The sequence below is a fragment of the Huijunlia imazamoxiresistens genome (assembly GCF_037132455.1).
In the GTDB taxonomy this organism is placed as follows: Bacteria; Bacteroidota; Bacteroidia; order Chitinophagales; family Chitinophagaceae; genus Flavisolibacter; species Flavisolibacter imazamoxiresistens.
In genome coordinates, this window is record NZ_JBBBEI010000020.1 from 1 (window position 1) to 57671 (window position 57671).

38 protein-coding genes (1 of these 38 running past the window's edge) are annotated in these 57671 nt (G+C 60.1%); 18 read left to right on the forward strand and 20 right to left on the reverse strand.

Annotated elements, in window-relative coordinates:
• Positions 1-645: 645 nt before the first annotated feature.
• Complete coding sequence (locus V9K67_RS20200) at positions 646-1806, reverse strand: tyrosine-type recombinase/integrase (RefSeq protein WP_336725632.1); 1161 nt, start codon at positions 1804-1806, stop codon at positions 646-648.
• A 113-nt stretch (positions 1807-1919) separates the two neighbouring features.
• Positions 1920-2738, reverse strand: a complete 819-nt coding sequence (locus V9K67_RS20205) for an SDR family oxidoreductase (RefSeq protein ID WP_336725634.1) — start codon at positions 2736-2738, stop codon at positions 1920-1922.
• Positions 2739-2830: 92 nt separating this feature from the next.
• Here V9K67_RS20205 and V9K67_RS20210 point away from each other — a divergent pair, with 92 nt between their 5' ends.
• Positions 2831-3163, forward strand: coding sequence for a winged helix-turn-helix transcriptional regulator (locus V9K67_RS20210; protein ID WP_336725636.1), 333 nt, complete (start codon positions 2831-2833; stop codon positions 3161-3163).
• A gap of 5 nt (positions 3164-3168) precedes the next feature.
• Positions 3169-3327, forward strand: a complete 159-nt coding sequence (locus V9K67_RS20215) for a hypothetical protein (RefSeq protein WP_336725637.1) — start codon at positions 3169-3171, stop codon at positions 3325-3327.
• A gap of 82 nt (positions 3328-3409) precedes the next feature.
• On the opposite strand, the gene V9K67_RS20220 is transcribed toward V9K67_RS20215, so the two are convergent.
• Both V9K67_RS20220 and murB read right to left on the reverse strand, forming a co-directional pair.
• Positions 3410-4069, reverse strand: a complete 660-nt coding sequence (locus tag V9K67_RS20220) for an NAD-dependent epimerase/dehydratase family protein (protein WP_336725639.1) — start codon at positions 4067-4069, stop codon at positions 3410-3412.
• Between the two features lie 44 nt (positions 4070-4113).
• Positions 4114-5133 (reverse strand): UDP-N-acetylmuramate dehydrogenase, encoded by a 1020-nt coding sequence (gene murB / locus V9K67_RS20225; RefSeq protein ID WP_336725641.1) that lies wholly within the window; start codon positions 5131-5133, stop codon positions 4114-4116.
• Positions 5134-5389: 256 nt separating this feature from the next.
• Here murB and V9K67_RS20230 point away from each other — a divergent pair, with 256 nt between their 5' ends.
• From V9K67_RS20230 to V9K67_RS20265, 8 genes are all read left to right on the forward strand, one after another.
• Positions 5390-6019: a TetR/AcrR family transcriptional regulator gene (locus tag V9K67_RS20230; RefSeq protein ID WP_336725643.1), complete on the forward strand. Its 630-nt coding sequence runs from the start codon at positions 5390-5392 to the stop codon at positions 6017-6019.
• Between the two features lie 71 nt (positions 6020-6090).
• The gene (locus tag V9K67_RS20235; protein WP_336725644.1) at positions 6091-7269 is read left to right on the forward strand and encodes an efflux RND transporter periplasmic adaptor subunit; all 1179 of its coding nucleotides are present in this window, start codon (positions 6091-6093) and stop codon (positions 7267-7269) included.
• Positions 7270-7368: 99 nt separating this feature from the next.
• Positions 7369-10545, forward strand: a complete 3177-nt coding sequence (locus V9K67_RS20240; protein ID WP_336725646.1) for an efflux RND transporter permease subunit — start codon at positions 7369-7371, stop codon at positions 10543-10545.
• Positions 10546-10661: 116 nt separating this feature from the next.
• A complete protein-coding gene (locus tag V9K67_RS20245; RefSeq protein WP_336725647.1) occupies positions 10662-12047 on the forward strand; it encodes an efflux transporter outer membrane subunit in 1386 nt (461 codons plus the stop codon).
• A gap of 113 nt (positions 12048-12160) precedes the next feature.
• Positions 12161-12541: a PH domain-containing protein gene (locus V9K67_RS20250; protein WP_336725648.1), complete on the forward strand. Its 381-nt coding sequence runs from the start codon at positions 12161-12163 to the stop codon at positions 12539-12541.
• 232 nt (positions 12542-12773) lie between these two features.
• Positions 12774-16052, forward strand: a complete 3279-nt coding sequence (locus tag V9K67_RS20255) for a tetratricopeptide repeat protein (protein WP_336725649.1) — start codon at positions 12774-12776, stop codon at positions 16050-16052.
• Complete coding sequence (locus tag V9K67_RS20260; protein ID WP_336725650.1) at positions 16049-17953, forward strand: transglutaminase-like domain-containing protein; 1905 nt, start codon at positions 16049-16051, stop codon at positions 17951-17953. The genes V9K67_RS20255 and V9K67_RS20260 overlap by 4 nt, the downstream gene beginning before the upstream one ends.
• 50 nt (positions 17954-18003) lie before the next feature.
• Positions 18004-19962, forward strand: coding sequence for a DUF3857 domain-containing protein (locus tag V9K67_RS20265; RefSeq protein ID WP_336725652.1), 1959 nt, complete (start codon positions 18004-18006; stop codon positions 19960-19962).
• A 130-nt stretch (positions 19963-20092) separates the two neighbouring features.
• Here the strand turns inward: V9K67_RS20265 and V9K67_RS20270 are convergent, their stop codons facing one another.
• The gene (locus tag V9K67_RS20270; protein WP_336725653.1) at positions 20093-20572 is read right to left on the reverse strand and encodes a hypothetical protein; all 480 of its coding nucleotides are present in this window, start codon (positions 20570-20572) and stop codon (positions 20093-20095) included.
• 278 nt (positions 20573-20850) lie between these two features.
• A complete protein-coding gene (locus V9K67_RS20275) occupies positions 20851-21663 on the reverse strand; it encodes an SDR family NAD(P)-dependent oxidoreductase (protein ID WP_336725654.1) in 813 nt (270 codons plus the stop codon).
• A 432-nt stretch (positions 21664-22095) separates the two neighbouring features.
• On the opposite strand from V9K67_RS20275, the gene V9K67_RS20280 reads away from it, so the two are divergent.
• The 3 genes from V9K67_RS20280 (at position 22096) to V9K67_RS20290 (ending at position 24732) form a co-directional block, all read left to right on the forward strand.
• On the forward strand, positions 22096-22545 hold the full coding sequence (locus V9K67_RS20280; RefSeq protein WP_336725656.1) for a DUF6717 family protein: 450 nt from the start codon (positions 22096-22098) through the stop codon (positions 22543-22545).
• Positions 22546-22699: 154 nt separating this feature from the next.
• On the forward strand, positions 22700-23653 hold the full coding sequence (locus tag V9K67_RS20285) for a ring-cleaving dioxygenase (RefSeq protein WP_336725659.1): 954 nt from the start codon (positions 22700-22702) through the stop codon (positions 23651-23653).
• Between the two features lie 452 nt (positions 23654-24105).
• Positions 24106-24732, forward strand: coding sequence for a class I SAM-dependent DNA methyltransferase (locus V9K67_RS20290; RefSeq protein WP_336725660.1), 627 nt, complete (start codon positions 24106-24108; stop codon positions 24730-24732).
• A gap of 80 nt (positions 24733-24812) precedes the next feature.
• On the opposite strand, the gene V9K67_RS20295 is transcribed toward V9K67_RS20290, so the two are convergent.
• Together V9K67_RS20295 and V9K67_RS20300 are read right to left on the reverse strand one after the other, a co-directional pair.
• Positions 24813-28121 carry a M6 family metalloprotease domain-containing protein gene (locus tag V9K67_RS20295; protein ID WP_336725663.1) on the reverse strand — a complete coding sequence of 1103 codons (3309 nt, stop codon included), beginning with the start codon at positions 28119-28121 and terminating at the stop codon, positions 24813-24815.
• 423 nt (positions 28122-28544) lie between these two features.
• Positions 28545-34535, reverse strand: coding sequence for a Kelch repeat-containing protein (locus V9K67_RS20300; RefSeq protein ID WP_336725666.1), 5991 nt, complete (start codon positions 34533-34535; stop codon positions 28545-28547).
• 661 nt (positions 34536-35196) lie between these two features.
• Here V9K67_RS20300 and V9K67_RS20305 point away from each other — a divergent pair.
• Together V9K67_RS20305 and V9K67_RS20310 are read left to right on the forward strand one after the other, a co-directional pair.
• Entirely contained in the window at positions 35197-35652 is a 456-nt protein-coding gene (locus V9K67_RS20305) for a gamma-glutamylcyclotransferase family protein (protein WP_336725668.1), read from the forward strand.
• A gap of 172 nt (positions 35653-35824) precedes the next feature.
• Positions 35825-37714, forward strand: a complete 1890-nt coding sequence (locus V9K67_RS20310; protein WP_336725669.1) for a T9SS type A sorting domain-containing protein — start codon at positions 35825-35827, stop codon at positions 37712-37714.
• 66 nt (positions 37715-37780) lie between these two features.
• Here V9K67_RS20310 and V9K67_RS20315 read toward each other — a convergent pair whose 3' ends face one another.
• From V9K67_RS20315 to V9K67_RS20335, 5 genes are all read right to left on the reverse strand, one after another.
• Entirely contained in the window at positions 37781-39361 is a 1581-nt protein-coding gene (locus tag V9K67_RS20315; RefSeq protein ID WP_336725670.1) for a sodium:solute symporter family protein, read from the reverse strand.
• A gap of 193 nt (positions 39362-39554) precedes the next feature.
• Positions 39555-40718 carry a four-carbon acid sugar kinase family protein gene (locus tag V9K67_RS20320; RefSeq protein ID WP_336725672.1) on the reverse strand — a complete coding sequence of 388 codons (1164 nt, stop codon included), beginning with the start codon at positions 40716-40718 and terminating at the stop codon, positions 39555-39557.
• A gap of 72 nt (positions 40719-40790) precedes the next feature.
• Positions 40791-41846, reverse strand: coding sequence for a 4-hydroxythreonine-4-phosphate dehydrogenase PdxA (gene pdxA, locus V9K67_RS20325; protein WP_336725674.1), 1056 nt, complete (start codon positions 41844-41846; stop codon positions 40791-40793).
• A 53-nt stretch (positions 41847-41899) separates the two neighbouring features.
• Positions 41900-42829, reverse strand: coding sequence for a dihydrodipicolinate synthase family protein (locus tag V9K67_RS20330; protein WP_336725675.1), 930 nt, complete (start codon positions 42827-42829; stop codon positions 41900-41902).
• A 120-nt stretch (positions 42830-42949) separates the two neighbouring features.
• Positions 42950-44101: an iron-containing alcohol dehydrogenase gene (locus tag V9K67_RS20335; protein ID WP_336725677.1), complete on the reverse strand. Its 1152-nt coding sequence runs from the start codon at positions 44099-44101 to the stop codon at positions 42950-42952.
• A 663-nt stretch (positions 44102-44764) separates the two neighbouring features.
• Here V9K67_RS20335 and V9K67_RS20340 point away from each other — a divergent pair.
• Positions 44765-45034 carry a KGG domain-containing protein gene (locus tag V9K67_RS20340; protein WP_336725679.1) on the forward strand — a complete coding sequence of 90 codons (270 nt, stop codon included), beginning with the start codon at positions 44765-44767 and terminating at the stop codon, positions 45032-45034.
• Positions 45035-45235: 201 nt separating this feature from the next.
• Here the strand turns inward: V9K67_RS20340 and V9K67_RS20345 are convergent, their stop codons facing one another.
• Genes V9K67_RS20345 through V9K67_RS20355 form a run of 3 tightly spaced genes read right to left on the reverse strand, consistent with a single transcriptional unit; the run spans position 45236 to position 49399 of the window.
• A complete protein-coding gene (locus V9K67_RS20345; protein ID WP_336725681.1) occupies positions 45236-46006 on the reverse strand; it encodes a LytR/AlgR family response regulator transcription factor in 771 nt (256 codons plus the stop codon).
• A complete protein-coding gene (locus V9K67_RS20350) occupies positions 45987-47051 on the reverse strand; it encodes a sensor histidine kinase (RefSeq protein ID WP_336725682.1) in 1065 nt (354 codons plus the stop codon). The genes V9K67_RS20345 and V9K67_RS20350 overlap by 20 nt, the downstream gene beginning before the upstream one ends.
• A 17-nt stretch (positions 47052-47068) precedes the next feature.
• Positions 47069-49399 carry a TonB-dependent receptor gene (locus V9K67_RS20355; protein WP_336725683.1) on the reverse strand — a complete coding sequence of 777 codons (2331 nt, stop codon included), beginning with the start codon at positions 49397-49399 and terminating at the stop codon, positions 47069-47071.
• A gap of 232 nt (positions 49400-49631) precedes the next feature.
• On the opposite strand from V9K67_RS20355, the gene V9K67_RS20360 reads away from it, so the two are divergent.
• Together V9K67_RS20360 and V9K67_RS20365 are read left to right on the forward strand one after the other, a co-directional pair.
• A complete protein-coding gene (locus V9K67_RS20360) occupies positions 49632-49871 on the forward strand; it encodes a hypothetical protein (RefSeq protein WP_336725684.1) in 240 nt (79 codons plus the stop codon).
• A gap of 31 nt (positions 49872-49902) precedes the next feature.
• Complete coding sequence (locus V9K67_RS20365) at positions 49903-50142, forward strand: hypothetical protein (RefSeq protein WP_336725685.1); 240 nt, start codon at positions 49903-49905, stop codon at positions 50140-50142.
• A 177-nt stretch (positions 50143-50319) separates the two neighbouring features.
• Here the strand turns inward: V9K67_RS20365 and V9K67_RS20370 are convergent, their stop codons facing one another.
• From V9K67_RS20370 to V9K67_RS20385, 4 genes are all read right to left on the reverse strand, one after another.
• Positions 50320-51657: a cytochrome P450 gene (locus V9K67_RS20370; RefSeq protein WP_336725687.1), complete on the reverse strand. Its 1338-nt coding sequence runs from the start codon at positions 51655-51657 to the stop codon at positions 50320-50322.
• A gap of 198 nt (positions 51658-51855) precedes the next feature.
• Complete coding sequence (locus V9K67_RS20375) at positions 51856-53007, reverse strand: GAF domain-containing sensor histidine kinase (RefSeq protein ID WP_336725688.1); 1152 nt, start codon at positions 53005-53007, stop codon at positions 51856-51858.
• 83 nt (positions 53008-53090) lie between these two features.
• Complete coding sequence (locus V9K67_RS20380; RefSeq protein ID WP_336725690.1) at positions 53091-55061, reverse strand: alpha-2-macroglobulin family protein; 1971 nt, start codon at positions 55059-55061, stop codon at positions 53091-53093.
• 111 nt (positions 55062-55172) lie between these two features.
• Positions 55173-57671 carry the 3' portion of a carboxypeptidase-like regulatory domain-containing protein gene (locus tag V9K67_RS20385; RefSeq protein WP_336725692.1) on the reverse strand. 1260 nt of this gene lie beyond the right edge of the window, so the window shows 2499 of its 3759 coding nt (coding positions 1261-3759); its start codon lies beyond the right edge, outside the window — the gene reads right to left on this strand; it ends in the stop codon at positions 55173-55175.

The window sequence follows — 57671 nt, forward strand, 5'->3', positions numbered from 1 at the left end:
CAACTCTGTATACTCCAGGCGGACAGCGACAATACCAAAATTAAAAGGACGGATCGATTCATAAGTGTCGGCTAACGGCTTATTATCCGAAGTTAAACATTTTTGCGCCGGCCCGGCTTATAGCCTTTAAATTCCATAAAATCAATTACTCCCGGTTTCGTATTTGGAGTATTATTATTTCCAATGCGCAACCGCCCCATTCAATACAGATACTTTAAAAACGCAACTCTCCCTAAAACAAACATGCCCATCAACAAAGGGAATACCCATTCTGCGCAAAGAAATCTGCCGCTACCCCGGAACGGTCTGCACAAAGCTTCGCCACCTGGGTCACAACCCAGCTTTATGGCGCGGTTAAAGATAAATAATATACCGAAACGAGCGCGTTGTCCCAGCAGGTTGTCATAGTCCATCCGGACCCCGGATAAAAATGTTCGCCTTTTCCCAAACAAAGCCCCGCCTGCCGGCAAAAGTAATATGCTGAAACTTACAGGTTATCAATCCCTTCCCCTGCCTTTGCCCATTAATATTGTTCCCTCCTGCGCCGCCCCCTACCCTTCATCATCCTTCCACGGCATCATCAGCTATTTATTTCCGAACATCCCCCTTACTGCCGCCGCCGCTGCCCTCCCTAACCTCGTGGCCTTACCACGGCAATTTGTCCAGGGGACTGCCAATCGCTTCCACTTTCACACGGCTGACCTGGGTATAACGAAGGGTGGTCTTCATGCTGTTATGCCCCAGGAGGCTTTGGATATAGCGGATATCGGTTCCCCCTTCTAAAAGGTGGGTGGCATAGCTGTGCCTAAGACCATGAATACTGCCCGCCTTATGGATACCAGCCGCCTCTTTGGCGGCATGCAGGACCATTTGCGCACTACGGGTGCTATACGGGCCTCCCTTTTCCCCCTCAAACAGGTATTGCTTTGGCCGATAGGCCGTAAAATAAGCGCGCAGGGTTTCCAGCAGCAGGGGGGAAAGCGGCACCATGCGATCCTTCTTGCCCTTGCCGCAGCGGATATGAATCATCATGCGCTTCGAGTCAATGTCGCCGATTTTTAAGCCCACCAGCTCACTTACCCTTAGCCCGGCACTATAAGACGTCATCAGGAGTGCCCGATGCTTCAGATTACCGGTCTTCATGAGGAGGCTGACAACCTCTCCCTCCGCCAGCACCTGCGGTAACTTGGAAGGCTTTTTAGGCCGCGGCAGGTCATAAAACTCCTGCCCCCTCCCCTCCACCTTTTCGAAATAGAATTTCAGGGCATTGACCGCCGTATGCACATGCACCTCGCTATACTTCTTCTGCTTTATCAGCCAGAGCAGGTACTCCTGAACATGCCCTTTTGCAAGAGAAGAAACCGGCACCTTTCCCAACAGGCGCAGCAGGTGGTGAAATTCATTGCTATAATTTCTCAGCGTATTGCGGCTGTAGCCCTTTAATTGGATCATAGCCTGGAAGCGGGTAAACGCTTCCAGGTTTTCAGCGCTCAGGGGATGCTCCAGGATAATGCCAGCTCTTTGTTTGGAAATCCGCCCTTCTTTGAGGATTGGCTGCACCGCCTTTCGCTGCTCCAGGTAATTCTTTAAAGGCTCCGCATCGATAGTTGCGCTGTCCCGAAGCATGCCGGTAACCAGCAGGTAATTTTCCCTGGAAAGCGGCAAGTACCAGCAGCGGTGGGTTTGCGTCCACCGAATGGCCCTGATTTGCCGGATCAGGCGATTTAAGGCACTATCCGTAGTATAGAGGGCAATAGACTCCTGCGCCTTGTGGTAGAGCGGGCGGAGCGTCAGTTGCGGCACCATAGGCTCAAAGGTTTAGAAGGACCAATTTACTAAATATTTTAGCATAAACATGGATATTATTTTCCATGTTTATGCCAAATATATCCGGAGCACATCGGTCAGTGGAGACCGCATCAGGCAAAGGACGCAGCTATCTTTTCAAGGTAATCTTCAATAGGTACACTATTCCGGAGGGCCATCAGGTCATTGCCGGCTTTACCGATCACCGTCCGGAAACGGCTGCTTTCCCCGGTAGCCAGGCCGGCAATCGCTTTTACCAACACCAAAATATCATCCCGCAGGGAAGGATCGGAGGAAGCCATCAGTTGCTGCAGCTTTTCTGTAATCCCATCGTAATCCCGGATCTGGCTGTCGCTGCTCCAGGCAATATTTTTTCCGAAATTGTTGTCGGTGGAACCGCCCGGCTCGACCAGGTGGAGCGAAATATTCAGGGGCTTCAGCTCGTAATACAACCCTTCCGTCAACCCTTCGAGGGCAAACTTCGACATGTTGTAAAGGGACCCCAGGGGCACCGCCGTGGTCAGCCCCATAAAGGAACTCACATTGATAAATTTTCCACCCCCGTTGGCCTTGAAATGGGGCAGGAAGGCCCGGATCACATTGATCACCCCGCGTACATTCACCGCAAACTGCCAGTCAATGTCCGCCTCCCGGGCCAGCTCCAGCGCACCGTATACCCCCATGCCCGCATTGTTCACCACCACGTCTATTTTCCCGAAAGCAGCAATGGCCTCCTCCGTGGCCGCCTTTACCTGCGCCACATCGGTTACGTCCAGCCTGAATATTTTGACATTCCCGTACCGCGTCAGCTCTGTTTCCTTTTCCGGGGTACGCATAGTAGCGGCCACATTCCACCCCTGTTCGGCAAAGTACCTAGCCGTCGCTTTGCCCAGACCGGAACTGGTTCCGGTAATAAAAATCGTTTTGCTCATTTTCCGTTTTTTTGATCTGATGCAAAGGTAGACCCTTAATGGTATAACTTTGTAACCAGTATAACAGAGTATACCAGTAAAAAAAGTTCACCATGGAAAGAAACCAGGCCGAGGAGCGGCAAGCGCTGCAGGACACGATCTATGTGCTGGGAGGGAAATGGCGGCTGCCGATTATCAATTCCATCTGCAACGGCAACAAGCGGTTCCGGGAGATCGAACGCAGCATCCCGGGCATCACCACCCGGATGCTGTCGAAGGAATTAAAGGAAATGGAGCTGAACCACCTGGTCAAACGGACGGTGCATCCCGGGCCGCCGGTACTGGTGGAATACGAATCCACCGACTATTGCCGGAGTTTTGGCCGCATTATTACGGAAATGATCCAGTGGGGCAGGGAACACCGCAACCGGATCCGGGGTAAATAAACGAAGTGCTCCTTACGGCCGGCGGCCCCTGCCTTCCCCCGGCGCAGCTTCCGGGCGGCAACCGCGAGCAGCGGAAACAAGAGCAGCAGCCCGGCCCACCCCAAAAGCAGCAGCGCCTTCTGTACAAGGCAACCGTCACCGCCGCAGGGCCGCCCCCGGCATAGAGCAGGTATAAGAAAACAGGAGGCCGGAAAGCGTTACCAGGAAGAAACACCCGGAAAGCAGCCGCCGGACCATGGCCTCGAATTATTTTGCCAGCTTTTTAATATCCTTCACTTCCAGCACCTGCTTGCGGAAACCTGCCGTCGCCACCCAGATCATGGCCCGCCCTACTTCCTGCATCGTTAGCGAGCTGCCGGGGAACAGTTTCGGGTACAGCCAGATAATGGGCCGGAAAATGGCTTTTACATGCTTCTGCCCCGGGAAGGGCTTCATGAACCCCGGCCGGAAATTGTACTGGCCCCTGAAGGGCAATTGCATCAGGTCGTTCTCGGTCCTGCCTTTTACCCTTGCCCACATTACCTTCCCTTTGGCGGAACTGTCCGTATACGCGCCGGTAACGAAGGTGAACACCATGCGGGCATTGAACCGGAGCAGCACTTTGGCCACATGCAGGGTGGTGTCGTAGGTGATCCGGGTATACTCCGCTTCCTTCATGCCGATGGAGCTGACGCCGGCGCAATAAAAGCAGGCATCATACCCGGTTAGTTGTTCGCTGAATTCTTCGATCCGGAAAAAGTCGGGCACGATCAGCTCTTTGAGCTTCGGATGCACGAGGTCGTAATGCCTCCGGCTGACGATCAGCACTTCCGATACCTGGTCGTTTTGGAGGCACTCCAGCAATACGCCTTCGCCTACCATTCCGGTAGCGCCGGTGAGGATCACTTTAAGTTGGTTCGGTTCCATCATCGATCAATTGGGGCTTTTGCTCAAGGTAAAAAATAAGGCGGTTAGACGATGTTCACTTCCCGCTCCAGCTCAATACCGAATTTTTCCTGCACCGAGCGGATGATCTTTTCGCTCAATTCGAAGACCTCGCCGCCGGTGGCGCTTCCGTAGTTCACCAGCACCAGGGCCTGCTTGGGATAGCAGCCGGCATCGCCTTTGCGAAAACCCTTCCAGCCGCACTGTTCGATCAGCCAGCCCGCCGGCAGCTTGGTGGCTTCGCCACTTGGATAATAAGGCATCGAAGGATGGTGTTTATGAATAGCCTGGAACTGTTCGTTGGGGATGGTGGGGTTTTTAAAAAAGCTGCCGGCATTGCCCACTTCCCGCCAGTCGGGCAGCTTGGAGGTGCGGATGTTGATCACCGCCTGCGCGATGGCCTGTATGCTCAGGTCTTTGACGCCCATAGCCTCCAGCTCGTGCCCGATGGCGCCGTAGGAGGTGTTGAAAACGGGCTTCTTGCGCAGCCGGTAGGTGACGGAAGTTATTACGAACTGCCCCCGGTACTGCCGCTTGAACACGCTTTCGCGGTAGCCGAAGCCGCAGGCTTCGCGTGTAAATATCCGGGTATATTTTTCCTGCAGGTGGAAGGCCTCCAGCTCTTCAAACACATCCTTGATCTCCACCCCGTACGCCCCGATGTTCTGCATGGGCGAGGCGCCCACGTTGCCCGGGATCAGCGACAGGTTCTCCACCCCGGCATACTCATGGGCCAGGCAGTACTGTACAAAGCGGTGCCACCCCTCCCCCGCCCCGGCCTTCAGGTACACGAAGTCCTCGTCTTCCCGCACTTTTTCGATGCCCCCGAGCTCGTTTTTCAGCACCAGCCCGTCGAAGTCGCCGGTAAAGAGCAGGTTGCTGCCGCCGCCGAGAATAAGCGGTTGGTGGCGGGTGGTTTGTAGGTTGGGGGCCTCCAGCAGTTCCGACAGCTCTTCCCGGGAGGAGAAGGCGGCAAAGTATCTTGCCCGGACGTCGATGCCAAAGGTATTGTAAGGACGGAGCGAAACGTTTTCTTGGATGGTCATGGCCGCAAAGCTAAAGGATTAGCGCACCCGGCGTTGCGGCCGCCGGAAATCGGAAGCCGCCTTTCCTCCCCGCCCCGCGCCCTCCGTGCCGGCAGCACGCCCGGACAGCCGGAAGCGATCCCGGCCCTCTTTTTGTGGCCACTCCCGGACACCAACCGCGGTCCGCAGTTTGCGGAAATTTTTAGAAATCATTAAGAATCTCCCTGCCCTTAACCTTTACCTTTGTGTTTAACAATTTTGTCAAACAAAGATGTAAATGCCTGTCAAGGACTGTAAAACGGAACACCACATCAGGGAAACGGCCAAGCGGATTTTCTTCAAAGAAGGAAAAATGCGGGCCACCACCCAGGACATCGCCGATGCCGCCGGGGTGAACCGCACCCTGCTGCACTATTATTTCCGCTCCCGCGATGCCCTGTTCACCGCCGTTTTCCAGGAAGCTTTTCAAAAACTGCGTCAAGGCCTCCATGCCGCCATCGAATCGCAGGAACCCTTTCGCCAAAAGCTCGAAAGCTTCATCAACGCCTACTTCGACCAGCTGGTGGAAGCCCCTTACCTGGAAACCTTCCTCGTGCTCCAGCTGGCCCAGGACCCCGGCAAATACGAAGAACTTTTTATCAAAATGCCCGGGGGCGAAGACCGCATCCAACGCTTCCTGGCCGAAATCCAGTCGGAAATGGACAAGGGCACGATCCCCCCAATGGACCCGGTACAATTTTATATGAGCCTGTTCGGCCTGATGGCCTACCCCCTGCTCGCCCGGCCTATTTATCAAAACCTGTTCCACCTGGACGACGCCACCTTTGACCGCTTATACAAGGAACGGAAAAAGCTGATCCTGTCCCTGGTCTTCCCGGAAAGGGCGCCCGCCCCCTCGGGACACTGACGAAAACCCTGACGATTACCTGCCCTGGAAACCGGAACCATCAACTATCGATATTTCAATTAAACGTGACCATGAGCCAAAGAATACCCAACGGATCCCTTGCCGCAATCCTCCTCCTGTTTTTCCTGGCCTCCTGCGGAGGCAAAAGTGAAAAGCCCACCCCCGCCGCCGGGGCCCAGGAGGTGGTGAAAGACTACCCGGTGATCACCATCACCCCGCGCACCACCACCCTGCACACCGACTTCCCTTCCACCATCGAAGGGCAGCAAAACATCGAGATCCGCCCCAAGGTGGACGGCTACATCGAGTCCATCCACGTGGATGAAGGCGCCACCGTGCGCAAGGGCCAGCTGCTGTTCCGCATCAGCGCGCCCCAGTACGAACAGGAAGTACGCACCGCCCAGGCCAACATCAAGATCGCCCAGGCCGACGTGAACGCCGCCCGCATGCAGGTATCCAAGGTGCGCCCCCTGGTGGAAAAGGACATTATTTCCCAATACGAGCTGGAAGCGGCCGAATACAACATGCAGGCCAAGCTCGCCGCCCTGGCCCAGGCCCAGGCCCGGCTGGCCAACGCCCGCACCAACCTCGGCTACACCGCGGTCACCAGCCCCGTCAACGGCGTGGTGGGCACCATCCCCTACAAGATCGGGAGCCTGGTGAGCAGCAATACCGCCCAGCCCCTGACCACGGTCTCCAACATCGGCAACATCTACGCCTACTTCTCCGTCAACGAAAAGGAGATCCTCGAATTCTCCACCACCACCCGCGGCGCCACCATGCAGGCGAGGCTGGCCACCCTGCCGCCGGTCACCCTCATCCTGTCCAACGGCGAGGAATTCCCCCAGCAGGGACGCATCGAGACCGCCAGTGGCCTGATCAATACCGAAACGGGCTCCATGCGGATGCGGGCCACCTTCCCCAACCCGGGCAACATCATCCGCAGCGGCAGCAGCGCCATCGTTCGGGTACCCTACACCGTGGACTCGGCCCTGCTGGTACCCCAGAAGGCCACCTATGAAGTGCAGGGCAAACGCTTCGTGTACGTGCTGGAAAGCACCGGCACGGTGCGCAGCGCCAACATCGAGGCGACGGGCAGCCCCAACGGCCAGTTCTTCGTGGTCCATAAAGGCCTGAACCCCGGCGACCGCATCGTGCTGGAAGGAGTGGCCGGCCTGCACGAAGGCTCCACCATCAAGCCCCGGGAGATCAATACCGACAGTGTATTCCAGCGGGGCGGCCACTCCTGACGGCTTTTCCCAACTCCTCCTTCCTCACTCCTATTTAAAGAAAACAACCGGGAGCGCCGCCTTACCCGCCGCGCGCCCGGTTCGAGAAAATGATCGTATATGCTGAAACGTTTTATCGAACGCCCGGTGCTCTCCACCGTTATCTCGGTCCTGATCGTGATCCTGGGCGTACTCGGACTGATCACCCTCCCCATTGCCCAATACCCCGACATCGCCCCGCCCACGGTAGTGGTCACCGCCTCCTACCAGGGCGCCAATGCCGACGTGGTGCTGAACAGCGTGGTGGTACCCTTGGAAGAACAGATCAACGGCGTGGAGAACATGACCTACATGACCTCTTCGGCCGGCAACGACGGCACCGCCACCGTGACCGTCAACTTTAAGCTGGGCACCGACCCCGACCTTGCGGCCGTGAACGTGCAGAACCGCGTGTCGCGCGCCACCCCCCTGCTGCCCGCCGAAGTCACCCGCGCCGGCGTGACCGTGCTGAAGCGGCAGAGCAGTAACCTGGTGATCTTCTCGCTCTACAGCGAGGACCCGGCCTATGACCAGACCTTTTTGCAGAACTATGCCGGCATCAACCTGGTGCCGCAGATCAAGCGGATCACGGGCGTGGGCGACGCCACCATCTTCGGCCAGATGGACTACTCCATGCGCATCTGGCTCAAGCCCGACGTGATGGCCTCCTACGGCCTGGTGCCCACCGACATCAGCGCCGCCCTGGCCGAACAGAACATCGAGGCCGCCCCCGGCCAGTTCGGCGAGCAGGCCCACCAGTCGTTCCAGTACGTCATCAAGTACAGCGGGCGCCTGAAAAGCCCCGAACAGTTCGGCGATATCGTCATCCGCTCCGCCGGCACCGGCCAGATCCTGCGCCTGAAAGACATCGCCCGCCTCGAGATGGGCGCACAGAGCTATTCCAGCTTTTCCATGACCGACAACAAGCCCTCCATCGGCGTGGCCATCGCCCAAACAGCCGGCTCCAACGCCAAGGAGGTGATCGAAGGCACCCTGGCCGAGCTGGAAAAAGCCTCCAAAAACTTTCCCCGCGGCATCAAGTACACCACGCTGATCAACGTCGACGAATTCCTGGACGCCTCCATCGAAAAGGTGATCCATACCCTGATCGAAGCCTTTATCCTGGTGTTCCTGGTGGTGTTCATCTTTTTGCAGGACTTCCGCTCCACCCTGATCCCGGCCATTGCCGTGCCCGTGGCTATTGTGGGTACCTTCTTTTTCCTGGGGCTGTTTGGCTTTACCATCAACCTGCTGACCCTCTTCGCCCTGGTGCTGGCCATCGGCATCGTGGTGGACGACGCCATCGTGGTGGTGGAAGCGGTCCATGCCAAGCTCGACCAGGGCTATACCTCGGCCCGCAAGGCCACCATCGACGCCATGAGCGAGATCTCCGGCGCCATCGTCTCCATCACGCTGGTGATGGCAGCAGTATTCGTGCCGGTGAGCTTCATCACCGGTTCGGCGGGCGTGTTTTATAAACAATTCGGCCTCACCCTGGCCATTGCCATCGTGCTGTCGGCGGTGAACGCCCTGACGCTGAGCCCTGCGCTCTGCGCCATCTTCCTCAAGCCCCACCACGGCGACGGCCATAAGAAGAACCTGCTGCAGCGCTTCTATGCCGGCTTCAACGCCGCCTTCGACGCCACCACGGAAAAATACCGCCGCTCGGTGCAGTTCCTCTCGGCCCGCAAGTGGATCGCCCTGGCCGGCATCGGCATTTTTATGGCGGCCTTCGTGCTGCTGATGCGCTCCACCCCCACGGGCTTTGTGCCCAACGAGGACATGGGCGTGGTGATGTCCGACATCTCGCTGCCGCCCGGCGCCTCGCAGGAGCGCACCGCCGAAGTGGTGGAAGAGATCGCCAAGGTGGCCAACACCTTTCCCCAGTTGCAGAACGTGCTGCGCATCACCGGCCGCGGCATGATCAGCGGCAACGGCAGCAACTACGGCATGGTGATCATGCGCCTGAAGCACTGGCACGACCGCAAGGGCAAGGGCGATGACGTGCAGACCATCATCGGGCAGATGTTTGCCAAAACCGCTGGCATCCGCGACGCCAAGGTGATCTTCTTCCCCGCCCCCACCATCCAGGGTTTTGGCATCTCCGGCGGCTTCGAGTTCCAGCTGCAGGACCGCAGCGGCGGCGACATCGCCAAGTTTTATAAGATCAGCACCGACTTTTTGGCGGCCCTCAACCAGCGCCCGGAGATCCAGTATGCCTCCACGCCCTTCAACCCCAATTTTCCGCAGTACCAGATCAACGTGAACGTGGCGCGGGTGAAGGAAGCGGGCCTGTCGGTGAACGACGTGCTCAACACGATGCAGGGCTATTACGGCGGCGTGTATGCGTCGAACTTCAACCAGTTCGGCAAGCAGTACCGCGTGATGTACCAGGCCGAGCCCCAGTTCCGCGCCAATGAATCGGGGCTGAACAACATTTACGTGCGCAACGCCAACGGCACCATGGCGCCCATCAGCGAGTTCATCACGCTGGAACGGGTATACGGGCCGCAGGCCATCTCGCGGTTCAACCTGTTCACCTCCATTGGCGTGACGGGCGCTCCCAAGGCGGGCTTCAGCTCGGGCGACGCCATCAAGGCGGTGCAGGAAGTGGCGGCGCAAACCCTGCCCCAGGGCTATGGCTACGAGTTCTCGGGCATCACCCGCGAAGAGCTGTCGGCCGGCGGGCAGACGGTCTTCATCTTTCTGCTGGTGATCCTGTTCGTGTACTTCCTGCTGTCGGCCCAGTACGAAAGCTACATCCTGCCCTTCGCGGTGCTGCTGTCGCTGCCCGTCGGGCTGGCCGGGGCCTTCATCTTCGCCAACATGTTCGACATCGCCAACAACATCTACGTGCAGATCACCCTCATCATGCTGGTGGGCCTGCTGGCCAAGAACGCCATCCTGATCGTGGAGTTTGCGGCGGAGCGCCGGCGGCAGGGGCTGCCCATCGTGCAGGCCGCCCTGGAAGGCGCGGTAGCGCGTCTGCGGCCGATCCTGATGACTTCCTTTGCCTTCATCCTCGGCCTGGTGCCGCTGATGCTGTCCAAGGGCGCCGGCGCGGCCGGCAACCGCTCTATCGGTACCGGTGCCATCGGCGGCATGCTGATCGGGACCATCTTCGGCGTCTTCGTGATCCCCATCCTGTTCATCATCTTCCAGTCGCTGCAGGAAAGGATCAGCGGCCCGCCGAAAGGCCCGGAGGAGGAAGCGGAAGCCGCCGAAACCGAGCCCCGGCTGACGGCGGCGGCCCACTAGCCGCTGCGCCCCGTAGCCTCCCGCGGCCGCAAGGCCCCGGGAGGCTCCCCTACCCCCATTCTTAAAAGGATAAAGTCCGGAACGAATTGCACGCCAGGTGTTTTAATCAAGCTATTATGAACCAACGTTATTCTCCTTTTCTCTTACTTGCTTTGCTCCTCATCATCGGTTCCTGCAAGGTCACCAAAACCTACCAGGCCCCGGAAGCGCCGGGCGACGGCCTGTTCCGCGAGGTGCACACCACCGACACCACGACCATGGCCAGCCTCAGCTGGAACCAGGTGTTTACCGATACGTTTTTGCAGGGGCTGATCGCCGAGGGCATCGCCCAGAACCTCGACCTGAAAGTGGCGTATACCCGCATCGGGCAGGCCCAGGCCTATTACCAGCAGGCGCAGGCGGCCTTCTGGCCCACGCTGAATGCCAATGCCGGCATCTCGGCCGCCCGCCTGTCGGTGGCCCAGGGCTTTGGCATCCGCACCCATGCCACCCAGTACCAGCTGGGACTGACCTCGGCCTGGGAAGCCGACATCTGGGGCCGCCTGCGCAGCAACCGCCGCGCCAGCCTCGCCAGCCTGCTGCAGACCGAAGCGGCGGCGCGCACCGTGCAAACCGGCCTGGTGGCCACCATCGCCACCTATTATTACAGCCTGCTGGCCCTTGACCGGCAGATCGGCATCACGGAGCTGACCGTCCGCAACTGGGACACCACCGTGCAGACCATGCAGGCCCTGAAGGACGCCGCCAGCGTCACGCAGGCCGCCGTGGTGCAGAGCGAGGCCCAGCGCTATGCCGCCGAGGTGACCCTGCCCGACCTGAAGCAACAGGTACGCGAAACCGAAAACGCCCTGAGCATTTTACTGAACCGCGAGCCGGCCGCCATCCGCCGCGGGCGGCTGGAGGACCAGCGGCAACCCGCCGTGCTGAGCACCGGCGTGCCGGCCCAGCTGCTGGCCTACCGCCCCGACGTGCAGCAGGCCGAACAAAACCTGCGCTACTCCTTTGAGCTGACCAACGTGGCCCGCACCTATTTCTATCCCACGCTGAGCCTGACCGGTTCGGCCGGCATCAGCAGCCTCCAGCTCAGCCAGTTTTTCAGTCCCGAGGCCCTGGCTGCCAACATCGGCGCGGGCCTGTTGCAGCCCATCTTCAACCAGCGGCTCAACCGCACCCGCCTGGCGGTGGCGGAGCTGCAGCAGCAGGCCGCCTTGCTGGACTTCCGCAGCACCCTGCTCACCGCGGGCCAGGAAGTTTCCAACGCCCTTTCGCTCTACGGAACGGCGGTGGAAAAGATGCAGGTGCGCACCAACCAGCTGACGGCGCTGGAGCGGTCGGTAGATTATTCGAAAGAACTGCTGCGCAACGGCTTTGCCAACTACATCGAAGTGATCACCGCCCGCCAGAGCCTCCTGCAGGCCGAGCTGGGCAGCGTCAACGACCGCCTGCAGCAACTGCAGGCAACGGTGAACCTGTACCGCTCTTTGGGCGGCGGCTGGAAGTAAGATCGGGAAAACCCATTTAAAGGCCTGTAATCGGAAACACCTTCCGGCTACAGGCTTTTTTTATGGAATCTTCGTCCTTCTGCACTATTATTAACCTAAAATAGAAACCAACTATGGGCATTTTTTCTTCCTTATTCGGGAACGCAGGCGTGGCGCAGCCGGAAGAACTGATCAAGGACTATGGCAAACTGCTGGCGGACGAAGAAACCATCGAGATCGGCTTTAAGCTCGTTCGGGATGTTTTCATTTTCACCAACAAGCGGCTGATCCTGGTGGACAAGCAGGGGCTGACCGGCAAAAAGGTCCAGTACCTGTCCGTGATCTATAAAAGCATTTCCCGGTTCAGCGTGGAAACGACGGGACATTTCGACCTGGAAGCCGAATTAAAGATCTGGATCTCCAGCGAGGTCACCCCCAGCATTACCAAGCAATTCAGCAAGGCGGTAAATATTTATGACTTACAAAAAGTGCTGGCCAACCATGTACTCCGGTAGGGCAGTGGCATAGCCGTTATAAAAGCCTGAAACCCGGAGCCCGGTCCCGGTTACGGTTACGGGCTTTTTCTTTTTCCGATATTTTCCTATTTTACCCTAAGGTTTTGCCCGCTGCCCCGAAAGGGCGGATGCAGGACCCGGGCTATCAAGTGCTTACCCTTAAACCGAATGGTTTTCAAGCGCTTAAACAGGATTATTTCTTAATTTGTGCCGCCAAAACTAACTGTACTCCATGAAAGCAATCAGCCTGACCTGCCTGCTGACCCTTGCCGCCTGCAGCGGCTACGCCCAGTCGCCCGCTCCCTTCAATTCCGGGGACGTCATCGGCGAAGCCGTAAAGCTCCACGACCAACAACAGTATAAAAAAGCCATCGAACTGTTCCGGACCGTTCCCCGCAACGACACCAACTACGTGCTGGCCCAGTACGAGCTCTCCCTGAGCTATACCAGCGACAGCAATTATACCGCCGCCCTCCAGGCCTGCGAAGAAGCCCTGGGCCAGCCGGGCCGGGAATACGAGCTCGAGCTGCTGGTAGCCAAAGGCAGCAACCTCGACGACCTGGGAAAAACCGAAGAGGCCCTGCGGGTGTTCGACTCGGCCCTTACCCGCTACCCCGATGCCACGAACCTGCTGTTCAACAAGGCCATGACCCTGGTGCGCCTGAAAAAAACCCCCGAGGCTGAAAAAATGTTCCGGGACATCCTGCTGCGCGATCCCTACCATACCAGCGCCCATATGCGGCTGGCCACCTGCGCCCTGCAAACCGGCCGGGTGGTGCCGGCCATGATGGCCCTGTTTGCCACCCTGTTCATCAACCCCGACGGCCCGCACGTCCAGGGGGCCATCCAGTTGCTCGACGGCATCAGCAAGCATACCGACGCCATCCGGGCCGTAGTGGAAAAACGCCCCGCGCCCGATCCCGTTTTCGCCCGGGCCGAACAGATCATCCTGTCGAAGGCGGCCCTGGACAAAAACTATAAGCTGCAGGCCTCCCTCGACGACCCCATCTTCCGGCAGTTGCAGGCCCTGATGGAGGTGCTGACCTTCAGCGAAGGCGAACCGGATTTTTTCATGCAGTTTTACGTGCCGCTGTATAAAGAGGTGTTTAGCCGGAAGCTGTTCGAACCCGCCGTATTCCAGGCATTCGCCTCGGTGCCGCTGGACGCCATCACCGCCTACCGCAAGAAAAACGGCCGGGAAACCAAGGAAGTCGTCGCCGCCGTGGTCGCCTACCTCAATGCCCTGCGCAGCACCCGCCAGCTTTCCTTCGCCGACCGGCAGACCGCCCCGGCGCTTTATCATTTCAGCGAGGATAAACTGGTCGGCAAGGGAACACTGGACGCCAAAGGCAATACCACCGGCCCCTGGGTGTTTTTCTACCCCAACGGCAATAAAAAAGCGGTGGGCACCTTCACCGCCTCGGGAAAGAAAACCGGCGACTGGACCTACTATTTTCCCAGCGGCCAGCTGCAGGGTACCGACAAATGGGAGAACGGCCTGGAAACCGGCGAGGACATCCTCTACAGTGAAGAGGGCATCGTGACGAACCGCATGTACTGGAAGGCGGGCAAGCGGCAGGGCGAAAAAAGAACCTTCTTTGCCATCGGCACCCCGCGCAAGGTGGAAAACTACGTGGAGGACCTGCTGGAAGGCCCGGGCACGGAATTTTACAGCACGGGCGAAAAAAGCGAGGAAGCTACCTACAAGGCAGGCAAGCTGCACGGTACCCTGACGGCCTTTTACCAGAACGGACGGACGCAAAAAGTGGCCACCTACGCCAACGGCCTGCTCGACGGCCCCTACAAAACCTTTCATGCCAACGGCCGGCCCGAGCTGGAAGCCACCTACACCGGGGGCAAACTGTCGGGAGAAGTCCGCGATTACCACCCCAACGGCCAGCTGAAGGAGCTGCGCACCTTCACCGACGACCTGCAGGAGGGCGCGGACAAATCCTACAACGACGAGGGCGTGCTGGCATCGGAAACATTTTTCCAGAAAGGAAAAGCGGAAGGACTGGGAAAATACTACGACAGCGACGGCAAGCTGTATGGCACCTTCCTGTACGAAAAGAACCTGCTGAAAACCGCTACCTATCTCAACAAGGAAGGTCAGCCCATCAGCACCTCGGAACGCCGCAACAAGCTCATTGACCTGGACATGTACACCCCCGAAGGGTACAAAGTGTCGCACCACCGCTTCAATGACGCCGCCAAAGAGGTGGCCCCCAGCACCTACTTCTACCCCTCGGGCAAAGTAAAGGAAACCAACGACTACAAGGACGGCCGGCTGGAAGGATATTCGAAAGGCTATTATGAAAACGGGGCCCGCCAGTACGAGATCGCTTACCGCAACGGCGAAAAAGACGGACCGACCACCCATTACCACCTCAACGGCCAGGTGCGGCAGAAGGGCTGGTACACCGCCGGCACCACCAGCGGCGACTGGGAGGAATACAGCGAAAAGGGCCACCTCAGCGAACGCTACACCCTCCTGAACGGCAACCTCCACGGCGCCTACCAGTACTTCCACGCCAACGGCAAACTGAACTACGAAGACGTCTACCAAAACGGCTGGCTGCGTGCGGTCAACACCTACGACAGCACGGGAAAAAAGATCAGCACGGCTACCATCAGGCAGGGAGCGGGGGCCTACACCGCCCCGTACCCCAACGGCCAGAAACGGTTCGAGGGCACCTTCCGCAACGGCGAATTCCATGGCCCCTACACCTCTTACTATTTCGACGGTACCGTCCGCGTGAAAAAGAATTTCCGCTATGGCCACCTGCACGGCGCCTATGCCGAGTACCAATACGGCGGCCAGCCCGAGGTCACCGGCACCTACGAGTCGGGCGAACGGACCGGCACCTGGAAATACTACCAGAAAGACGGCAAGGTGTGGAAGGAAGAAACCTGGGTGGACGGGGCGCTGCACGGAAAGGTGCTGACGTATGAGGACGGCGTGCTGCGCCGCGAATACCACTACAAGAACGGCGAGCTGCACGGCACCTACACCCGCTTTGGCGGCCCGGGCCAGGTAGCGTACTTCTTCTATTACCGGGAAGGCAAGCTGACCGGCTACAGCTATCCCGACAAAAACGGCCAGCCGGTGCCGGTGAAGCCGCTTCCCGGCGGCAGCGGCAAGGTCAGAACGTTTTACGCCAGCGGCACCCTCTCGGCCGAAATGGAGTACGCCGACGGCAAGCTCAACGGTCCCAGCGCCGCCTACTACCCCAACGGGCAGGTGGCGTACCGCGAAACCTACGAATACGGCTACGGCACCGGCAAAACCACCTGGCACCATCCCAACGGCGCCCTGGAAGCGGAGTTCGCCCAATTCCTGGACAACTACGACGGGCCCTACCGCAGCTATCACGAAAACGGAAAGCTCCATACCGAAGGCCACTATTACAACGGCGTGGAAAACGGCACCTTCCGCTATTACGACGCCACGGGCAAACTGACCGAACAACGGTACTATTATTACGGAACCCTGTTGAACAGCACTAAATGAAACAATCACTGATCCAAATGGCCTGCGCCCTTTTGCTGTGCCTGGCCGCCCCGGGCGCCGGCGCGCAGGAGTGGAAAAAAGACTTTCCCACTGCCGAAGCCGCCTATACCCGCCTGGCCTGCGAGGTGACGATCCGCCGCGAGGAAGGAAAGCTGACCGCCTCCAGCGCCCATTCGGAAGACATGCTGCTGGCCAGCGACAACGCGGTGAAGATCATGAGCCGCGGCTATATCCACCACAGCACCTTCAACGAGCTGAAAAAATGGACGGCCTACACCCGCCCCGCCGAAGGCAAGTCGCTGAAGGTGGCCAACACCACCACTGCCAGCAACCGCAGCGCCTCGGTGTTCTTCGACGATGCCCAGACCACGTCCTTCGACTTTACGGGCATGGGCACCGGCGCCACCCGCCACCTGGAGTACGAGATCGGCCACAGCGACCCGCACCTGCTGATGCCTTTTTATTTCGACCGCTACTTTCCCGTGCTCAACGGTGAGCTGAAACTGGTGTTCCCCTCCTCGGTCAGGGTAAAATATGTCGTAAAAGGCCTTCATGCCGCCGACATCCGCTTCAGCGAGTCGCGCAAACGCGACAAGACCGTTTATACCTTTACCGCCACCAACCTGCCGGGCAGCCAGCACTACCCCGACGCCCCCGACAACTCGTACTACGATACGCACGTGATCTTTTACATCGACCAGGTAGAAGAAAACAACGGCTGGCAGAATTACCTCTCGGGCATCGGCGACCTGTACCGGTTCAACTACGGCTTTATCCAAAACACCAACCAAAGCCTGTCGGAAGAACTGCGCCACCTGGCCGACTCCCTTACCCGCGGCGCCGCCACCGACGAGGAAAAGGCCCGCCGCATCTACCGCTGGGTACAAACCAACATCAAGTACGTCGCCTTTGAAGCGGGCATGGAAGGCTTTATCCCCCGCGAGGCCAGCCTGGTGTGCACCCGCAAGTTCGGCGACTGCAAGGATATGACCAGCATCCTCACCGCCCTGCTGCAACTCTCCGGCGTGCCGGCTTATTTTACCTGGATCGGCACCCGCCACCTGCCTTATACCTATTCCGAAACGCCCCTGCCGATCGTGGACAACCACATGATCTGCGCCGTAAAGCTGGGTGGGAAGTTCGTCTTCCTCGACGGCACCGACCCGGGCTGCGTCTTTGGCATGCCTTCCTACGCCATCCAGGGAAAGGAAGCCCTGGTGGCCCTGTCGGAAAAGGAATATAAGCTGGTGCCGGTGGAAGTGGTGCCCAGGGAAAAAAACACTTATTCCGACTCCACCTTCCTCGAATTCGGGCCGGCCGGCCTGAAAGGAAAAATAAAGATCCGCATGACCGGCTATCCTTCCAGCCAGCTCTATACCATCCTCTCCTACCGCAACGAAAAGGAGCGGGAAGAGTATTTTAAAAACCGCTTCCAAAGGGGCAGCAACAAGGTGCGCTTCAGCAACTGGAAAACCGAGCCATCGGAAGACCGGAACACCGTGCTGGTCACGGCGGATATGGACCTGCCCGACTACGCCAAGAAGATCGGCGACGAATGGCTGGTCAACCTGAACCTGTTTCGCCTGTACGAGCACGAGGAAATCGACTATCCCAGGCGGAAAGCCCCCGTGGAGTACGACTTCCTGATGGCGTCGGCCTACACTACCCTACTGAAGCTGCCCGAAGGCTACCGCGTACCGGAGCTTCCCCGCAGCCAGGTCTTCAGGAACAAGGTGTGGGGCTTCGGCATGCAGTATGCCGCCACCGGCAACACCCTTTCGCTGACCCAAACCTTCGATACCGACCAGTTGCTGCTCTACCCCGACCAGTTCGAGCAATGGAACAAGGTGCTGGAAAACCTGTTTCCCCATTACAAGCAATCGGTGCTGCTGACGAAGTAAAGGACCATGGGTCACAAACATCATTCATCACTCATTTATTCCTGAACTCTATGCGTTCCCTCCTCCTGACTCCTCTTATCCTGCTGGCCGGCCTGTCGCTGAAGGCACAGGGCCCGGCGCCCTCCGGGTTTCAATGGCAGTCCATCCCTTCCCTTCATACCGTAGACCCGCGCTTTTCCTCGGAAGCCGCCGTTTACGTCAGCGATGAAAAACGGATCGAATACGCCCTGGAAAAAGACGGCTTCTTTTCGTACAAGACCATACACCGCACCATTCACATCAACAACGACAAAGGCATTGAATACTTCAACAAGATCTACCTGCCCTTCGACCAGGGCCTGCAGCTGATGAACGTCAAGGCCCGCACCGTGCTGCCCTCCGGCAAGGTGATGGAACTGGACGAAAAGAACATCAAGGACCTGAAAGACGACGACGGGGTGTATAAGATCTTTGCGCTCGAAGGCCTGACCAAAGGCTGCGAGGTGGAATACTACTACACCCTGAAAACGCCGGCCTCCTTTTTCGGCCGCGAGATCATTTCACAGAACCTGCCGGTGCAGCAGGCCCGCTTCGAGCTGATCACCCCACGTCACCTGCGCTTCGAGGTAAAGAACTTCAACGGCCTGCCCCCCTGCATGGATTCCGTGGGAACCGCCAAACGGCACACCTGGCTGAACGTGGAAGCGCTGGAGGCGACCACAGAGGAAAAATACGCGATGCATACCGCCAACCTCAAACGCCTGGAATACAAACTGTGCTACAATGAAGCGGGCAGCGCTACCGAACGCATGTTCACCTGGGACCAGCTGGCCAAGGAAGCCTTCGGCGTGTACACCAAAGCCAGCGACAAGGAACTGAAAAAAATAAAGGAACTGCTGGACGAAGCCGGCCTGGCCGGCGCCAGGGGCGACAAGGAAAAAATCGTGCGGCTGGAAAGCTATTTTAAAAAGAACTTTATCTGCCGGGACGATATTTCCGGTGAAGATGCCAGCGATCTGCTGCAGGTGATCCGGAAAAAAGTCGCCAGCGAAAAGGCGTTCTGCCGGCTGCTGTGCGTCGCTTTTACCGCCGCCGGCCTGGACTACCAGGTGGTGCTTTGCGGCGACCGCTCCTCCTTTGAGATCGACTCCAAACTGGAGAACTGGAACAACGCCCGCAACTTCCTGCTCTATTTCCCCTCCACCCGCAAGTTCCTGGCGCCTACCGAACCGGGCTACCGCTATCCCTGGATCCCGCCTACCTGGGCCGGCACCAACGGCCTGTTTTGCGAGGGAGCGACGCTGGGATCTTTCCAGACGGCCATTGCCGTTATCAAGCCCATACCGATGGAGGAATACCGCCATTCGTACCTCAATATGGAAATCAGGGCTAAGCTGAATGCTGAAGGCGAAGCCCTCGACATGGACGTAAAACAATTGTATGGCGGCTATGCGGCGCCGAACTACAAAGCGCCCTTCATCTTTGCCCCCGCCGGCGAGCAGGACAAGATCCTGAAAGCGCTGGTGAAGTTCGGCACCAATTCCGAGAACATCCTCTCCCATACCCTGGAGAACAAGGAATTGGACCAGGCCGATCCCTACCTGCCGTTTATCATCAGCGCCAGGGTAAAATCAACGGGACTGGTAGAGCGGGCCGGCGCAAAGATCATCGTCAAGGTGGGCGAGTTCCTGGGCAACCAGGTGCAGATGTACGACAGCACCGAGCGGAAGAACAGGGTGGAGCTGGGCTTTCCCCATTCGCTGTTCCGTACCATCGAGCTGGCCATTCCCGACGGCTACACCGTCAAAAATGCCAAAGACCTGAACTTCAACGAAGTGTTCCAGGTAGCGGACAAGCCGGTCATGGGCTTTGTCAGCTCCTACGAGCAAACGGGGAACCTGTTGAAGATCACGGTACGCGAAGACTATACCAGCACCGTCTATCCCCTGGAGCAATACCCTGCCTTTAAAAAGATCATCAACGCCGCCGCGGACTTCAACAAGGTGGTGGTGGTGCTGGATAAGCAATAAGCAATGGGCAATAGGCAATGGGCAAGTAGGAATTAGTTCATTGGTTCATTGGGAATTAGGAATTAGGAAGGGGCCGTTAATATCTTATTGTGGGTTTCTCCGCTATTGTCTATTGCCGATTGCCCATTGTCTATTGTCTATTCCTCCGGTACGCCTCTACCCGCTGTAGAAATGCCTGCGCATCTTTGGCGGCGGGGGTGGCATATTCGATCAAGCCCTCGGTGCTGCCGCAGAAATCCATAATCGCCTGCAGGTAATGGTCTTCGTTGGCGGTATCGGGATAAAGGGTTTCGCAAAACAGCCCCAGGATCACCCGCCCGTCGCTGGTAAACAGGGCCATGGCGCCCCTTAGGGTTACGTCCTCGCTGTTGTACCAGTAAATGGCATGGCGCTCCTGCGGGTGCTGCTCCAGCCAGCCCACCAGCTCGCCAGCGGAATGAAAAACGGCCACAGGCCGTTCCGCGAACTGCGGCACCTCGTAGGTATCGGTGTACTCCTGCCGGCCGGGCAGGAAGTGGTCGAGGAACAAACGAATAAAGCCCTCCGTCCGCCTGTCCGTAAGGACGTAACAGTCGGCGAAGTTCACCGGGCCGTTCTTTTCAGCTGCCATAGCATTCAGCTTTAGGATTTTACCTAAAATACCGCCCTTATCCCTGCCGGCCAAAAGAAATCCGGACAGTTTTCGGCTATACATACGGGCCTGAACGACTATTTTACCCTCTTCGCCGAAAAGCCCCGGAAGCCGCCGGGGCAATGACTATTTTCGCTTCGCAATCAATAACCGGGTTGCGGCTCCGTTCCCTAAGAAAATACAGGCCTCAAAACTGGCTGTATACCCGTCCGGCCTGGTACCTAATGGTCCCCTCTCACGAGGGGGCTTTTTTTTGCCTACTCTTTCTTTTTATCCTTATCTACCGGTTCCGACTGCTTGTTCATCTGGTCGGCCAGCAGCGTATCGGGCAGGATATTGCTCAACACCGACTGGGTCTTGTTCTTCAGGCCCGACACCACCTTGTCGTCGCCCTTCATCAGCGCCGCATACCCGTCTTTGGCCACCTGGGCGGGATCGGCCAGCTTGCCGGGATCCGCCACGATCCTGGACTCCTGGGCGCCGGCCTTGTTGAAGAAATCGGTATCCGTGGCCCCGGGCTGCAGCACCGTCAGGGTCACCGCCGACTCTTTCAGCTCGCTGATCAGCGCCTCGGTAAAGCTGAGCACATAAGCCTTCGTGCCGCCGTAAACCGCCTGCCAGGGCGAAGGCACTTCCGACACAATGGAACCCAACTGCAGGATCCGGCCGCTGTTGCGGGCCTTCATGTCCTTTAAAAAGTGGTAGGTCAGGCGGGTCAGCGAAACGATATTGAGGTGAATGATGCGCATCTGGGCCTCGATATCCGTGTCCGTGAACAGGCCGTACACCCCCTGGCCGGCATCGTTGACCAGGATCTCCACCTCGATGCCCCGGCCCCGCACCTCGTTGTACAGCTCCGTTGCCGCCGTTTCGCCGAACAGGTCTTTGGCAATAGGCTCCACCGCTACGCCGTATCCCCTGAATTCCGTCGCCACCTGCTCGAGGTCTTCCTGTGTACGGGCCACCGCCACGATGCTGTAGCCGTCCTGTGCCAACAGTTTTGCCAGTTCGTATCCAATACCCTTGGTCGCTCCCGTTACCAAGGCATATCCCTTGCTTTTTTCTGCCATAATCATTGATTTAATGGTTTCCGCCCCGGCCGGGGGCGGAGGCTACAGAGCAATTACCGTGCGGACTTACCCTTAGCCGCTGCAGGGAAAGTGGCGGGGTCAGCGTTTTTTTGCCGGCACTCTTCTATTTCTTTCAACTATTCAATACCTTTATTGGTACCAGAGTGGCATTTATACCAACGGTCCTGTTTCTTACCTTAAAATCACGTCAACAGAAGGGAGCACCTGTTTCCTGAAAGCCCCCTTTACAGTTCCTGCTTGTTATCCCCCCTGAGGAACCACTATTGAATGAAGCTGGAAAGGCCTGTCCCGCATCCAGGGATGGTTACCTTCTGCGTCTGCTCGCCCATTGCCGGGCAGTACGGCCAGGGGTGCCGCCATGCCCGGACAGGGACCGGTAAACCGATTGTGAACCTATTCAATCCGCAAGAGATGGAGCAACATTCTTCGGCGGTAGCGGACCATGCCACCGCCGACCGCCCCTGCAACCCACAGCCCTACACCTTTATCCGCGAAAACGGACGCTGGCACATTGATTTCCCCGGCTACCTGGAACGGGGAGGACACCTGGAAGACCTGCTGATGGAAGCAGGCGCCGACGACCTGCTGGACTTCCTGGCCCGTAACAAAAGAAAGGTAACCCTGATGCTGGATACCGAACCCTTCGACGGCAGCGACAGCCTGGAACTGACGGAATTGTGCGACGCCCCCATGGGAGGCGCTTACTACCTCCTGCCCGTCTACCGCGAACGGGCCGTGAACAGGAAAATGTGGCTGCGCGACCTGACCCTGTTCCTGTTCGGCGACATGCCCCAGCGCCTGTATATCCGGCGCATAAAGCCCCCTGTTACTTCGCCACCTTTTACAGCCACCAATAGATAAAGACCGTACGGACAACCATTCCTACCAACGGGCGGGCGGTTCTCCGCCCGGCCCTGTATTTTACTGCCGGCTGCATAAAAAACTGTCCTAAATTGGCGGGGCGGACCGCACCTGTTTACTCCGGTTGCCGTCCCCTTCACTTACAACTTTTTTTATGAGCCAACTGATCACAGGCATCCACCACATCACCGCCATCTCTGGCAGCGCACAAAAGAACCTGGAATTCTATGCCGGCATCCTGGGCCTGCGCCTGGTAAAGAAAACCGTCAACTTCGACGGCCCCGACGTGTATCACCTCTATTACGGCGACGACGCGGGCACACCCGGCAGCATCATGACCTTCTTTCCCTACGAGGGACTGGTCGGCGGCCGCCACGGCAAAGGCATGCTCAATACCACCGCCTTCTCCGCCGCTGCGGATTCGCTGAACTACTGGCTGGAGCGCCTGAAGCGCTTCGGCATCCCCCACAAGCCGCCCCAGGAACGCTTCGAAAGCGAAACGGTGGTGTACTTCGAAGACACCGACGGACTGGGACTGGAACTGGTGTTCACGGACAGGGACAACCGAACCGGCACCTCGCTGGGTCCCGTGCCGCAGGAACATGCCCTGAAAGGCTTTTACAGCGCCGAGATCTGGGAAGAAGGCTACGAGCGCACCGCCGGCCTGCTCACCGGCCAGCTGGATCACCAACCCATAGCCGAAAAAGGCAACCGCTTCCGCTTTGCCGCCACCGACGCCCCCGGCCATTACGTGGATATCCTCTGCTCGCCGGACAGCCTGAAGGGCCTTTCCGGCAGCGGCACGGTGCACCACATCGCCTTCAGCACCCCCGACCGGCAAAGCCAGGAAGCCGTACGGGAGCGCATCCTCGACCGCCGCCTCAACCCCACCCCCATCCTGGACCGCAACTACTTCACCTCCATCTATTTCCGCGAGCCGGGCGGCGTGCTGTTCGAGATCGCCACCGCCGGCCCGGGCTTTGCCGCCGACGAAGCGCCGGAACACCTGGGCGAAGCCCTCAAGCTGCCGCCCCAGTACGAGCCCGACCGCAGCCGCATCGAACAAAGCCTCAAACCCGTAGTTCTTAAACTTGATGACTACCGGTAACCGATAAATGGATATTGGTTAATTGGTTAATTGGGAATTAGGAGCAACCCGTGAACACCTGTACTCCCGAACTCCCGAACTCAGGAACTCAGGAACTTAGGAACTTAGGAACTTAGTACATTGTAATTAAAGTAAGTTATTATCCATCGGAATAGGGCACCGTAGGTGCCTCCTGTTTATAGAAACAGCCTTAGAGATATTCCCAGGCTCTGTAGGAGCCACCTGTGCAGAACGGAAGGCGCCATTACAGGAAGGGAAATGCTCGGGGCTTCACAGGGCGCTCCTACGGAGCGACGTTCCTCGGTTGTTGATTTGCTATAAACAGGAGGCACCTACGGTGCCCTAAAACCAGAAACAAGAACAGGGATGCCGCCATAAAATGACTTTCATTACAGTGTACTTAGGAACGAACTCGTAAACCCGTAAACGCGTAAACCCGTAAACTTTTTAAATTGAACACACAACAAGCCTACAACCGCTGGTCGGAACAATACGACACCAACCGCAACCGGACGCGCGACCTGGAGGCGGAGGCATTGCGAAAAACCCTGGCCGCCCTGCCGTTTACCTCCTGCCTGGAAATCGGCTGCGGCACCGGCAAGAATACCCAATGGCTGGCACAAAAGGCGCAGCGGCTGACCGCCGTGGACCTGTCGGCGGAAATGATGGCCCGGGCAAAGCAGAAAGTTACCGATGCCCACGTTTCCTTTCAGCAGGCCGACATTACCCAGGCATGGACCTTCCGCAAGGACCTCTACGACCTGGTCAGCTTTAGCCTGGTGCTGGAACATATCGAGCACCTCGACCCCATATTTGCAGAAGCCGCAAACGCCCTGGTGCCCGGTGGCTGGGTGTATATCGGCGAGCTGCACCCGTTTAAGCAGTACACCGGCACCAGGGCCCGGTTCGACAGCCCCGAAGGCACCCAGGTACTGGAATGCTTTGTCCATAACCTGTCCGACTTTGTACAGGCCGCCCGAAAGCACGGGCTGCAGCCGGCAGACATCAACGAGTATTTCGACGACAACGACCGCACGGTTATCCCCCGCATCCTGACGATGGTTTTCCGGAAAGGGTGAAGCCGCTTTTAAATAAAAAAGCACGCAACTGTTTTCAGCTGCGTGCTTTTTTTTAGGAGCATGCTAATAGCGGGCCGGGCTTAGCGGCCGCTGTTTAAAACGATCTTCTGCGTCCATACACCTTTGACGGTGACCAGGCGGCTGAAGTAGACGCCCGTCGCCTGCCGGGAGGCATCCCACTGGAACTGGTACAGCCGGCCCGCGGAGGCGGCGCCCCGGTACAGTTCGGCCACCAGCCTGCCCTGCAGGTCATATACGCCCAGCCGTACCTGCGGCTGGTCTTCTGCCACCGTAAAGCGCACCCACGCCTGCTTTCCTGCCGGGTTGGGACTCACCAGCAAGCTGTTCTGCAACGGTACCCGGTCGTCCAGGGCGGGCGCCATGGTTGTGATCAGCGTGCTGACCACCTTGGGCGCCATCCGTACCACGTTGGAATAGGCCGAGCTGCCGGCCGCATTGGTGGCTTTCACCCGGTAATAGTAGGTAACGCCGGCAGACAGGCCGCTGCTGGCATACGCCACCGAGTTGGGTGCCAGCGCGGAGGCCACCACGCCGAAGGGACCGGCAGCGGCAGTGGCCCGTTCCACCACGTAATAGGTTTCGTTCAGCGCCACGTCCTTCCATGTCAGGTTGACCTGGGTGGCGGAGGCGGCCGTAGCCGTGAGGGTAACCGGCGCCTGGGGCGGAAGGACCAGCTGGAAGTTGTAGTTGCGGAGCGTGCCGTCGGTGCCGCCCAGCGCGTACAGGTTGTCACGGAGGCTCACGGCCTTTAGTTCGCCGGCCTGCGACCGGATCACGGGACCTGTTGTCCATTTGTTGGAAGAGGGCGTATAGATCTCCACCGTATGGAAGAAGGGACCTGCGCCGCTGACGCTGCTGGCCTTGCCGCCGGTAATGTAGATCTGCCCGCTGGCCGCCCGCACCGCGCCGAAGCCGGCCTTGGGGATAGGCATGGCCGCAGCCTGCGTCCAGGTATTGGTGGCGGGGTTGTACACCTGCACCAGGTCCACGGGTATGCCGGCAGCGGAGCGGCCGCCAAAGACATAGATCTTACCATCGGCGCCGGTCACGGCCGCGTGCTGCTTCACGCCTACCGGCATGGCGGCACCCGCGCCCCAGGCGTTGGTGGCAAGGGTGTAGACATGGGTGCTGTTGGCGACGCCGCCACTGGCCGACTCGCCGCCAAACACGATGACCTTGCCGTTAGCGGTGGCCGCTGCCGCCGCTTCCGTCAGGGCGGCAGGCAGGGCGGCCCGTGACGACCAGGCGTCGGTGGCGGGGTTGTAGCGGTACACGTCCCGGACGGGGGCGCCGGCGGTGCCGCCAAACGTGTAGATCTGGCCGTCCGACGCCAGCACGGCCGCCATGCCCTTCAAGGCCTTGGGCAGCGCCCGCCCGGAGCGCCAGGTGTTGGCGGAGGGGTTATAGATCTCCAGCGATTTCAGCAAGCCCGATTTGCCCCCGCCGCCAAAGACATAGATCCTGTCGTTGGCGGCAACGGCGCCGTGCAGGGAACGGGCGCTGGCCAGCGCGGCCTTATTGAGCCAGGACGAGGAAATGGGCGCCGGCGTAAAGCTGGCGGCGCTGCTGCCCTTGCCCCCGGCAACCACCTCCACTTTCCCGCTGGTGGCGCCTGCCGGCACCGTTACATACAGCAGGGAGGGGCTGGCCACATAAAGCTGTTTGGCGGCCAGGCCGTTAAAGTTCACCGCCGTCACCTTTTTGAAGTTGGTCCCCCTGATGGCCACGCCGATGCCGGCCGGGCCCGCGGCCGGGGCAATGCTGGTAATGGCGGGCGTATCGGCGCTGTCGCCGACCTTGATATCGAACGATACCGAGCCATCGCCGTTCTGGCTGATGCCGGTAATGGTGATCCCGCTTTTAGCGCCGCCATAGGTTTGGGCATTCGGAGTGGTGGTGTCGGAAAATTCCTTGTTGCCGTTATAGGAGCTGGGGTAGAGGTCGCCCTGGTCGCCGCGGTTCCACCCGTAATCCATGTTGTCCATGCCGTCGGCCTCTTCCAGGTCCACCCCTTTGAGGGTCACGTCGGCATTCACCTGGTTGAAGTTCCGGGCGACACCGGTGGTCTTTTGGGTATTGATATGGTAGATGGCCAGGCCCTTGCCCGGCAGCGAGAGGTCCAGGCCCGCCTTCTGCCGGTTTTCCAGCAGGAAGTACTCGGCGGAGTCCGGCGTGTTGACCCGGTAGATCTGGTCGTTGCGGCTGGCGGAAGCCGTAAGGGTGTAGGCACCGGCGCTGGAGATGAGGGCCGGCGTTTGCCAGCCCAGCTCGTTGCGGCACCAGGCGCACATGTTACCGGGGGTATGCTCGCTGCCCAGCCAGCTGGCGGCGGCCATCAGCGACCAGTTGCCCATCCCCTCGGAGCCGCCGTCGGTATCGTACAGGTCGGGCAGGCCCAGGTTATGGCCAAACTCGTGGCAGTACACGCCCCGGCCCGTCATGTCGTTGGTATAGGTGCGGCGTTCGGGGTTGATGATGTAGTCGTCGATCCGCACGCCGTCATAGCTGACGGCATTGCCGCCGCCGGAGAGCACCCAGCGGTGCGACCAGATGTACTCTTCCTGGCCGCCTTCCTCGGCGCCGGGGCCGGCATGGGCGATGATGATGCCGTCCACCACCCCGTCGCGGTCGTTATCGTATTTGGAAAAATCCACGCCGGCCGCCTCGGCGGCGTCCACCGCTTCCCGCACCAGGTCCGTAGAAACGTAAAAATCATTGCCATAGCCGTAGTGGTTGTAGGGCTGTTTGGCCGTGTACCACCCAAACACATCGGTATTGACCGTCAGCTGGCCGAAGGAGCTGACCGTATAAAAGTCCCGGAAGCTGCCGGTGCCCCGGTAGTTCGACTGGTTCATCATGTTGTTGAAGTCGGCCACCGTATTCTTATTGGGAAGGTCGGAAAATTTGATCAGCAGCATCAGTGCCCGGATGATGCCTTTGGAGGGGTAGCCGGCGGCCTTCTGCGGGCTGCCCGCTACACGGCCGGCGCTCAGGCCCGGCTTGGGGGCGAACCGCGGCAGGTCGGGCTTCAGGGATTTGGACTGCTGCTGCAGGAAGGACTGTTCCATCATCCGCCGTTCCTGGCTGTTGCGGGCCGGTATGCCCGAAGGTACCAGCCGGCCGTCCTGCTTGACCGCATACTCGTACCTGCCCCCTTTCCGCACGACCGAATAGCCGTCCACTGTTTCGGTCCAGGGCTTCAGCATGGTGCCTTTGGCCACGATGGTCAGGGTCGATCCGTCGGCTTGTTTAACGGTGATGGGGTAAGGGGAAGCAGGGCAGTTCGACAACTGCTGGGCCTGAACGGAGCCGGCGCCCAGCACCGGAAGAAGGGCCGCCATCGTCGATACGAAGAAGTTACCTTTCATAGTCTTTTAATTAAGGGTTTGCATGTTGGTTGTTACTGAAGAGGATGCCGCAGTTCACCGAAAGAAACCGGGCAAGGGTGGGCACAAAACGATCCGCCTCCTGCGGCGTCCTGACAGGGACAGGAGCTGCGGGCAGAGGAAGGGCTTTTCTCGGAATGGAACCAAGTATTTCCAGGAATGGCGTTGTAGATTTTGCAAGGCGGATCGAACCCCTCTGAGATGGTTTCAAGCCGGCTCCAACAAGACCGTGTACGGGCGGGTAAGGAGAATAGAGAACGGGGGACGGAATCAACAAAGATAACTTTCTTCAAACAGCGAAACGACGCTGCCGGAAGGGAGCGAAGGCTAAAGATACATGAATATTCCTTTTCATGGGTATACCCTAAAAGGGAATTTCGTCCCGCCCGGGGCGGGACGAACTGCTCACTGCCTGGGCGTCAAAATGATCTGCTGCTGCCATACACCCCCGGCCGATACCAGGCGGGCGAAATAGACGCCGGCGGCCTGTCGCGCGGTTTGCCACTCAAAGCCGTACACCTGGCCCGCCCGGGCGGGTCCCCGGTACAGCTCCTCCACCAGCCGGCCCTGCAAATCGTACACCCCCAGCCGTACCTGTGCCTGGTCTTCCGCCACCGTGAAGCGGATCCGCGTCTGCGGCCCGGCGGGATTCGGATAGACCGACAAACCAGCCGGCGGCGGGGCCTGCTGCACTTCCGCTTCCGTCGGCGCGGGCAGGGACAGCCCTCCCGAAGTGGTGGCGCTGGTCACGTTGGAGTAGGCCGAACTGCCGGCCCCGTTGGTGGCTTTCACCCGGTAATAGTAGGTGGTGCCGGCGGCCAGGCCGGTGCTGGCATAGGACCGGGAGGAGGCCGCCAGGGCGGACGACAGCACGCTGAACGGCCCGGCGGGGGCCGCCGCCCGTTCTACCACGTAGGCGGCCGCGTTCTTTGCTTTGTCCACCCATTTCAGGGCGATCCGGGAAGTGGAGGCCACCGTTGCCGTCAGGCCGGCCGGCGCCAGCGGGGGCAGTACCAGCTGGAAGTTATAATTGCGCCGGGTGCTGTCGGCACCGCCCACGGCATAGAGATCATCATGGAGGCTGACCGCCACCTGCTGGCCGGCAGGCGCAGGCAGCACGGGCCCTGCCGCCCATCGGTTGGTGGCCGGCGTGTACACGTCCACCGTATGGAACAGCGGCCCCCGGCCGGTGTCCCCTACGGCCCGGCCGCCCACCACATAGATCCGGCCGTCCGCCGCCTGCACCGCCCCGAACTGCGCCTTGGGCACCGGCATGGCGGTACCTGTTGCCCAGCTGTCGGTGGCCGGCGTATAGATGTACACGCTGGAAAGAGGACCTCCTGTGGCGGAGATACGCCCGCCAAAAATGTAGATGTGCCCGTCCGCACCTGCTACGGCGCTGTGCTGCAGCAGGCTTTTGGGCATGGGGGCACCCGCGCTCCAGGTATTGGCAGCCGGGTGGTAGATGCGGGTGGCATTGGAGGCGCTGCCGCCGGTGCCCTCGCCACCGAACACGTAGATCTTATCTCCCAGGGCTGCGGCCGCTCCTTCCACCACCGGCACCGGCAGGGGTGCCAGCGGGCTCCACCGGTTGGCGGCCGGGTGGTACCGATAAGTAGCCGAGGGGGCCGCCGTACCGCCGAATACGTAGATCAGCCCGAGGCTGTCGGCGGCGAAGGCCATGCCGCTGGTGGCGGCCGGCAGGGGCGCGCCCCCTTTCCAGGTATTGAGCGCGGGATCGAACACCTCCAGCGAGCGGAGCGGCCCGGTGCTGTCCCGGCCGCCAAACACGTAGATCCTGCCGTTGGCCGCCACGGCGCCGTGCCCCGAACGGGGAGCGCCCAGGCCGGTCCGGGTGATCCAGAGAGAAGCTCCGTCGGTTTCCGTAAAGCTGGCCGCGCTTTGAACGGTACCGTTCCGGGTCACCACCTCGATCTTACCCCTTTGGGCGCCGGCCGGAACAGTGGCATACAACAGGGAGGTACCGGCCACGTAAAAGCCGGCGGCCGGCACGCCGTTGAAGGTCACGGAGGTAACCTGGGCGAACCGGGCCCCTTTGACGGCCACGGCCGTACCGGCAGCCCCGCTGGCCGGCGTAAAGGACGTCAGGGCCGGCGCCAGCGGCAGCAGGTACTGGTCATTGCGTTGGGTGCTGTCGGCGCCGCCCAGGGCATACAGGTTGCCCCGGATGTTCACGGCCACCTGCCCGCCGGCAGGCAGGGGCAGCACGGGCCCTGCCGTCCAGCTGTCGGTGGCCGGGGCATACACATCCACCGTATGGAACAAGGTGCCCGGCTCCTGCTCCAGGCCGCCCCGGCCGCCCACGATATAGATCCGGCCGTCCGCCGCCTGCACCGCCCCGAACTGCACCTTCGGCACCGGCATGGCGGCGCCGGTGGTCCAGCTGTCGGTGGCCGGCGTATAGATGTACACGGCCGGCGAAGGCGCTTGCCCGGGCGCGGGGCGCCCGCCAAAAATGTAGATGCGCCCGTCCGCGCCCGCTACGGCGCTGTGCTGCAGCAGGCCCTTGGGCATGTGGGCGCCCGTGCTCCAGGTATCGGTTGCCGTATGGTAGATGCGGGTGGCGTTGGAAACACTGCCGCCCCAGGCACCGCCGAACACGTACACTTTATCCCCCAGGGCTGCGGCCGCTCCTTCCGCTACCGGTCCCGGCAGGGTCGCCAGCGGGCTCCAGCTGTTGGCAGCGGGGTGGTAGCGGTAAGAGGCGGAGGAGGACGCCGTACCGCCGAATACGTAGATCAGCCCGAGGCTGTCGGCAGCGAAGGCCATGCCGCTGGTAGCGGCCGGCAGGGGCGCGCCCCCTTTCCAGGTATTGAGTGCAGGGTCGAACACCTCCAGGGAGTCGAGGAGCCCGCCGGCGCCCCGGCCGCCAAACACGTAGATCCGGCCGTTTGCCGCCACCGCCCCGTGCCCCGAACGGGCATGGGTCAACGCCCGGCCCCCCTTCCAGCTGGATTTGATGGCGGCCACCTTAAAGGCTGCCGTCGTCCATACGCTCCGGCCGCCAATGACCAGCTCGATCCTGCCGGTAGTGGCGCCCTCGGGCACGGTAGCATACACCAGCCCGGGACCGGCCACTTCAAAGCCGGCAGCCGCCACGCCGTTGAAGCGCACGGCCGTCACGTTCTCCAGGTTGGCACCCGAAATCGCCACGCCGGCGCCGGCGCCGGCGGCAGCCGGTGAAAAGCCGGTGAGCGAAGGCATCAGCTGCAGCAGGAAGTTATAGTTGCGCTGGGTGCCATCGGAGCCGCCCAGGACATAAAGATTGCCGCCGGCATTGACGGCCTCCAGCTCCCCGGCCGGTACCGGCAGTTCCGGCCCCGCGGCCCAGCTGTTGGTAGCGGGGGTGTACACTTCCACCGTATGGAAAAAGGGCCCCTGGCTATTGAGGTAATCGGCCTTCCCGCCAATGATATAGATCGCCCCGTTGCCGGCCTTTACCGCCGCGAACTGCGTTTTGGGATAAGGCATCGTCCGCCCCGCGGACCAGCTGTTGGTGGCCGGGTTGTAGATCTGCAGCAGGTCCAGCGGCGCCCCCCCGGAGGCGGCCCGGCCGCCAAAGATGTAGATGCGCCCGTCATCGCCGGTGATGGCGCTGTGCTGCAGCAGGCCTTTGGGCATGTGGGCGCCCGTGCTCCACTTATTGGTACTGATATCGTAAATGCGGGTGGCATTGGCGGAGGCCGCTCCCGAAGGCTCACCCCCGAACACGTATACTTTACCGTCGGCGGCGGTGGCGGCCGCCCCTTCCCACACGCCTCCCGGCATGGTGGCCAGCACCGTCCAGGTGTTGTTTGCCGGGTTGTAGCTGTAGGCTTTGGTTATCGCCGAATCGGAAAAGCCGCTGAACGCATAGATCATCCCGTTCGAGCCGAGGGCAAAGGCCATGCCCCGGCTGGGCGCCGGCATCGGGGCGCCCGCGCTCCATTTGTTGGTCAGCGGGTCGTAGATCTCCAGCGAACCGAGGGGACCGCTGCCGTTGATGCCTCCGAATACATAGATCTTCCCGTTGGCGGCAAGGGCGCCGTGCTGCGCGCGCGGCGTGGCCATCGGGGCCCGTTCGGTCCAGGCAGAGGAAAAGGCCGTAACCGTAAAGGGCGAGGGGGCGGTGGCGGTACCCGCTTCGGCCACCACCTGCACGGGCCCGATGCCGGCGCCCTGCGGCACGGTGGCATAGGCCAGGGAGGCATTGGGAATATAGGTGACGGCCGCGGCCACGCCGTTGAACCGGATGGCGGTCACATCCACGAGGTTGCTGCCCCGGATGACCACGCCGGTACCGGCCGGGCCGCTGGAAGGCGTTACGCTGGTGATGGTGGGACCGGCGGAGGGCTCGATCTTAAAGTTGACGTTGGAAATATCAAAAAAAATGTTTTCCGCCGCCTCCACCCGGATGCGGGCGGTGGAGGTGAGGATGTTGGGAAGGATAACGGTCTGCTGCCCGTCGTTGGGCGTGGCGGCAGCCAGCAGGTAGGGAAAGGTCTGGCCCCCGTCGGTGGACAGCAGGATGTTGACGGTGGCGGCGCCTACAGGTTCGCGGTTGGTACCCGCCACATTCCAGCTGACGGCCTGCTCCTCGCCTCCCTTCAGGGTCATCGCGGTATTGGGCGTGGTCACCACAAAGGGGCCGGCCGCCGCGGTAACGTTCACGGTCAGGGGATAGATCCAGTCCAGGCCGCCCCCGCCGGCAAAATTGTCCCGCACCGTCAGGTTAAAATGCAGGGCGCGGGTATAGGAAGGCAGTTGCTCGCCGATGCTGGTGGAATTATTGAGCAGGTCGGGCAGCCGCGGAAAGGTGCGGGAAGGGCTGCCGGTACCGGTGAACGAGCGGAAGACGGGGGCGTTTTCCGAGGGCGCCGTGGGGCTGCCCGCCGGGCCGAGGTCGTACTGCTCCCAGCAATAGGTGATGGGATCGTTCTGGGCGTCCGTAGCCCTGCCGGTAATGACAAAAGGCGTTTGCCTGGGGATAGTGAGGTTATTGGGCGTGACGATCTGGGGCACCGGGGCGGTATTTCCGGAATTGGTGACCACGGCGTTGGCGCTGCCGGGTCCCAGTTGGGTATAGGCGAAGATCTGGTCGTAGCTGATCACGTGGAAATAAGCGTCGCTGGTGGGCTGCAGGTCCTGGGCGCCGCAGATGCCGGCATAGCCCATGATGGTGGAGCCGCTGCCGGGTTCGTAGGCCGAGCCGGGAATGCGGTTGCCGTAGCAGGCGCCGGCATTGCCGTTGAAGGTATGGTAGGCCCCGAACTGGTGCCCGATCTCATGGGCCACGTAATCCACGTCGAAGGCATCACCCACCGGGGCGCCCGAACCGGTGACGCCCCGGGCCTTCAGTCCCGCCTGGCTCACCACCCCCAGGCTGGCCAGGCCGCCGCTGTTGGTGCCGAACACATGGCCGATATCGTAATGGGCATTGCCGATCTTGCTGTCGATATCGCTCTGCACCTGGGTGATCATGCTGCTCGGGATGCCGTTGGAATAAGGGTCGTTGGTGCTGCTGGTATAGATGATGGAGGTTTCTTTCGCTACCAGCACCATGCGGATGGCCACCTCGCGGATGTAAATGAAGTTCACGCGGTTGAGGGTGGTATTGATGGCGGCCAGGGCATCGCCTACGGTGCCGCCGTGGAAGGCCGTATATTCCCCGGTGGCCGCGATGGCGATGCGATAGGTGCGCAGCTTGTCGCCGGAAGGGCGGCCGGCGCTGCCCTGAAGCAGGGCGTCGGTACGCAGCGCCCGCCGCTGTTCCGCCAGCTGCAGGATCCTTTTGGCATTTTCCGTTTCGGTTCCCAGCACGGTGGGTTCGTAAAAGGCTTTTTCGGGCGGGGCGGTGTAGTCTTTTTTGGCGTAGGCCATATAATTACCGGTATCGCCGGGGCTGAAGGGATCGATAAAGCTCAGGCCCTGTTCCGGCGAGTGGATCATGCCGTGAAAGCCCGCCGGGGTAAAGTCGAAGGCGGCCGTCAGGCGCGGGTCGTCCACGCCCACCCCTGTATACGAGCGGATCCCGGGGAAGCGGGCGGCCAGCTCCGGGGCCATGACGGAAGTTTCGGTAAAGCGGAAGCGTGCGGAACGGCCGTCCGGCAGGGGCAGGTTCACCACGCTGGTGGACGTGCGCAGGGAAGCCGCCTGCTCTTTGGGGGCGCCGGCCAGCAGGGTGCGCATGCCGGGAACGTTCAGCGACAGGGCGCGGTATTTCTGGGGCGCTGCCCCGCGCTGGGCCCGGGGGGCTGCGGCGCCGGCGGGCCGGTCGGACCAGAAGCTGCCCGTAGCCTGGGAAAAAACTTCCCCTCCCCCGCAAAGGGTCAGCCACAAAAGCAGCAGCGCCGGAAGCACTGCCTGGGAACAACTGCAACGAGTAAAATTCTTCATAACATATTGGTTATTAGTTTGCGGGTGCACGGACCAGCGGAGAGGCGGACAAAGTGGTTCCTGGGCCGGTACACGGAGGTTCCCGTATACGGCAGGCAATAGCGGTCAGGCCTGTTCGCCCCGCAGGGTAACAGCCATCAGCAAACGATGCAGCAGGAGAAATCCGGAAAGCGACCGGACCGAAGGGAAGCATCCGGAAGCCGCTGCATTCCATGGGGAAAGCTGCAGCTCAGGAGCTGTTGCAGGTAGGCGTGTTGATCATGGCTATTGGTTTAAGCTTCCTCGGGAGGCGGCTTTATGGAACTGCTTTTTCATAAGGAAAGAAACAAACCCGCGCAGGCGGGTCGATGGAGCAAAGAAGCGGTCGGAAACGGAACCCGGAACAATAAGAGGAAAGAGAAACGTTCTTATGGATAGATCCTTCTTCCCGGGTGGCGGCTATTGCCTTTCCATAGTAAAAGTAAGGTTTTCGATGATGCCGGAACCGCACTTATTTCTTTCGCTTTCAGGGCACCCTCCTTTTTCTCCTACAATTTTCATGCGAGCGGCCCCGACCCGTTCCCCTCCGGGCTTGCCGTCCGCCGCATCCGTTTCCCGGTTCGCCCGTAAAGCCTTATTTTACAGCCGGTTCGCCCATCGCTCATCCTTAAACAACGCCCTGATGGCTCCCTGTTATCTTTTTGTTTACGGCACCCTCCGGAAGGGCTGCGCCAACGACCTCTGCCGGAAGTTCCCCGGCGCCCTGCTTTTGGGCGAAGGCACCGTTCAGGGCTCCCTGTTCGAGCTGGAGGGGCTCCCCTATCCCGGCCTGTTGCTCGACGGGGCCGGGCCGGTAGCCGGGGAGGTTTATGCCGTCGACGGGGAAACCGTGCACCGGCTCGACGAATTCGAAGGCTTTTACCCCGGGCGTTCCGCGGACAGTTATTATTTCCGCAGGGAAGCCGACGTGCAGCTGGAGGGGGGCACCCTGAGGTGTTTCGTGTACGAAACCAATCCCCGCAAGCTGCCCCTGGGCGGGGCCATCGAGCCGGCCGACTGGAAGCGCTATCTCGAACGCCATCCCGCTGTGGCCCGGCGCACCGAAACCTGGCCGGAGGACCTGGCCGGCCTTGACTGAACCATACCGCCGGCGGCACGCTTTTTTTATAACCTGTTGATATTATGGACGGTTCGCCCCGAACCGTCCCTGTCCCCCCTGGAACCTTCCGCCCACCCGAATACGCTTCCCGCTGACCCTGCGGCCCGTACCGCCGGCCCTGCATTGTAAACCCTTCTAAATACGGAAAACCATGCGTCCTGCTACCTTTTTGCTTTGCACTTTGCTGATGGCCGACGGGCTTGCCGCCCAGGAAAAGGCCCCGCCCGGCAAAGGCGATTCTACCATTCCCTACATTCTCAGCATCAAGCGGCGGGTACCCGCCCAGGCCGTCACCGCTGCCGCCACCGTCACCTACCGCGTCACCTTTTCCGAAAAGGTCCGGGGCGTGGACGGCACCGACTTTAATGCCGTGGCGCTCAGCGGCAATGTCCGCGGCACCCTGGCCACGCTGGCGCCGGAGGCGGCCGGCACCCTGGCCACCAACGCCGCCCGGCCGGCCAACGCCGACAGCAGCGTTTACGAGGTGACGGTCCGCGGCCTTGCCGGCAGCGGCCTGCTGCGCCTCGACCTGAAACCCTGGGGCACCGGCATTACCGATGCCGGCGGCAATGCCCTCGGCGGCGGCTTCGGCAACGCCGACACCTACAGCGTCCAGGCCGTGCCCCAAGCGGGCTTCGCTTCCTTCACGCCCAAGGCGCCCGTGCCCATTTCCAGCCATACCGGCGACAAGCCGCAGGCCAAGCTGTGGTTCCATGCCGGCAAGTGGTGGACGGTGCTGGCCACATCCGGCGGCACCCGCATCTTCCGGCTCGAAGGCGACGTGTGGCGGGAAGACCTGAAGCTCTCGCCGGCGGCCAATTCCAAGGCAGACTGCCGGGTGCACGGCAACGTGGTCCACATTCTGCTGTTCCGGAAAAACAGCAAATCCTTCCTGGTATCGGCGGAGTACGACCCGGTTGCCGGCACGTATAAGCACTGGAGCAAGCGGAAAACCGCCGTAACGGTCATTTTCGAGCCCGCCGCCGAAACCGCCACCCTGGCCCTCGACGGCACCGGGCGGATGTGGATCGCCACGGACAACAAGTCGGACGTGAACGTGCGCTGGAGCGATGCGCCCTATTCGTCCTGGAGCCCGCCGCTGATGATCGCCACCGGCACCCGCAGCGACGACATCTGCGCCATTACGCCGCTGCGGGGCAAGATCGGCGTGCTGTGGTCCAACCAGAACACCTGGCAGTTCGGCTTCCGCACCCATGCCGACGGGGCGGCGCCCACCGAATGGTCGGCCGTCGAGCGGCCGGCCTTTCGCTCGGCCATCGATACCGGGTCGGGGATGGCCGAGGACCACGTGAACGTGGTGGCCTCCAAAAACGGCACGCTTTACTGTGCGGTCAAAACGGCCTATGATATCCCCGGCAAGGCCCGCATCGCCCTGCTGGTGCGCCGTCCTTCCGGCAACTGGGAGCCGCTTTATCCGGTTACATCGAATGAGGGCACCCGGCCGATCGTGCTGCTGAATGAAGCGGCGGGCAAGATCAAGGTGGCGTACAGTTCGCTGGAAAGCGGGGGCGATATTCTCTACCGCGAATCGGCGACCAGTCCCATCAGTTTCGGCCCGCCCGTGACGCTGTTCAGCGGCAATTACCTGTATAACTATGTCACCAGCACGCACCAGCCCTACACGTCCGAAGTAGCCCTGATTGCCACCAATCTTACCCTGGGCCAGGCCGTTACCGTCATCGGCACCGACAAGCCGCCCGTAGCTGCCACCACTGCCCCGGCCCTCCCCTCCCCTGCCGCGGAACCGGAAGGTTTTTTAAAAACGGACCTCCAGGTTTCCGCCAACCCCTTCCGGCACTGGACATCCCTGCAATACATCCTGGCGGAGGAAAGCCCCTATACGCTGGCGTTATACGACAGCCGGGGCACGAAGGTGGCCGTATTGAAACAAGGCACGGCCGCTGCCGGCCTGCCGCTGCGCTACACCCTTGATGGCTCCGCCCTTCCCGGCGGCATCTATTATATACGGCTGGAAACGGGCAAAGCGTTCCGGACCCTGAAGCTGGTCCGGGGCCGGTAACAGGCGGGAACCGCATAAAAAAACCCGGGCAGCCGCCCGGGTTTCCACTTCTAAAATTCGATATTTCTATGCCACTTCAGCAACCAGTTGCTGGGCCAGGCGTTCTTCTTTTCGTTGAGCCCTCCAGCCGCTGAACAGCAGGTTGCGGTCCAGCACCGGCTTGGGGTAGAAAAGCGAGGCCACGTAGCCTACGCCGATCACCACGAAGTGGCTGTACACGCCCAGCATGTAGGTGTGGTGGGTAAAATTGTACTTGCCCATGTCCAGCAGCAGGCGCTGGTGGTCGCCCAGGCCGAACTTCGTGGAGGTCAAAAGCGCATAACCCGTAAACAGCACACAGGCGATGATGCCATAGGTAAGGCCCTGCCGGTTGGCACGGGCGCTGAAAAGCCCCAGCAAGAAGATGCCCACAATACCGCCGGAGAAGATGGCGTACAGCTTGAAGATAATGCCCAGCACCCCTTCACTTCCGGTGTACACATACAAACAGCCAATGCCCACGGACAGCAGTCCTGAAAGCACCACCATCCATTTGCCGGCCAGCAGGTATTCCTTGTCGGAGCGGTTGCGGCGCAGCTTTTTGTAATAATCCTCCACGCCTACAGCAGCCAGGGAGTTCAGGTCGGCGCTCAGGCTGCACACGGCGGCGGAGATCATGGCCGACAGGATCAGGCCTACCACGCCTACCGGCAGTTTGGTGAGAATAAAGTAGGGGAACACGCCTTCAGCCTTGGTACCGGCAGGCAGGGAATGTTGTTGGAAGTAAGCAAACAGCGAAGTGCCGATGAACATAAAGATGCACCATACGGGTACGGTCAGCAGGATGCCCATGAGCGACGCCCGGATAGCCGCCTTGTCGGTCTTGGCCGCCAGGTAGCGCTGCACCACTGTCTGGTCGGTACCATACTTCTGCACGGCATAAAACACGCCGTTGATGGCCATCACCACGAAGGTCAGGCGGGTGAAGTCCATATCATAGGGACCAAAGCCGGTGCGGCCGTGGGCTTCGGCAATTTGAAGGATAGTGGTAAGGCCGCCCTCCGTAGAGTACAGCAGCACGCCCAGGCAGATAATGCCGCTGGCAAACAGCATAAATCCCTGGAACACGTCGAGCCAGATCACCGCTTCCATGCCCCCCATCAGGTTGAGCAGGATAATGACCGAACCGATGATGCCGATGATCAGCAGGGTATCGCTGCCGGTCATTTTGCTCAGGGCCACGGCCAGCAGGAAGAACACGGTGCCCATGCCCGAGAATTGCCGCAGCACGAAGCCCAGCGAGCTGTAATAGCGGGCAAAGGTGCCGAAGCGTTTTTCAAAGTATTCGTACGTACTCAGGCCGATCACCTTTCGATAAAGCGGCACGATAAACCAAATGATGAAAATGAGCACCACGGGCACCATCAGTCCCTGTACCAGCAGCAGCCAGTTGGACGAATAGCCCTGGCCGGGATACGCCAGGAAGGTAACGTTGGAGATGAGGGTCGCCAGCAGCGACATGCCGATAGCCCAGGCAGGGATGCGGCCGCTGGAGGCGAAAAAGGCTTTGGTGGACTTTTGCTTTTTGGCAAATCGAAACCCAAAGTAAAGGGTCGCCATCAAAAACAGGAAAATGATGGCATAGTCGAGGAAATGAAGATGGTTCATGGCAATGCGTTGTTAGACTTTTTGAGTTCCTGAGTTTCTGAGTTAGGATGCTACAGGTTCCCGAGTTCACTTGTTGAGGGTGAGGGTTATGGTTTGGGTGTTAGGTTTTATGCGTATCGTTTATCGTTGTTGCTCCTTGCGTATTGAATGTTGGTTATTGAATATTGACTGTTTGTTGTTCTTTGCCCATTGTCTATTGCCCCTTCACAACTCCCTTCGGCCAGTCGTAGCTTCCGGGCTTCAGGGTGATGCAGACGCCGGAGGGGGTGCGCATGCGGATGACGCCGGGAGCCAGCTCCTGCAAGGGAAAAAACCGGGTCAGGCCCAGCTGCCGCAAGATGGCCGAGGCGGTGGCGCCGCCTTCGATCAGCAGTTCGCTGATGGGCGCTTCGGCAAACACCTTTTGCATGGCCAGGGCCATCTTCTGTCGCAGCGAGGCGGCCGAGGCTTCGGCGCCGGTAGCCGTGTCGGGGTCGATGGCCACCAGGGCGGTCTGGTGTTCGTTCAAAAAAGAAAGCACTTCCCTCTTCCAGCGTTCCAGCGGCTCCTGTTCAGGAAAGGGCGCATTGGCCAGCGCAGCGGGCATGTAGCTGACAGGGCCGCCCCTGGCCTTTTCGGCTTTGAGGGCGTTGCGGCTTTTACCGAAAGTGGTGCCGCTGACAAAGAGCGAAGGTTTTTGAAAGGATAGTTGCGGAGGCGCCATGGGCGCTTTATTATTTTCCGCTGGAAGCGACAGCGTTTGCAGCACCGCCGTGAAAAAACCGGAAGCACCCACCAAAAGGGTTTGCCCGTCCACCTTCGCGGCCCAGGCCTGCAGGTCTTCTTCGGTCTGCACCTCGCCCACAATGATGCCGGATGCAGGCAGCGCTTGATCTTTCCTCAACAGGTGAACAGGGGTGTCCTTTGCCCGGAGCATATCCGTTACCCTTGAAGAGCTAACGGGAAATTCGGGATCATGGGCAAAGGAACTCTGGTGAATGGGCTTGCCGTTGAAGTAGTAGATGCCGTCTTTGATGGTGCGGCCCAGGGCGGGATTGGACGGCACGATCAGCGCCCGCTGAAGGCCCAGCACCCGCATTTGGGCGGCCGTTTCGGCCAGCACATGCCCCCGCAGCACCGAGTCGATCTTTTTGAAGATCAAAGCAGGCTGCAGCCGGGCAACGGCTTCGGTCACCTGCACCGTCTCCCTTACGGCTTCTGCCTCCGGGCACGAACGGGTGTCGGTAGCCACCACCAGCAGTTCCGCCTCCGTAGCGGCAGGTACCTGCATGTTGATCTCCACCGGCAGGTGGCGCTTCAGCCCCAGCCCGCCCAGTTCGGCGGCGCCGGTCAGGTCGTCGGCAATTACGACAAGCATCCTTTCAGCGTTTATGAGTTTACAGGTTGTTCGTTCGCCCCCAAATTCCCAATTAACGAATTAACTAATTCCTTATTCCTGAATGGCAGCCGCTGCTTTTACGCGGTTCTTGCTCAGTTGGACGGCCGACTCGATGGCGAGGAGCATGGCGTCGGCGGAGGCGACGCCTTTGCCGGCGATCTCGAAGGCCGTGCCGTGGTCTACCGAAGTGCGGATGATGGGAAGACCCATGGTGATGTTCACGCCTTTGACGCTGTCCATCTGCTTTTTCTGGGCGTTCCAGCGGAAGCCGGTCAGCTTGAAGGGAATATGGCCCTGATCGTGGTACATAGCCACCACACCGCCGTAGGCGCCGGTAGCCGCTTTGGAAAACAGGGTGTCGGCAGGGATCGGACCTTCCACGTCGTAGCCCAGGCGACGGGCTTCTTCCACGGCGGGGAGGATCTCCTCGGCTTCTTCCCAGCCAAAGAGGCCGGAGTCGCCGGCATGCGGGTTCAAGCCGGCGACGCCGATCTTGAGGTTGGCCTCACCCAGCTGCTTCAGGCCGTTGTGCAGCAGCTCGGTCACTTCCACGATGCGGTCCTTCTTCACGGCGTCGCAGGCCTGGCGCAGCGATACGTGGGTAGATACGTGAATGACCTTCAAATTATCTTCCACCAGCAGCATGGCGTACTTGCGGGTGCCGGTGTAGTGGGCGTAAATTTCGGTATGGCCGGCAAAGTGGTGGCCGGCTTCGTTAATGGATTTCTTGTTGATGGGACCCGTAACGGTGGCGTCCACGTCGCCGGCCAGGGCCAGCTCGATGGCGGTGCGTACGGCCTCGAAGGAAGCCTCGCCGGCCATGGCGGAGATCTCGCCCAGCTTCAGCTGCGACAGGTCGGTGATACCCAGGTCGAGCACGTCGCAAACCCCGGGTTCGAACAGGGCGGCCTCCACCTCTTTGATGGCGTTGATGCGGGCAGGCAGCTGCAGCCGTTCGATGATGTCGGCAAACACCACGGCATCGCCCACCAGCAGCGGGCGGCAGATGTCATAGACGCGGTTTTCCAAAAGGGCTTTTACGGCTATTTCCGGGCCGATGCTCGCCGGGTCGCCCATGGTAATGGCGACGATGGGTAGTTGGTTCATGATAGCGAATGCGTTTTTATAGAATGAGGTTGTAGAAATTGTTCTATTGAGTATCAGGCAGGGATAACCGACATTTCTTCTTTGGCGGCCAGCTCGTGCAGGGTGGAGCGCAATTGCCGGCGCTCTTCCGCGCCCAGGGCCTCCAGGGGCGGCATCATGTGGGGACCGCAAAGACCGGCATCCTCCATCAGCACCTTCAGCGCCGCCAGCGAAGCACCCAGCAGGCGGCCCGACTGGTACAGGCTGCCGAAAACGTCGGACAGGCGCTGCAGGCGGAAGGCCTCTTCGCGGTTGCCCAGGCGTACGGCTTCCGCCATGTCGGAATAAATCTGCGGGTACAGGTTACCGGTACTGGGGATCAGGCCGTCGCCGCCGCCGAGCAGGGCATTGGCCGACTGGGCGGCCCAGCCCAGGAAGTGGCTGAAGTCGGACCGGTCCTTCCACAGGCGGAGCGACTCCTGCAGGCGCTCTTCGCTGCGTTCGGAATCCTTGGCGCCCACGATCTTTTCGTGGCGGCTCAATTCGTCGACCACGGCCAGCGGAATGGACATGTGGGTGGTGGCGGGAATGTTGTAGATGATCAGCGGCCCGGGAATGCTTTCGGCCAGCTGCTCAAAATAGCGTTTCATGCCGCTTTCGGACAGGGCATAATACGAAGGAAGGGTAGCCGCTACCACGTCGATGCCGGCATCGAAGCTGCGCTTCGCCAGCTCCACGGACTCTTCGAGGCTGTTGGACGAAATGCCGGCATACAGCACGTCGCCCGGCTGGCGCACCGCCGCGGCCTTTTTGATATAGGCTTCCTTAACGGAAGCGGGAAGCGAGGGGGCTTCTCCGGTAGTGCCCAGGATAAAGGGATGGACACCATGGCGGCGGAAGTTGTGAAACATCCTTTCCACCGCTTCTTCATCCAGCCGGAAATCTTCCGTCAGGGGCGTTACGGCCGGAACCACCACGCCTCCGTATTTTTTTGTTGTATTCATGGCAAAAACAATAAACAATTAGCAATGAGTATTAGGCAATAGGCAATGGACCCTGTAACCTGCAAACAACTCGTAAACTTGTAAAACCGGCTCCCAACTCAGGAACTCAGGAATCTTAGTTTAGAACGCGGCCTCATAAATCGCAACCGCATCCGCATAGGTAACCTCCCGGGGGTTGTTTTTCAGGAGGCGCTGGATTTTGAGGGCGTCGGTGGCCATTTGCGGGATCGCTTCCCGCGGGATGCCTACTTCGCTCAGGCGGGCAGGGATACCGCACTGGCGGATCAGCTCCTGCACCTTTTTGATGCCGTTGCAGGCGGTTTCCCCATCATCGGCGCCGCGGGGGCAACCCAGGGCCACGGCCACGTCGGCATAGCGGCGGGGAGCGGCGGGTACGTTGAACTCCATGACGAAGGGCAGCAGGAGGGCATTGCTCAGCCCATGGGCCAGGTGAAAGGTGCTGCCCAGCGGGTAGGAAAGCGCATGGACGGCCGCGGTATTCACAGGGCCCAGGCAAAAGCCGCCCAGCAGGCTGCCCATAGCCACGGCGGAGCGGGCGTCCTTGTCGGCACCGTTGGCCACCGCCTGCGCCAGGTTGGCGGCGATCAGGCGCATGCCTTCAAAGGCATACATATCGATATAGGGATGGGCGAATTTATTGGTATAAGCCTCCAGGCAGTGCGTCAGCGCATCCAGGCCGGTGGCGGCCGTTACCTGCGGGGGCACGCTGGCCGTCAGCAGGGGATCGACGTACACGATATCCGGCACCAGGAAGGGACTGATGATGCCTTTCTTCTGGTTGTCGGCATTGTCTACCAGGATGGCGTTGGGGGAAGCCTCGCTGCCGGTGCCGGCGGTGGTGGGGACGCAGACCAGCTTTTTGCGGCGGCCTTTCAGCTGGCCGATGCCCACGATCTCCTGCAGGCTCTGGCTGTTTTCGAGTTGGGCGGCCACCAGCTTGGCGGCATCCAGCACGCTGCCGCCGCCAATGCCCACGACCACGTCGGGGTTCAGGGGAGCGGCTTCCTGCATCAGGCCTTCGAAGTCGGCGAAGGTGGGCTCCTGCAGGATGGAGGTATTGAGATGAACGGATTGACCCTGCTGCTCGAGGTTTCGGACCAGCCCTTCGATCTGCGGCAGCAGCGCCGGTACAGTCAGCAGGTAGATGCGGGCACAATCGAGGGCGGCGATTTCGGCCTCCAGGCCGGCAAGCACGCCATTGCCAAAAACCAGTTTCCCGGGAAAATGGATGGATAACAGTTCTGATTTCACGGATGGAGTAGGTTTAAATGAAGCAAAAGAAAAAGGAATGTTTACGTTTATTTGTTTTTCACGCCCCTCTTCTTTCATTTGCCGGATGAAGTTACGGAAAGTTTCGATTTTGCTCCGTTTATTTTAAAAATTCGTAAAAAAAGGAAAGCAAATAAAAGGAAGCAGGATGCAGCGCCCTTTTTCCCGTTCAGGATATCTTAAGGGAGGCCACGCCCCCGCGATGGCGTTGATGGGAGGACGGGCCGCTAGGCGACGCGTTTGATAGGTTACGAGTTTACAGGTTTACAAGTTTACGGGTTGGCGGGAGTTTGGTTCCGTTTTGGATTCCTGATTTTTGAGGGCCATTTTCCCCAACAATTTTGCTTACCCCTCTACCCAGTACGCACCGGAGTTACGATAGCTTGTGCACTCGTGAACTTGTGCACTCGTGAACTACCTCCGTCGGAAAAAAATCAATAAAAAACATAATGTGGCACCGTTTTAGTTTTAAAAAATATTGAAGATCAATTGATAAGGTAACTGTAAACGGAAAAAGTGCGAAGGAATCAATAGATCCGCCCTGGATAACAGGTCCCTGCGACCGAGCGTCCTTTCCTTCCTTCCGGACCAGGCCCCATCAATTTCATCAAGCAGCAGTCGTATTATTTTTTAAACTAAGAGGTTATGTCAGAGAAAAAGCAAAGTGGCCAAAGAGGAGATACTTCTAAACGCGGTTTTGCCTCGATGGACCCCGAAAAGCAACGAGCAATTGCCCGCATGGGCGGACGGGCCGCCCACGAACAGGGAACTGCTCACGAATTCGACTCTAACGAAGCCCGGGAAGCAGGTCGCAAAGGTGGCGAAGCTGTAAGCCGGGATAGAAAGCACATGAGTGAGATCGGCCGCAAAGGGGGCGAACGCTCCCGCAACCGCAGCCGGGAAAATGCCGGGTAACGGCATCGTGTGCCAGGATATGTGCGTGACCGTACCCTGCGTGCAGCCAGCCAGACTGCCCCACAATCAATACCTGTGAAACCCGGTATCCGTTACTCAGCGTACAGCAGTTTGGTTTTGTAAACATGCACGACCGCTACATAAAAAAAGTGCGATGTATCCGTACACATCGCACTTTTTTTATGCCCGGGCGGCCCCTCCCTAACCGCCGCTTTCCCTGCCTTCCAGCCAGCTTTTGAAACTGTTGACCCGGTCGCGGCTCACGATGGCATCCAGGCCGGGAATAGGCTCATGAAGCTCTACAATAAAGCGGTTGTTATAATAGGTGGTGATCTTCCGGATCGCATCGATGTGGATGATCAGCTTGCGGTTGATGCGGAAAAACAAATGCTTGTCCAACATCCGTTCGACCTTCTCCAGGGAATAATCGAGCGGTATTTTCTGATGCGTGCGGGAGTTGGCCCAGGTAATCCCCTCCTCGAAATACACGCTGGTAATATCCCTGGCCTTTACATAGATCAACTGGTTGTTCATCTTCCCCAGGAACCTCGTGTGCTCCCGCCTGAAAAACTCCTCGGCGATCCGCGCCACGTCGATCGCCGGCTGCACCGGCATGCGAAACTGCTCGAACTTTTCCAGGGCACGTTTCAGGTCTTTTATGTCGATAGGCTTCAACAGGTAATCCACACTGTACACCTTAAATGCCTGCAGGGCAAAGTTGTCGTAAGCCGTCGTAAAGATGATCGGGATCCGGATCGCCACCCGGTCAAACAGCTCAAAGCAGTTGCCATCGGACAACTGGATGTCCATAAAGATCAGGTCAGCGGGCGGGTGCCGGTGGCTGAAAAGCGCTATGCCTTCGGCTACCGACGCCACCACCGCGGTTACCTCGATGCCCGGCCGGCATTGGTGCAGCAACTGCACCAGCCGTTCGGCATTCAGCTTTTCGTCCTCAAACACCATTACGTTCATGTCCGTAAATTATGGGAAGTTTTACAATGAAGGTGTCGGGCAGCTCCGTTATTTCGATCCGGCGGTCGCTGGCCAACTCGTAGCGCTTGATGATGTTGTCCAGTCCCACGCCCGTGGAGTCGCTGTGGCTTCGCCGGCGCAAGTCGTTCGCCACGTACAGGGCCCCGCCCTCGCTTTTTATGCTGATATGCAACGGCTTGTCCGTGGAAAAACGGTTGTGCTTCACGGCATTCTCCACCAGCATCTGCAGGGTGGCGGGCGGCACCAGTCCCCTGGTTTTCACCTGCTCGTCGATCCGGAGGTCAAACACGATGCACCCCTCGTGCCGGATACAGATCAAAAACAGGTACGACTCCAGGAACTCCAGCTCCGTTTGAACGAACACCAGGTTCTCGAATTTCTTATCCAGGATGTAGCGGTAGGTCTTAGCCAACTGGGTGATGTACTCCGAGGACAGCTCGGGGCTTTTATACACCAGCTGCGTCAATACGCTCAGTGAGTTGAAAAAGAAATGCGGCTCGATCTGGCTTTTGAGCAGGTCGTATTTGGCCTGGATGTTTTCCCGCATCAGCCGTTCTGCGTTGAGCTGTGCTTCCCGCCAGTTCTTGTAATAAAAAATGATCCCGTTGTAGCCCAGCAGGAGCATGTAAAACAGGAAAAAGCCCGCAATGAGGTCATAGCTGAACGAAGTGAAGCTGGCCCAGGCCTCGTACCGCCGAAAAAGCAGGATGTCGAAGGCGGCATAGCAAAACGAAAAAATGTAGGCGACCAGCGCCCCGTACAAAACCAGGATGCTGCAGAGCAGCAGCACCCGGTAGGGTACGGGCTTGTTGCGCAGCCGGTGCTCCAGCTTTTTGGAAAACCGTTCCGCCACCACCCATGCCGCCAGCCCGAAGGCCACAAATAACAAACTGAACAATTGCCCGCGCAACAGCACCACGCCGATACCCTTGGGAAAGGTCAGGTCAAAGGACTTGAAGACAATGCTGAGCAGGTACAACAGGGCTAGCCGCAACCCATATTTTATTCCTGCGGATTCGTTCATGGGGGACAAAGCTGGCATTAAAACTCGATTTTATAGCTAACATTCGGCACCATCAGGCGCTCCCGGTTCTCATCGACCGTTTGCGTCTTATAGTTGTACCGGTGGCCGTAGTATTCCCGGTAGCCGGTCACGTTCAGCACCTTCAGCGCGAATTCATGGGCCACCCGCTCCCGGTTCACTTTATAGCTCAGCGTCACATGACCCAGCAGCGCAGGCGGCAGCTTTTTGGAAAAGGCCTCCTCTTCCCGGTACACCACCTCCTGCTGCGCAAAGGAACGCTCGTAGTTGACCGGCGTATAGCGGTCGCCGCCCTGGTAGCTGACCCGCAAATTAGCGTTCCACACGTTTTGCCCCCCGCGGCCCGCCATCCATTCCTTGCCCATTAAAAAATTGGACAGGAAATTCCGGTTGAACCTCGTGTTGCGCCAGACGCCGTCGCCGCCGGCATAGCGTGCCTGGAACAGGGAGCCGGTGACCATAAAATAAAACCCTTTCGACATAAATTTCTCCAAGGTAACATCAATGCCGTAATTCTTTCCCCTGCCGGTGCTTTGCAGCGGTTGGTGCAGGAACCAGTCGGCCTGCAGGTTGAGAAACGAATACGTGCTGTCGGCAATAACAGGTACGTGGTACAATTGCTGGAAGTAGGGTTCGGCCCGGACATGAAAGTTGTTGCCGGCATTCCAGTTGTACGAAAGCACCAGGTGGCGGGCCCGCGTGAAGTCCAGGTCCTTGTTCAAAAAAGTGCCGTCGGCGGCCCGGGTAAAGTAATAGTTCAGCAGTTCCAGCCGGCTGTGCAGGCCATACGCCAGCGCCAGCGTATGTTTCGGCGCCACCTGCCACCGGGCGCCCAGCCGCGGCTCGATGCTGCTGCGGCCGTTCCGGGTAAAATACTGCGTATATATGCCCGCCTGCAACAGCCACTTGTCCGACAGCTGGAAAGCGGAATGCGAATAGGCGGACAGCAGGGTGCTGAACCCGTCTTCGTCCGTAAAGGTTTGCAGGGGTCCTGCCGCAGGTTGGGCTTCCTGCAGCAGCATATGATACAGGAGGCCGGTGGCCTGTATGCCCGTTTTATGGGTGTGGCGGGCGCTGAACTTTTTATTGTAGTACGACGACCATACCAAGTTCGTGTTGGTTTTTTGGATCACGTTCTGCGGCAGCAGCTTTTCGCCGCTCCTTCTTTCCGTATGCAGGTCCAGCCCGCTCACGGTGGCCGCCAGGGTGGTTTTCAGAAAACCGTCACGGCCCAGCGAAATTTTATGGCCCAGGCCCAGGGCGCCCATAAACTGCTTTACGTCCTGCCGCTCCTTGTCCTGCCGGTACCTCCATTTTGCCGTATCGGCTTCGGGGCTTTGCCCGGAGCGGTCTTCCAGGCCCAGGCCCCAGAGCGAGAAGGTACCCCCCTTTTTCGTGGGAACATGCAGCTTGAACGACAGGTCCTGGTACCTGGTACCCGCTGCCTCCTCGGGCATCAGGGAAGAGAGCAGCGCGAGTGTGGAATAGCGGTAGTTGAACAGGTAGGAAGACCGGGCGCCCTTTCGAAAGGGGCCCTCGGAGGCCACGTCCACGCCAATGAGGCCCAGCTGCACCGCGCTTTCGGGCCGCTGGTTATTGCCGTTGCGCAATTTCATGTCGAACACGCCCGAAAGCGCATTGCCGTATTCGGCCGGGAAGGCGCCGGTCAAAAAATCGGAATTCCCCAGCACCTGGCTGCTCAACGCGGTCAGGCCACCGCCGCCGAAACCGGTAACGTCGGCAAAGTGGTTCGGGTTCGGGATTTCCACCTCTTCCAGCTTCCATTGCAGGAATTTGGGGGCATTGCCCCGGACGACAATGCCGTTATGGCCCACATTGCTGCCGACCCCCGCAAAGGAGGAGGCCAGCCGGGCAGGATCGTCGAAGCCCCCGGCAAAGCGCCGGGCTTCCTCCACGCTCAGCGTACGGGCGCTGGCAAGGGCCATCTTGTTCAGGGGCACCGCTTTATGGACGGGGGCCGTCACCACCACTTCCTCCATGGGGCGAACGGATTCTTCCAGGACCACTTCCAAAAACGTTTCCTTCACCGCGGATACCACCACTTCCTTGAAGAGGGCCGGCTCATAGCCGGTATGGGACACCTGCACTTCGTAGCGGCCCAGGGGCACGGGTGCCAGCACAAAATTCCCGGCACTGTCCGTGGTCGTGGCCCGGGCGGCAGAAGGCACCAGGACCACGGTGGCGAAGGCCAGCGGTTTGCCGGAGGCGTTATCCTGCACCACGCCCCGGACCGTTCCCGACTGTGCCTCAACGAGGAAGGAGGTGCCTAAGAAAGAAAACAAGAACAAGCAGCTGAACGATAATTTCATTTCCGGTTTGGTTTAATACGGCAAAGCTGCCGGTAACCGGGAACGTGAGAAACAAATGGGGGATAAACCGTAGGGCTTTTGTGCTGAATTGCCCGGAAAAGGGGTTGAATTGTTTGGCGCCGCCGGTGTGCATAAAAATATACAATCACGACCGGTAGTGTGGAAGCTGAAGCATACCATGCCCCCTGCCACCGCCCCGAGAAGGCGGCCGCACCAAAAGAAAAGGATATACATGAAAGATCATGCCCATATATATTTTTCCCGCTCAAAGTATCCCGGCGGGACCGAATCCGGGGAACAAAGTTTCCCACTGGTGAAAAACGGGCATATTTTTCGAAAGCAGGAAAGAGAAAGTGGAAAAGCCCCGCTGCTTTCCAAAAACCTTCCGGCTCAACCTGTTGCCCGCACCGAAAATATTGCCGCCCACCGGGCCGTTTTTACGCCAATTGGCATTGATTTTTTACCCCTATAACCGGACCTTTTTAAATCTAAAACATTTAACAATGGAACAAAACAGAAATCAAAGCGGCCAACAAGGCAATCAAGGCCAAACTGGCGGTCAAGGCGGCAACATGGGACAAGGTGGTAACATGGGCCAACAAGGCAGCAACAGAGGACAAAGTGGTATGGGCGGCCAAACCAGCCAAACAGGCCAAAGTGGATCGCAACAACAAAACGACCAGAGCCGCAGCGATCAAAACCGCGGCAGCAGCAGCGATCAAACTCGCAGTGGAAACAGATAGCGTTAACAGATTGCTTGTCGATTAAATACGCCTGGACGACTCCAGGCGTATTTTTTTTATAGCCCACTTGGGAATTTCGGATGCCGGATTTCGGAACCCTTGTAAGTTGTGGGAGTCTTTCTCCTTTGAAGGGTTCCGAAATCCGGCATCCGAAATAACTGATACCGTCTTTTCCCCTTAAAACGGCCTTATATGCATGGGCATACCCTCCGATGCCCCCAGGGTAAGGGAGGGAACCATCCGGGGCACATAGCCCTCCACGGGCCGCGGCCGCAGGTGCCGCCCCAGCACCGCCAGCACGGCCACCATCTCCCAGAGGGCAAACTGGCTGCCGATACACATCCGCTGGCCGGCGCCAAACGGGATATACGCCCCCTTGGCCGCCTGGCCGCCGCCGGCCGGCAAAAATCGTTCGGGGCGGAATTCGTCGGGCCGGTCCCAGCAGGCGGGATTCCGGTGCAGGGCCACTACGCTGGTCAGGACAACGGCGCCCTTTTTCAGGGGGTAGCCCTCCAGCTCCAGGTCCTCCGCCAGCTGGCGCTGGAGGTGGTAAACCGGCGGGTATAGCCGCAGGGTCTCTTCGATCACGGCCCGGGTGTACACCAGTTGCGGCAGGTGTTCGGGCCGCACCTCGCCGGCCCCCACCACCTGCCGCAGCTCTTCCTGGAACTTCGCCCATACCTCCTCCTGCTGCCACAGGATATACCAGGCCCAGGTAAGGGCATTGGAAGAAGTTTCGAAGCCCGCCAGGAACAGGGTCATCACCTCGTCGCGCAACTGTTCGCGGCTCATCTTTTCGCCTGTTTCCTCGTCCACCGCTTCCAAAAAAGCCTGCAGCAGGTCGTCGCCCGCCGTAGCGCCACGCAGGCGCTCGTCGATGATGCGGTACACCACGGCGTCGAGGCGGCGCCGGTTGCGGAAAAACCGCAGGTGGGCGGCCAGGGGCAAGCCCATGGGATAGCGGGGAAGGGTATAAATGCGGCGGTCGATGAAGGCCAGCGCCTGCTTGACGTCGGGCGGCACGGTGGCCGCCTCGCGGTACAGGTCGATGCCGAACAGTGCCTTGCCGGCGACCCGCAGGGTGAGCTCGCCCATTTCAAAGATCATACGGTGCACTTCTTCGGGGCCGTACCCCTGCCACTGCCGCAACACGTCGGTGCCGCAGTCGAGGAACATTTGCAAAAAACCGCGCAGCTTATCCTTATGAAAGGCCGGGTTCGCCAGCCGCCGCTGCCGTTTCCAGAACGCGCCCTCGCTGGTGACCAGGCCCTGCCCCGTCAGCAGCGACAGGGTCTGAAAAGCCGGCCCCTTGACAAAGCTGTCGGCCCGGCTGACAAATACCTGGCGGACAACGTCGGGGTGGGCGGTGACATACAGGTCCATGCCGATCATGCGCAGGCGGCAGAGGGGCTGGTAGCGCAGGGCGGCCCCGAACAGGTAGCCCATGGGATCACGGGCGATCAACGCCGTATGTCCCCACAACCGGTTTCCGGGAGGAGAAGGAGGAAGGTTCACGAGTTTACGAGTTTACGCGTTTACGAGTAATGAGTTCACCTGTTCACGTGTTCGTCTTGGGGGCCGGGAGCGTTGATTCGTAGGTGCGTATTCCTTGAAGTGTTTCCAACAAAAAAGCACCCAACCTATAAGGGTGGAGTGCTATTTCAATTTAAGCTTTTCTACCAATAGCTGCGCAAAAATTATCGGAGGGGGCTCCTAAGCCGGCACGGGGGGCGGCAGGATCACCACTACGGTACGGCCGTCGTCCTGGACGCTGACGGAGCCGCCGTACAGCTCGGTGCGGTTGCGGATGGTATTGAGCCGCACCTCGTTTTCCGGGATGCGGTCCGGGTCTTCCTTCCCGTCATCACGGATGGAAAGAACGATTTCTTCGGAGGCCGAGATGCCCAGGAACACGTGGCGGACGCCCTCTTTTTTGCGGATGATCTCGAACTGCTCCTCTACGATCCGGTACAGGTTCACGGCCGCTTCGCCCTTGATGTCGTCTGCATTGCCGTGGCATTCCAGGTGGATCCGGAAGGGTTCGCAGCCCGAATACTGGAGGATAAATTCATTCATCAGCCAGCAAAAGCCGGCTTCCTTCAGCGTGGTAGGCGTAATGGCATGCGACAGGTGGCGCGTTTCTTTCACCAGCCGCTGCACCACCTCCTTGCTTTTCTCCAACAACGGCTGGCGCAGGTCGGGCATACCCAGGGCCATGTCGAGGTAGGAATTCAGGGCCGCCAGCGATTGCGCCACGTTCTCGTGGAGCTCGGTACCGATGAACTGCCGTTCCTTTTCCTGCACCAGCAGGGTTTTCTGAACAGTCTTCTTTTCGATTTCCAGCAATTGCCCTGCCCGCTGGCCAATGACCTTGTTCCGGACCCGCAGCTCCAGCATGCGGCTGACCTGGTGCGAGATAATGGTCAGCGCCCGGGTCTGGCCCGCCGACAGCTCGCGCGGCTTGCGGTCCAGCACGCAAACCGTCCCCAGCTTGTTGCCCGCACTGGAAACGATCGGGGCGCCGGCATAAAAGCGCACCTGTTGCTCACCGGTAACCAGGGGATTGTCCGAAAAACGGTCGTCCTTCAGGGCGTCTTCCACCACCATCACCTCGTTTTCCAGGATCGTATGGGCGCAAAAGGCGATGTTGCGGTCGGTTTGCGTAACGGAAAAGCCCTTCCGGGCCTTGAACCACTGGCGGTCCTTGTCCAGGAAGGAGATCAGGGCGGTGGGGCAGCCATAGATATAGGCGGCCAGTTCCGCCAGCTCGTCAAAATCCTTCTCGGCGGGGGTATCGAGGATGTCGTACGACAGCAGGTCGGACAACCGCACCTCCTCATTTAATGGGAAACGTGGTACTTGCATGGGAATTCGGATGGGCCCCAAGGTAACAGCTTCCTGTGAATAATGCATTGATTTCGACGAATTTAACGGATATGAAGGCTAACTCACCGGGAACGCACGTCCACTTTTTTCCCCTCCTCCCGGCCATAAAAAACCGGGAAATACATCATCTCGGCCCGGGCCGGGTTCAGCTGGTAGCGACCGGCATACCGCGGCATCAGCGCCACGGAAAAGGTATAGCGGCCCTTTTCGAGGCGGCTGCAAAAAATGCTCACCTTGTTCTTAAAATGCTCCCGGTGCACTTCGTTGTTGCGGTACGACGGCGTCTTGCCGGCATAGGAGCAGCCGGCGGGAATAGGGAGCTCCACCAGCACATAATCGGCATCACCCGTTACTTCCACTTCTGCCTGCAGGGTCACCGGCTCGCCCGCCCGCAGCGCCTCCACGGGCTCCCCGTCGCGCTCCCAGTACGTCCGGACGGCAAAGCCATTGCCCTCCTTCCGGGGGCGGGGATTCCACAGCTGCTGGTAGGCCGTAAAATAAACCGGCCCGTTGCCGCTGCGGCGGACGGTGAGCTTTTCGCCCGCCGCCACCTCCAGGGCAAAGGGGAACTGCCGGACGGTCCGATTCCGGGCCCCGCCGAGCACCAGGGTGGCCCCCTGTGCCTCGCCGGCTTCGGCCAGCAGGCCCGGAAGGATCGTTTCCAGGATCAGCGACGACTCGTAGGTGTTGCGCCAGTGCCCGTTCTTGCGGGCTTCCAGGAAATACTGCCGCACCCGGCGCAGCTGGGCGTCGTAGCCGCCGGCGGCCTGCAGCAGGCGGTACATCAGCAGGGTCACCTGGACGGAGTTGTCGAACAGGTGATGGTTTTCCTCGCCCCAGTAGAGGTTGCCCATCAGGGTAAGGCGGGCTTTGGCTACCAGGGTATCCAGGGCCACCGGCAGGCCGGCTGCCTGCCGGGCCTCCAGCCAGCGCAGCTTCGTATAGAGCGCCTGGCGGGGGTGCACCCGGGGCAGCGTGTCGAGGTAGGCGGGGTAATCCACCTTGGCAGCCAGGGCCCGCAGCAGCCGCAGGGCCATCAGCCGTTCCTGGGGCGGGTAGCTTTCCAGCCGGAACACCAGGTAGTCGATCGCCGGCTGCTTGTTGAGGCCCGTACGGTAGCCGGCCGCCTCCGCCATCAGGAAGGCCTCGGTCACGTGCAGCGACACCCAGGGTAATGGGTCGCCCGCCCGCCACCAGGCCCAGAGCGGCCCGGAGCGGTTTTGCTCCAGCCGGCCGATCAGCTCCCGGATGTTCTTGTCGCCGGTAAAGGGCTGCTTCAGGTACCCGCATACCTTTTTTTGCAGCAGCAGGGCCTTCAGTTTGGAAGCCAGCTGCTCGTTGCAGCCGTATTCGTAGCGGCGGATGCTTTCCATCTCGTCGAGCAGCACGGGCAGCACCGAGGTTTCGGCATACAGTTTCACGGTGCCCAGCGAGGTATCCATGGATAGGGTGAAGGAGGTATCGCGGTCGAGGGCGGCGAAAAAGCCCCGGGTTTCCCGGGTGCCGGCGGGAAAGACCGGCAGGCGGCGCTCCTCGCCTTCTACATAGCCGTCGTCCTTTTGGATGCGGTAGCGCAGCGCCAGGGAGTCTTCCGTGGCGGCCACTACCGGGAAGGTATCGATCCAGGAATGCTTCAGATCGAGGACGGCTTCCCGGGGCGGCAGGCCGCCGGCCGTAAACGTTCGTTTCACGCGGACGCTGTCGGGCAGGTAATGCAGGACCTTGCCGATCACGGTCATCGAATCGCCGCGGACGGCAAAGGCTGGCAGGGCCAGGCGGGCGCTCAGGGCCTTGAACGAGCGGATGGTGCCTTCGGCAAAGCCGGTGCCCCTTTTGCCGCCCATGGCCAGGGTAAAGGTGCGCCAGCTGGTGATGTCGTCGGGGAAGGTTACCCGGAAAGACGCCCGGCCGGCGGCGTCGGTCCGCAGGGCGGGCTGCCAGTAGGCGTCGTCGCGGAAGTTGCGGCGCAGGCCGGTGGCCGTTCCGGTGCTGTCCTCCGCCGCCAGGGCGGCGGGGGCTTTTTTGGTCGTCACCACCACTACGCCGCCGGCGGCAGCCGCGCCGTAGAGCGCCTGGGCCTGCCGGGGGTCCAGGGTTTTCTTTTCGACAATGGCGGACGGGTCCAGGTCCTCCAGGCGGCCGCTTTAGGGCAGCCCGTCCACGATCACCAGGGGCGGCGGGGTTTCGGCGGAGGCCGCCCCGCGGATAAAGAAATGGGCGCCATTGCCCGGGGCGATACTTACCCCGGCCAGGCGGCCCTCCAGCACCTGGCTGACCGACGCGGTCCTGTCTGCTTTCTTCTGGGTGCCGTTGCCGACCACCACTACTTCTTCCAGGCGCATTTTGGCGGGCAGCAGCCGGATGGAATAGTCATTCGCCGCCGTCACCGGCACCTCCACGGAGGTATAGCCGACAGTGGCAAACACCAGCACGGCCTTGTCCGGCACGTTCAGCCGGAAAAAGCCCGCCGGGTCGGTAGCGGTAGCGGCAAGGACGCGGGTACCCTTTACGGAAACGGTCACGCCCCCCAGCGGCTGGTCGCTTCCCCCCCTTACCCGCCCCGAAACCAGCCGTTTAAACGTGGAGCGGTCCAGGAACCCGTCGTTGAAGCTTTCCTTAATAACGCCCAGGTCGGACGCTTCATAGCCGGCCTCTTTCCGCCGGTCGGTGATGGCGGCGATGCGGGCGCTGACGCTGTCGCGCAGGCGGGGCCGGAGGGTGCCGGTTTCAAAATAGTTCAGCCCGCCGGGCCGCACCCGCAGGCTGTCCAGGATAACGTAATGGCCACCCCGCAGCAGCAGGAACAGGCGGTAGCTGCCCGGCTGCACATAGCCCAGGTCGCGGGCGCCGCCCCGGTAGGCGCGGACAAAATCGGGCTCGTCGTAGCGAAACAGGAACAGCTGGGTAACCATAACCTGCCGGCCGGCCGTATCCCGGCCCACCTCCACCCGCAGCCTGCCGGCACCGGCCGGTTTCAGGTAGGGGTTGTAAAAAAGGTCTTCCGTGGCATTGCGGTGGTCGAGGTGGTCCTGCCACAGGCTGTCCACCTCTGCCTGCGTCAGCACGAAATCGCGGAAGTCGGGGGCCGGCGCGGCCTGCGACAGCCAGGTGCGGAAGGGGAAGGGATCCTTCCATTGCTTTTGCTTCACCAGCCCCTGGGTGATCCGGTAGGTGTAACCGCCCTCCACATCGAACCATTGCTCGAAGCGGTGCTGCACCTTCAGCGCGGCGCTCCTGTTGTCCAGGGGGCCCACCGGCACGGGAGGGGTATAGGCGGCCCGCTGCCGTCCGATGGGCAGGAGGGGAAAAAGCCGGTCGTCCTGCTGCACCCAGGCCAGGTTGCGGCCGTATACCGTTTCCACCAGCAGCAGGTAGCGGCTCCACAGGAGCTGTTCTTCCGGCGTCAATACGCCCGGCATCGGTTGGAGGCGGAGGCGGGGATCGCCGGAAGCGGCATTGACGCTGAGAAAGGTTTTTTGCCCTTTTTCGACCCATACGCTGTCGAGGGTGAGCAGCAGCCCGGGTGTGCGCAGCTTCAGGGTATGGAAGCCGGGGCGCACGGCAAAGCTGTAGCGCTGCTGGTGTTCCGCCCCGCTGAAGAAAATGGGTTTTTCATCGATATACAGCAGGTGAATGGGCAGCAGGTCGCCGTTCCGCACTACGAAGGGCGCCAGCTGGGTAAGGCTGTCCGGGGCCGGCTCGTGGCTGGTGTAGCGGTGGTCGGGGTGCAGGAAGCGGTAATACTCCACGGTATCGAGGCCCAGCTCGCGGCTCCAGCGCTGCCAGGAAAGCGCCCCGGTGGCCTGGAGCGCCCCCTGCTCCGATACCAGGAAAGGGGCGTATTGGGGGCGCAGCGGGGGCTGCTTTCCCAGGTAAGGCAGGGCGGGGCGGCCCGCGCCGGTGAATTTGGCGGTAAAGGCGTAGGCCGTTACATCGGCATCCGCCACGGCTTTTCCACGGGCATCCGTAACCGAAATCTCGATATCGGCCGCCTGGCCGGGAAAAACGGCTTCGGGCGCTTTTACGCCCACGGTCAGCAGCTTATCGCGGAAAGGGATCGCCAGTTCCTGGCTGTGCACGCGGCCGGCAAACAGGTACTGCAGCGAAAGGGAATACGTGGCCTGCCGGCGGGCTTGCCGCACGTACAGCAGCGTATCGCCCTGGCCGCGGAGCAGCGCCTTGCGGCCGGCAAAGATCGTGTACCAGACCGGCAGACGGGCAGGGTTTACCAGTTGCAGGAAGACCGAATCGCGGGTGCGGAAGGTGCGGGCCGATACCAGGCTGCCGGGGGAAGGCAGCCCATAGGCCGCCGACACGCTGTCGGCCCGGACAAAGTAGCGGGCCGCGAAGGGATGCACCGCCAGGCGGGCGGGCAACTGCAGCGGCTGCGCTTCCAGGGTATCGCCTTCCTGCGCCAGGGCATAGACCATAGCAGCGGCAGGCTGCACCCGCCCCCGGGCGATGGCGGTCACCAGCAGGCTGTCCTGCCGCAGTTCGAACGCCAGCCGGCGGGGCAGGTGGCTGAACGCGCCCTGTGCCCTATCGGTCCGGTCCTCGTTATCGGACGTCAGCAGGGTGCAGCGCACCTCGTACGAAAAGGAGGCGGCGGGAAAGATGCTGTCCGGCAGGGCGATCCGCGTTTC

Coding starts and splice junctions, on each gene's coding strand:
- V9K67_RS20210 (WP_336725636.1), top strand. CDS start 2,831: ATGGAAAGAAACCAGGCCGAGGAGCGGCAAGCGCTGCAGGACACGATC.
- V9K67_RS20285 (WP_336725659.1), top strand. CDS start 22,700: ATGAGCCAACTGATCACAGGCATCCACCACATCACCGCCATCTCTGGC.
- V9K67_RS20345 (WP_336725681.1), bottom strand. CDS start 46,006: ATGAACGTAATGGTGTTTGAGGACGAAAAGCTGAATGCCGAACGGCTG.
- V9K67_RS20205 (WP_336725634.1), bottom strand. CDS start 2,738: ATGAGCAAAACGATTTTTATTACCGGAACCAGTTCCGGTCTGGGCAAA.
- V9K67_RS20220 (WP_336725639.1), bottom strand. CDS start 4,069: ATGGAACCGAACCAACTTAAAGTGATCCTCACCGGCGCTACCGGAATG.
- V9K67_RS20200 (WP_336725632.1), bottom strand. CDS start 1,806: ATGGTGCCGCAACTGACGCTCCGCCCGCTCTACCACAAGGCGCAGGAG.
- V9K67_RS20250 (WP_336725648.1), top strand. CDS start 12,161: ATGGGCATTTTTTCTTCCTTATTCGGGAACGCAGGCGTGGCGCAGCCG.
- V9K67_RS20295 (WP_336725663.1), bottom strand. CDS start 28,121: ATGAAAGGTAACTTCTTCGTATCGACGATGGCGGCCCTTCTTCCGGTG.
- V9K67_RS20315 (WP_336725670.1), bottom strand. CDS start 39,361: ATGAACCATCTTCATTTCCTCGACTATGCCATCATTTTCCTGTTTTTG.
- V9K67_RS20265 (WP_336725652.1), top strand. CDS start 18,004: ATGCGTTCCCTCCTCCTGACTCCTCTTATCCTGCTGGCCGGCCTGTCG.
- V9K67_RS20275 (WP_336725654.1), bottom strand. CDS start 21,663: ATGGCAGAAAAAAGCAAGGGATATGCCTTGGTAACGGGAGCGACCAAG.
- V9K67_RS20240 (WP_336725646.1), top strand. CDS start 7,369: ATGCTGAAACGTTTTATCGAACGCCCGGTGCTCTCCACCGTTATCTCG.
- V9K67_RS20300 (WP_336725666.1), bottom strand. CDS start 34,535: ATGAAGAATTTTACTCGTTGCAGTTGTTCCCAGGCAGTGCTTCCGGCG.
- V9K67_RS20305 (WP_336725668.1), top strand. CDS start 35,197: ATGGCTCCCTGTTATCTTTTTGTTTACGGCACCCTCCGGAAGGGCTGC.
- pdxA (WP_336725674.1), bottom strand. CDS start 41,846: ATGAACCAACTACCCATCGTCGCCATTACCATGGGCGACCCGGCGAGC.
- V9K67_RS20255 (WP_336725649.1), top strand. CDS start 12,774: ATGAAAGCAATCAGCCTGACCTGCCTGCTGACCCTTGCCGCCTGCAGC.
- V9K67_RS20350 (WP_336725682.1), bottom strand. CDS start 47,051: ATGAACGAATCCGCAGGAATAAAATATGGGTTGCGGCTAGCCCTGTTG.
- V9K67_RS20365 (WP_336725685.1), top strand. CDS start 49,903: ATGGAACAAAACAGAAATCAAAGCGGCCAACAAGGCAATCAAGGCCAA.
- V9K67_RS20260 (WP_336725650.1), top strand. CDS start 16,049: ATGAAACAATCACTGATCCAAATGGCCTGCGCCCTTTTGCTGTGCCTG.
- V9K67_RS20320 (WP_336725672.1), bottom strand. CDS start 40,718: ATGCTTGTCGTAATTGCCGACGACCTGACCGGCGCCGCCGAACTGGGC.
- V9K67_RS20235 (WP_336725644.1), top strand. CDS start 6,091: ATGAGCCAAAGAATACCCAACGGATCCCTTGCCGCAATCCTCCTCCTG.
- V9K67_RS20375 (WP_336725688.1), bottom strand. CDS start 53,007: ATGCAAGTACCACGTTTCCCATTAAATGAGGAGGTGCGGTTGTCCGAC.
- murB (WP_336725641.1), bottom strand. CDS start 5,133: ATGACCATCCAAGAAAACGTTTCGCTCCGTCCTTACAATACCTTTGGC.
- V9K67_RS20355 (WP_336725683.1), bottom strand. CDS start 49,399: ATGAAATTATCGTTCAGCTGCTTGTTCTTGTTTTCTTTCTTAGGCACC.
- V9K67_RS20230 (WP_336725643.1), top strand. CDS start 5,390: ATGCCTGTCAAGGACTGTAAAACGGAACACCACATCAGGGAAACGGCC.
- V9K67_RS20310 (WP_336725669.1), top strand. CDS start 35,825: ATGCGTCCTGCTACCTTTTTGCTTTGCACTTTGCTGATGGCCGACGGG.
- V9K67_RS20360 (WP_336725684.1), top strand. CDS start 49,632: ATGAAAGATCATGCCCATATATATTTTTCCCGCTCAAAGTATCCCGGC.
- V9K67_RS20340 (WP_336725679.1), top strand. CDS start 44,765: ATGTCAGAGAAAAAGCAAAGTGGCCAAAGAGGAGATACTTCTAAACGC.
- V9K67_RS20330 (WP_336725675.1), bottom strand. CDS start 42,829: ATGAATACAACAAAAAAATACGGAGGCGTGGTGGTTCCGGCCGTAACG.
- V9K67_RS20245 (WP_336725647.1), top strand. CDS start 10,662: ATGAACCAACGTTATTCTCCTTTTCTCTTACTTGCTTTGCTCCTCATC.
- V9K67_RS20270 (WP_336725653.1), bottom strand. CDS start 20,572: ATGGCAGCTGAAAAGAACGGCCCGGTGAACTTCGCCGACTGTTACGTC.
- V9K67_RS20280 (WP_336725656.1), top strand. CDS start 22,096: ATGGAGCAACATTCTTCGGCGGTAGCGGACCATGCCACCGCCGACCGC.